Here is a 56,819-nt window from a genome sequence, read left to right on the forward strand (position 1 = left end):
GATCGCCAGGCAGGAGTTCGTCAACCGGGTGCGCACCAGGTCGTTCCTGATCAGCACCGTGATCACGCTGCTGCTGTTGGCGGGCGTGACCCTGTTGCCGTCGGTGCTCGATCCGGACACGCAGAAGGTGGGCCTGGTCGGCGAGACGGCCTCGGTGAGCGCGCCGCTGAAGTCCGCGGGCTTCGAGGTGTCCACAGTGGACACCGAGGGCGCGGCTCGGCTGGGCGTCGGCGACGAGACGCTGGACGCGGCGCTGGTCAAGGACGGCAACGGGTACCAGGTGATCGTCCGGGAGAAGCTGGACGGCGAGCTGAAGGCGGTGCTGGAGGGCACCCTGCGGCAGCAGGCGGTCAACGCCGAGCTCGTCAGCCGGGGCGTCGACCCCGCCGCGCTGGCCGCGGCGGCCCAGGCGGGCACCCCGCGGGTTGTCGCGCTCCAACCGCCGGAGCCGGGCGCCGAGCAGGCACAGGGCCTGGCCTTCTTCGTGACGCTGCTGCTGTTCTTCCAGCTGTTCATGTACGGCATCACGGTCGCCATGGGCGTGGTGGAGGAGAAGAGCAGCCGGGTGGTGGAGATCCTGCTGTCCACGGTGCGGCCCTGGCAGCTGCTGCTGGGCAAGGTGGTCGGCATCGGCGGCGCGGGTCTGCTCCAACTGGTGCTGTTCGCCGGGGTCGGGCTGACCGCGGCCCGGCTGAGCGGGGTGCTGAGCTTCGACGGCGCCGCCGTGGGCACGGTCGTGTCGATGCTGGTGTGGTTCCTGCTCGGCTTCCTGCTCTACGCCACCCTGTACGCGGCCGCCGCCTCGCTGGTGTCCCGGCAGGAGGAGGTCAACTCGGTCACCGGCCCGATCAACGTGATCATCATGGCTGGCTACTTCCTGGCCACCTTCTCGATGCAGACCAGCGGCGGCGGCTGGGCGGCCAAGCTGGCCTGGGTGCCGGGGCTGTCGCCGATGCTGATGCCGATGGAGGTGGCGGCGGGCCGGGCGAGCACCGGCTCGGTCGTGCTCGCGGTGGCGCTCATGCTGGCCGCGATCGCCGCCATGGCCTGGCTGGGCGGCCGGATCTACGCCAACTCGGTGCTCCGCATCGGCGCCCGCATCTCGCTCAAGGACGCCCTGCGCACCACCTGACGCAACGGCCGCGGGTTCGGCTTGAGGCCGAGCCCGCGGCCTGTCACTTGACGGCGTCGAAGCGGCTGAGCGCAACGCGACGTTCCGCCGCGTGGTCCACGATCGGTTCCGGGTAGCCGTTCGGTGCGCCGTCCGGCAGGGACCACGGGGTGTGCGCCTTCTTGCCGTCGACATCCGCCAATTCGTGGACGTAGCGGCGGACGTAGGCGCCGTCCGGGTCGAACTTCTCGCCCTGGCTGGTCGGGTTGAAGACCCGGAAGTAGGGCGCGGCGTCGGTGCCGCTGCCAGCGACCCACTGCCAGTTGTGCTGGTTGGAGGCGAGGTCGCCGTCCACCAGGTGCCGCATGAAGTGGCGGGCGCCCAGCCACCACGGCAGGTGCAGGTCCTTGACCAGGAAGCTCGCCACGATCATCCGCACGCGGTTGTGCATCCAGCCCTCGGCCAGTAGCTGACGCATGCCCGCGTCCACGATGGGGTAGCCGGTGCGGCCCTGCTGCCAGGCCGCCAGGTGCGCTCGCGCGCCTGAGCCGGTCTCGTACCGCATGGCGTCGAAGCGCCGGTCGTAGTTGGCGCGGGCGGTTTCCGGTCGGTGCCACAGCACGTCGGCGTAGAACTCGCGCCAGCACAGCTCACTGCGGAAGGTCTTGGCGCCTTCCCCGCCCGCGGCGGTCAGGTCGGCGAGCAGGGTGCGCGGGTGCACGCAGCCCCAGTGCAGGTAGGCGGACATCCTGCTGGTGCCCGCCAGATCCGGCCGGTCGCGGGCGTCGGCGTAGTCCCCGAGTGCCTCGTCCCGGAACCGCCGCCAGGCACGCAGCGCCGCCCGCTCCCCCGCCTCGGGCAGGTCGGCTTCCAACGGCTCGTCGTCCGGGATCGGTGCTTTGTCCTTTGTGGACGGCTCCAGCCACTCGGCGGAGTCGACCCCGGACTCCGCGGGCTGACGCCAGCCGTGTTCCACCCAGGCCCGGTAGAAGGGCGTGAACACGCGATAGGACTCGCCGTCATGTTTGCGGATGCGGCCCGGCGCCACCGCGTAGGGCGATCCGGTGCGGACCAGTTGCACGTCGCCGAGTTGCTTGGCGACCCGCTCATCGCGCTGCCTGCCGTAGGGCGCGTAGTCGGCGGAGATGTGCACGCTCTCCGCGCCGATCTCCCCCGCGATCCGCGGCACGACCTCCTCCGGATCGCCACGCACCACCAGCAGCCTGCCGCCCAACTGTTCGTCCAGCGCCCGCAGATTGCGGTAGAGGAAGTTGCGCCGCGCGATCCCCGAGGGCCGCAACAGCTTGTCGTCCAACACGAACAACGCCAGCACTCGCGAGCCCCGCTCCGCCGCGGCGAGAAGCGCCGGATGATCGCCGAGTCGAAGATCACGACGGAACCACAGGATCGAACTCTCGGCCACCTCCCGCACGCTACCGGTGGCCGCGCCCCGCCCCGGGAAGCGACCGGCGGGAGGCACCCGAAGGAGGAACGAAGACGGCTACCCCAACCCGCCCTGGACCACCGACACCGAACCGCGAAGGCGCTCCGTCCGCGACCGGACCCAGGAGGCGGCGGTGCCGGTCTCCACCACGCTGGTCTGCACCACTGACCTCGGCGCGCAGGCCTTGCCGCCCAACCCGCCGAACCCCAAATCGCGAAGCCAGTCGCAATGCCCCCAAACCCCCAAACCCCGCCCTACGCTGGAGATCGGGGGCTGCCGCATTCTCGTGCTCCCCACAGCGCCATCACGCTCCCCTGCGACGACATCATGCGCCCCTGGGTCGACATCATGACGACGCCGGTCGACACCATCGCATCCCACAGCGGCCGGTTATGCCTTTATCGCGCTGTGGGAAGAATTTCCGAACTTGCCGGACGACTTCGAAAGGTGGCTCCGCAGAGCCGCATCATGTTCCCCTGCGGGCGCATGATGACGTCCTGGGGGCGCATTATGACGCCGTGGGGAGGCAGCGAGGGTGAGGCGCCCCCAATTCACAGCCTAAGGGATTCGAGGTTGGGAGAGCCGGCTTCGCGGTGAGTGCGCGCGTCGGTCGGGGTGGCAAGACGCAGCGCCCAGTCCGGTCTGGTTGGAGCTCCGGTCCAGTCGGTCCGTCCAATCGGTCCGGTCCCGTCCGGTCGGTCGAGTCCGTCGGGTCCGTCCGGTCCGGTTGGGCCGGTCCGGTTGGGCCGGTTGGGCCGGTTGGGCCGGTCCGGTCCCGTCCGGTCCGTCGAGCCCGGCCCGTCGGTTTGGCCCGTCGGGTTTGGCCGTCAGGTTTGGCCCGTCAGGTTCGGCCCGTCAGGTTCGGTGCGTCAGGTTCGGTGCGTCGAGTCCGGTCCGGTTCGGTCGGGTCCGATTGGGTTGGTCCCGGTTGGGTTTGGTCCGTCGGGTCGCCGAGGGTGGTGAGTGCTCGCCGCGGCGGGCACTCACCCTTGGAAGGCAAGCCGACGATCATTGGCGCCAACGGTGATGGGTCAGCGGTTCTGAGCCGTCGGTTGTTGGAGGCGGGACCGGTGGGGGCGTGGGGTGGGTCAGCGCTCGGCGAGCGGGGTGTAGTTGCGTTCGGGTTCGCCGATGTAGAGCTGGCGGGGGCGGCCGATTTTGTTGGCCGGGTCCTTGATCATTTCGCGCCAGTGGGCGATCCAGCCGGGGAGGCGGCCGAGGGCGAAGAGGACGGTGAACATCTTGGTGGGGAAGCCCATGGCGCGGTAGATCAGGCCGGTGTAGAAGTCCACGTTGGGGTAGAGCTTCCGCTCGACGAAGTAGTCGTCGGCGAGGGCGCGCTCTTCGAGTTTCTTGGCGATTTCCAGTAGCTGGTCGTCACCGCCCAGTTTGGACAGGACCTCGTCGGCGGTCTTGCGGATGATCGCGGCGCGCGGGTCGTAGTTCTTGTAGACGCGGTGCCCGAAGCCCATCAGGCGGACACCGTCCTCTTTGTTCTTGACCTTGTTGACGAAGGAGTCCACGTCGCCGCCCTCGCGGCGGATGCGCTCCAGCATCTCCAGGACAGCCTGGTTGGCGCCGCCGTGGAGGGGGCCGAACAGGGCGTTGATGCCCGCGGAGATGCTGGCAAAGAGGTTGGCCTCCGAGGAGCCGACCAGGCGCACGGTCGAGGTCGAGCAGTTCTGCTCGTGGTCGGCGTGCAGGATGAACAGCAGGTCAAGCGCGCGGGCCTGTACCGGGTCGACCTCGTAGGGCTCGGCGGGGAAACCGAAGGTCAGGCGGAGGAAGTTCTCCACAAGACCGAGGGAGTTGTCCGGGTAGAGGAACGGCTGGCCGACCGACTTCTTGTAGGCGTAGGCCGCGATCGTGGGTAGCTTGGCCAGCAGCCGGATGGTGGAGATCTCGACGTGGTTCTCGTCGAAGGGGTTCAGGCTGTCCTGGTAGAAGGTCGACAGCGCGGACACCGCGGAGGACAGCACCGGCATCGGGTGCGCGTCGCGCGGGAAGCCGTCGAAGAAGCGCTTGAGGTCCTCGTGCAGCAGCGTGTGCCGGGAGATCTTGGCCCCGAATTCGTCCAGTTCGGACTGGGTCGGCAGGTGGCCGTAGATGAGCAGGAAGCTCGTCTCGATGAAGTTGGAGCGTTCGGCCAGTTGTTCGATGGGGTACCCGCGATACCGCAGGATGCCCGCGTCTCCGTCGATGTAGGTGATCTTCGACGAGCAGGAGGCCGTGTTCACGAAACCGGGGTCCAGCGTCACCATTCCGGTTTTGGCCAGCAGCTTGCCGAGGTCGATTCCTGGCGCGCCCTCGGTGGCGGGAAGCACGGTCATGTCGTGCTCGCCGCCGTCGTAGCGCAGCGCGACGGTACGTTTGTCAGTCGCCGCGTCCGGCATGTCGCCAATCCCTCTCACGCTCGGTTGGAGCAGTGGTCGCAGGCATATGCCCGGTTCTCGGGCTCAATGCGACCGCGGATCGGATTCCAAGCCGCAGCACCGCCCCATTGGGGTCCTGTTGGGCCCTCACGCTAGCTCGCAGCGCGCACCCTGCGCAGCACTGCTTGTACCCGCTGTGGCCAGGTGGGATAGGAGTCACACCGGCCCGGTGAGAGCGTGCGGGCACGCCGTGCGCGGACCGGTGACGACCCGACTGGGCCGACCGGTCCACTGCCGTCCACCTTATGCACGGAAGCCACCGGTCCTCAACGATTTGTGGTACCCGTTCACGTGCGCTGCGACACCCATCAGGACAGATCGGACGCCCAGGGCGGCTCGGCCCCCGCCCTCGAACAGGTGACACCCGCCGCGGTGACCGCGAATGCCAGCGCCGACGGCCAGTCCACCGCGTCCAGGTCGCCTCCCGCCCGGTGCAGCGCGGCCAACAGGGCCGCCGTGACGGTGTCCCCCGCCCCGATGGTGTCCACCACGTCGACAGGCGCCGACGGCATCGCGAACCGGCCCGCGGGCGTGACCGCCTCGATGCCGCGGCCACCCCTGGTGACCACCACCGCGGCAGGCCCTCGGTCCCGCCAGCCCTCGGCCAGCCGCAGCGGGTCGGCGTCCGGTTCGTCTGCCAACCAGCGGGCGTCCTCTTCGGACAGCTTCAGCAGCGTGACGTGCGGCAGCCACCCGGCGAACCGCTCGCGGTAGGCGTCGGCATCCGGAATGAGCACCGGCCGCACGTTCGGGTCGAGCACGGTGACCGCGCCTCGCGCGTGTTCCCGCCACAACACGGCCTCGTAGGCGCTCGCCCCCGGCTCCAACACCAGCGACAAGGTGCCGAAGCAGGCGATCCGAGCCGACTCGGGCAGCGGCCCGGGGTCGGCGAACAGCCGGTCCGCCGTGCCCTCGACCCGGAACTCGTACGAGGCGGAACCGTCCGCCCCGATCCCCACGGCGGCTGTCGTCGTCGGCTCGGACCCTCGCTGGATGAACGTCGTATCCACAGCGGACTCCGCGAGCCGCGCCATCAGCCGCGCGCCGAAATCGTCTGTGGACACCCGAGACAAGAACGCGGCGGGCACCCCGAGCCTGCCAAGGGCAACGGCCACATTGAACGGTCCGCCGCCCAGCAGCGCCCGCGGCTGTCCATCCATAGTGGACGGCACCAGGTCCACCAGTGCCTCACCCGCGACGACGATCACCGCGCTAGACCGGCTTCAAGCCCCAGGCAGCGGACCACGACTCGCCGGGGGCGAGGGCGATGAGGTCGGTGCCAGAGTTGAACGCGTCGGGCGGGCAGGTCATGGGTTCGATCGCCACCGCTCGGCCGCGGCCGGGGAAATCGTCCGCCGTGTAGACCTGCACCCAGCGGAACACCGGCTCCGCCCACAGTTCGATGCCGGTGCCGTCGGGGGCGAGCACGCTGTGCCGGACGAGTTGCTGGGGATCGGCCTCGTCCGGCACGCAGTCGCCGAAGGCCGTGTCCAGCCGCAGCCCGGACAGCTCGCGACCACCGCGGAAGTCGTACTCGGTGCCCTCCACCGGGCGCGGCGGGCCGGTGGGGAGCATCCGCTCGTCGACGTCCAGCACGCTGCCCGCCGCGAGCCGCAGCACACAGTCGTCGGTGGCGGCCCCGCCCACCCGCGGGTACGGGTGAGTGCCGACACCGAAGGGCACGGGCTCGGCGCCCAGGTTGTGCATGGTGTGCGTGACACGCAAACCGTGGTCGCTGAGCTCGTAGTTCACCGCGGACCGCACTGCAACCGGCCAGCCGGGCTGGGCGTTGACCGTGACAGCCAGCGTGACGGTCGACGGTCCGCGCTCCACGGGCTGCCAGGACAGGTGCCTGGCCAGGCCGTGGATGGCGTTGCCGCGGGCAGGCTCGGTCAACGCGAGCTGACCGGCCCGCCAGCGGCCGTCGGCGACCCGGTTCGGCCAGGGCACCAGCACAGCGCCCGCGCCGGACGGCGGGCGCTGTGCGGTGTCGTATGACTCCAGGAACGGCAGGCCGTCCCGCTCGAAGACCCGCAGTCCGGCGCCCACCTCGGTGGCCACCGCCCGGAACGGGCCGTAGCGGATCTCGAACTGCTCGCCGGTCGCGGGCCTCACTTGGACAGCTTCTCCGGGTCGAACTCCATGGTGTGCACCTCGTCGCGGCGCAGCCGGTGGTAGAGCCAGTTGAGGAACCACAGCGCGAGGCCGACCAGCAGCAGGATCGCCACGATGCGGTACCGCGCCTGCTGGTCGCTGGTCAGCGGAATGGCGAGGTAGGCGCTGGCGATGGCGCCCAGAATCGGCACCAGGGTCGGCGCCCGGAAGTGCTGGTGCTCGGCCTTGTCCTTGCGCAGCACCAGGACCGCGATGTTGACGATGGTGAACACGATCAGCAGCAGCAGGGCGGTGGTGCCGCCGAGCGCTTTGAGGTCGAAGAACGACACCAGCAGGATCGCGATGGCGGTGGTGAACAGGACCGCGATCCACGGAGTGCGGCGGGCGGGGTGCACCTGGCCGAGAACCTTGGGGATGATCCGCTCATTGGCCATGCCGTAGACGAGGCGGCTGGCCATCAGCATGTTGATCAACGCCGAGTTGACCACGGCGAACAAGCCGATGAAGGCGAAGACCTCCAGCGGGAACGAAGCCGAGCCTGCCTTCACCACCTCAAGCAACGCACCGCTCTTGACCTGCTTGAGGACCTCGGTGGGCACCAGCATCGAGGACAGCACGGCGACGATCACGTAGATCAGCCCGGCCAGCGCCATGCCGGTCAGCATGGCCTTGGGGAAGATCTTGGTCGGGTTCTTGGTCTCCTCGGCCATGTTGACCGAGTCCTCGAAGCCGACCATGGCGAAGAAGGCGAGGCTGGTCGCCGCGGTGATGGCCAGCAGGAACGTGTTGTCGGCGGTGTTGACCTCGGTGAGCCTGCTCGCATCACCCCTGCCCTGGAGCACCCCGAAGAGGCCGACCCCGATCACGATCAGCAGGCCGGACAGCTCGATGCAGGTGAGCACCAGGTTGGCCTTCATCGACTCGGCGACGCCGCGGAAGTTGATCACCGCGAGCAGCACGATGAACGCGATGGCCGCGAGCTTCGGGTCGACGTCGACGAATTGCTGGAGGTAGGTCGAGCCGAAAGCGGTGGCGGCGGAGGAGGCCGAGGTCAGGCCGGAGCACATCACCACGAAGGCGACCAGGAAGGTGAAGAAGGGAACGCCGAACGCCTTGTTGGTGTACAGCGCGGCGCCTGCGGCTCTCGGGTACTTGCCGACTAGTTCCAGGTAGCTGCACGCGGTGAGGATCGCGACCGCGAACGCCAGCAGGAACGGCAGCCACAGCGCACCGCCGATCTGGCCGGACACGTCGCCCATCAGGGCATAGATCCCGGTGCCGAGGATGTCCCCGATCACGAAGAACAGCAGCAGCTTGGGCCCGATGGCCCGCTTCAGCTCCGGCTGTTTGTCGTTTGCCGCGGCGGGCCCCGCGGCTGTCGTCTCGCTCGCCATGGTCGTGCAGTCTGCCCTGTCACCCAGCGTGTGGTCAGGGGGTTGGGTGTTTTCGCCGCAAAGATCGCCCGTTCACGCGGACAGGGCGACCTTCACCGAACCGCACTCGGGCGGCGCCGGCTTGTGCTGAGATGACCGGCATGGGCAAGCGCGTCATCTCGATCACCCTGCTGGTCTGCATGCTCGCGGTCGCGGGCTGCGCGACGCCGCCGGAACCGCCGTTGACCGCGGGCAGCGCGCCAAGGCTCGACCCGGACGCCGTCGCCTACGACGACCTGGACTTCCAGACGGACCAGAAGCCGGTGTTCGACAACACCTGCGAGGGGCTGCCGCCGAACCTGCGTGAGCTGCTCGGGCTGGCCGGCAAGCCGATCACCACCTCGGTCGGTGGCTGCTACGCCAAGGAGCCGTGGGGCGATCTCAACATCGACCAGTACGGACCGGCCCGGCGCAAGTCCGACCAGAAGACCTTCGCCGACTACTGGAACTCGGGCGTCGGCACCTACTTCCACCGCTCGATCCTCTTCGACCGGTACTACGCCCTGACCGTGATCGGTGGCTACGTCAACCACGAGTGCTCGATCTACGTCGACGTCGGCTACATCGGGCCGTTCGTGGTGACCGCGCAGGCCAACCTGGACGAGACCAGCCAACTGTCGTCCCAGGACCGCGACATGCCGATGGAGGATGTCCAGCAGCGGTTCTGCCCGCACGCGAAGGACACGGTGGACAAGTTGCTGCCCGTCATCGACCCCGACGGCGGCAGCCGCCGGACCGACTAGCCCGCGTCTCGCTTGGCCAGTCTGCTGACGCCCACGGCGAGCAGTACCAGCCACAGCACCAGGGCGACGATCGCCTGGAGGCCGCCGCCCTGGCCCGCGTACCAGAAGGTCGGCTCCAGCGGGTAGATGAAGCCGAAGTACTCGGGCATCCCCACCCGCAGGAACATCAGCATCGGGGCGACCAGGAAGTAGACCGTCAGCGCGCCCGCGGTGTTGGGCACCAGCAGCGCGACGGTGAGCGCGGACAGCAGCACCAGGCCGGTGCCGAGGCAGACGACGCCGAGCAGCCAGAACGGCCGGGTGCCCAGCAGGTAGTTGTGGTGCAGCGCGTTGGCCCTGGACTCCACCAGCAGCGGGTAGATCAGATACGTCAGCAGCACCGTGCCGAGCCAGAGCAGCAGGAGCACGCTCGTCTGACCGGCGAAGTACCGCATTCGGGACGGCTGCACCAACAGCGTGGGCTGCACGCTCTTGTACTGCCACTCCCCCGCCACCAGCTTGATGACCGCGGCGAAGAAGAGCAGTTGGCCAAGCTGCATGGAGATCAGCAGCCCGCTGGTCTCCTTCTCGATGGTGCCCATCGAACTCGCGGGCAGCGTCGTGAGCAGGAACAGCGCCAGCAGCAACAGCGGGGCCATCGCCATCACCAGGCGGTCGGAGAGGGTGCCGAAGAGCTTCTTCAGCTCCACCAGCACCACGCTGACGAACCCGGTGCGCTTGGCCGCGCGCACGGACCACGGGGTGTTGACCGGCGCGGCCTGGCCGACCGGCGGCGCGACCTGCGGCGGGAGACCGGCGCGGGGCTGCGGTCCGGTCGGCGGGCCTGGCTGCTGCGCCGGGTACCCGTGCGGACCGGACGAAGGCGGATACGGCATCGGCGGGCGCATGCCCGGCTGGGGACCCGTCTGCGGACCAGGGCCCTGCGGGTACGGGCTCGGGTGGGCGCCCGGCTGCGGCCAACCCTGGGTCATGTCCTGGCACCTCCGGTCAGCCGGAAGAACAGGTCTTCCAGGCTCATCTGCTCCGGCCGCAGTCCCAGCAGCGGGATTCCCGCGCGGAAGGTCACCTCGGAGACGAACTCGACGGGCGCGTGCGCGGCCAAGTGCCCGTCGATGCCCGGCTGCACCACGATCCCGGCCTCCAGCAGCACCTTGCCCAGCTGCGGCATGTCCGCCGCCCGCACCAGACAGCGCTGTGAGGCGGTCAGATGCGCCAGCGGGCCGTCGGCGAGGATGCGGCCGTTGCCGATCACCAGCACCCTGTCCGCGGTCTGGTCCACTTCGGACAGGACGTGGCTGGACAGGAACACCGTGCCGCCCCGCGCCGCGTGCCCGCGGAGCAGGTTGCGCACGGAGCGGATGCCGTCCGGGTCGAGGCCGTTGATCGGCTCGTCCAGCACCAGCAGCGGCGGGTCGGTCAGCAGGGCGTGCGCCAGGCCGAGGCGCTGCCGCATGCCGAGGCTGTACTTGCCGATCCTGCGGGTGGCCGCGTCGGAGAGGCCCACCATCTCCAGCACCTCGTCGGCACGCCGGGCGGGCACGCCCGCCAGGGTGGCTGCCATCCGCAGGTGCGAGCGCCCGGACCGGCCGGGGTGCACGGCGGCGGCGTCGAGCAGCACGCCCGCGACGTGGGCCGGGTTGGGCCACTTCGGGTACGGCCTGCCCGCGACGGTGGAGTGTCCCGCGGTGGGCACGGTGAGCCCGCTGATCATGCGCAGGGTGGTGGATTTGCCCGCGCCGTTGGGACCGAGGAAGGCCGTGACGGTGCCCGGTTGGAGTTCGAAGCCGACCTGGTCCACCACCTTGCGGCCGTCATAGACCTTGGTGAGACCCCACGCACTGAGCACGGCCGTCACATTAGCCAAGCCGTGGTGATCCGCAGGGCGGTTTGGCAAAGGTTCGCCCGGCGGGGCGTTCTCGTAACTTGTGTTTCGCTTATGATGGTTATATGCGCGAACTCGTCATCGTGGACGCCCCGTCGAATCTGGGGCTGCGACCGCCGCCGCGTGGCGGGGAACCGGGCTGTTCGAAGGCGCCGGGCGCACTGCGCCGGGCGGGACTGGTCGAGCGTGTGGGCGCGCGGGACGGCGGGACGGTGGTGCCGCCCGCCTACGACTGGGAAGCCTGGCCCGAGGGCGCCACCCGGCACGTGCCGCCGATCGCGGAGTACTCGCGGGCGTTGGCGGACCGGCTGGACGCGTTGTGGGCCGACGGTGCCTTCCCGGTGTTGCTCGGCGGCGATTGCAGCATCCTGTTCGGGCCCGCACTGGCCCTGCACCGCGCGTCCGGCACCTACGGCATCGCCTACCTGGACGGGCACAGCGACTACCGCCACCCCGGCAACTCCACGCGAATGGGAGCCGCTGCCGGTGAGGGCGTGGCGATCCTGACCGGCCGCGGCCACCCCGGGCTGACCGGGCTCGGCGATCCCCTGATCCGGCCGGAACACCTTGTGGTGCTGGGCATCCGCGACTACGACGAAGGCCTGCCCGAACTTCACGCGGCGGGCATCCCGGTGGAGACCGCGGGGCAGATCGACACGGGCACCGCCGATCGAGCACTGTCCGGATTGGATGGCTTGGACGGCTTCTGGCTGCACGTCGATGTGGACGTGCTCGACCCGTCGATCATGCCCGCGGTGGACTCGCCCGACCCCGGCGGCATCCCGGCCGACCGGCTCACCGAGCTGATCACCCGCCTCGCCGCCGCACCCGGCTGCCTCGGGCTCAACGTGGCGATCTACGACCCGGACCTGGACGCGGACGGAAATTGTGCCCGGACGATAGTCGACGTCCTGGGCAATGCCTTTCCGCGCGCCTGAACGGATTCGACCAGGATCTTTGGGCGGTTTGCCGGTAACGGTTCCTTATGCTCGGGGCACGTCACCGACCCGATTCGCACCTGGGGGAATCCATGTCGTTAGGCCGTCGTCTCGCCTGGCTGTCCGGCGCCGCAACGCTGATCGCCACCACGCTCGTCGCCCTCGCCGTGCTGCCCGCGCAAGCGTGCAGCTGCTTCCCGGGGGACAACGAGACGATCCGGTACAACAGAGCGCAGCACGTCTTCACCGGGCTGGTGCTGAACAAGAAGGTCGACGAGGGCGACCCTGCGTCGCCGCATGACGACAAGTACCGGTACACGGTGCTGGTCGAGAAGGTCTACAAGGGCGATGTGCACGCCGCCACGCAGGTGCTCACCCCGGTGCACGGCTCGCTCTGCGGTATCGAGCTGAACACCAGGACGTCCTACCTGATCTTCGCCTCCGGCGACGCGAGCGACCGGGCCGTGGAGACCGGGCTGTGCAGCGGAACCCGGCTCGCCTCGGGCGGACCGCCGGTGACGACCCTGCCCACCACGCCACCCACCACGGCCTCGCCGACGCCGACCTGCACCACGATGCCGACGCCGACCACGACCTGAGCTACCAGCGCGGCGGCTGGCCGTGCTGCGGCGGGTGCTGCCATCCCTGCTGGGCGTACTGCGGGGGTGGCTGCACCTGCGCGGCGTGCGCCCAGCCGCCCGCGGGCTGGTAGGCGGGCGGCAGCGCGGCGGAGACGTTGATCGCCGCGGCCCTCGCCCCGGCCAGCGCGTGCACCAGTTCGTTGTGCCAGTGCTGGGCCTCCGGGCCGACCGCGCCGCGGTGGATCCTGGCGCGCAGGAAGGCCAGTTCGGTGGCCGCCGCCTGATACGCCGTCACCGCCTTCGCCGCCGCCTTGCCCATCCTGGCGCCCGCCGCCCGGCGCCACTGCTTGCGGCCCTTGAGGTCCGCCAGCAGCGCGACCTCCTGCGGCGCGATCCAACCCGCGTTGGCGAAGCCCGGCAGTTCGTTGGCGAGCACTCGCTGTTCCCGCCGCCGCTGCCAGAGCACCACGGCGACCATGGCGCCGAACAGCGGCACCATGATCAGGATGTAGACGCCGACGAACGCCTCGAAGCCGATGGTGGCGGAGAAGTTCCACATCATGTGCAGCAGCACCGCGAGCACGTAGCCCGCGACCGGCGCGGCGAACCGGGTGAGTCCGTGCCGGGCGTTGGCCGCGATGCCGACGCCGATGCCGGTCATGGCGGTGAACAGCGGATGCGCGAACGGCGACAGCACGCCGCGCATCAGCAGGATCAGCACCACTCCGCCGCTGGTGCCGCTGTCGGCCGCCTCCTGGAGGGCGCGGCCGAAGTAGAGGATGTTCTCGGTGAACGCGAAACCCGCCGCGGTGAGCCCCGCGTAGACCAGCCCGTCCACGATCCCGTCCAGCTCACGGCGGCGGAAGATCAGCAGCCCGAGCAGGAACAGGCCCTTGGCGCCCTCCTCCACGATCGGCGCGGAGATCACCGAGCCGATCACGTCGCCCGCCCCCTCGCCCGCGCTGATCTCCGCGACGATGGAGGCGCTGGTGTTGATCAGCAGCGCGACGAGCGCGGAGAACCCGGCGCCCCACAGGAAGGCCAGCCGCAGCAGCGAGGGCGGCTCCGGCTCCCAGCGGTCGATCCACAGGAACGCGGCCACCACGGGGACGACCGGGAGCATCGCGGCCAGTGCGGCGATGACCACGGTGACCACGCCGACCTCGAAGGCGACGGTGCCCACGACCAGCAGGGCGCAGAACGCCAGCGCGGCGACCCCCAGCACCGGGGCCAGCACGCCGCGGCGCTGCGCTTGCGCGTGGGAGACGAAATGCGGCGGTGGGCCTGCGGGGATCGGCCCGTGCGGGTACTGGCTCACGGCTAGAGCCTAGAGCTCTCCCGTCGCCCAGCGCGTCGAAATGCTCAACCTTGTGCGTAGTCCCGCAGCGGCGGTTCGGCGGGCACGTTGCGCACCGGATGAGTCGCGGCAGTGAGCACCACCGCCGCCCCGCCGAGCACGGTTTTCGGCTCCGGCACCCGCAGCACCCCGGGCGTCAGCAACTCGGCGCAGGAGGGCGCCGCCCGAGCCGGGTCGGCGGGCCCCGGATGGTTCAAGGCGTCCACCACCAGCCGCCACACCACCGCGTCGACCAGCAACTGGAGGTGCTCGACCGGCCTGGCCGCGCACACGTCCTGCACGGCGATGTTGCTCGCACCGTCCACAGCGGACCGTCCGTAGGGCTGCACGATCTCGTCGGTGGCGGAGTAGATCGAGGTGACATCCACCGGGCCGGGGGTCTCGTCGTCACGGTTGACCGCAGCGATGAACGCGGCGTCGCTGCGGAGCTGCCAGATCGCGGCCGGGCAGCCGATCGGCAACGCGCACAGCGTGTCGGCCTGCACAATGCCGTGGTTCGGTCCGCCGAGCATGATCTGGTCCTCGGTCAGCCGCCGCACGTCCGGCCACCACTTCACCGACCAGCGCTGCTGGAGGGCGCCCTGGCTGTGGCCGATGGTGTCGACCTTGCGGCCGGTGCGCGCGGCGATATCGCGCACGGCGTGCACCACGTACTCCGAGGACCGCTGGATGTCGACCAGCGAGCGCTCGGGCAGCGTCACCGTGCACACATCGCGGCCGATGCCTGTCAGCGCGTGCCGGTAGCTCAAGTCCCAGTAACCCTCCGGTGCGCTGAAGGTGCCGTGCACCAGCAGCACCGTGTTGGCCTGCGGATGTCGCACCGGCCCGCATTCCAGCGCGGCCGCCATCGCGGCGGCGGGCTCGGTCAGCGGTGGACCGTTAGCTGCTTGGGCGGTCGGTGCGGCCAGGATGCACACGATCGCTGCGGTGAGCAGCCTCATCAGCACGAACGCCACCCTGGCACGGCCGGGTCGATCAGCCCAGCAAGATCATCCGGGCGGGTGTCACCGAGGTCGGTACCGCCAGAACGCCGGGATCAGGAGCACCGCCACCAGCGTGAAGACGATCACCAGCAGACCACCGCCGCTCGCCGCGATGGCGGTGCCGACCACCGCCGCGGTGGAGCCGTGCAGCACGTCGGCCAGCCGTGGGCCGCCGTTGACCACCACGATGAACGCGCCTTGAATGCGGCCCCGCATCTCGTCGGTGGCCGCCTCCTGCAGCATCGCGCTGCGGAACACCATGCTCACCATGTCCGCCGCGCCCGCCAGCGCGAGGAAGAACACCGCCCACGGCAGCGAGCCCGCCAACCCGAAGCCGAAGATCGCCAGGCCCCAGGCGCCGACCGCCACCGTGACCGCGACGCCGTGCCGTCGGATGCGGCTGGACCAGCCCGAGAGCAGCCCGCACAGGAAGGCGCCCAAGGGGATGGCCGCGAACAGCAGGCCGAGCGCAACACCGCCGCCCGCCGGATCGCCGAAGGTGCGCTCGGCCATCTCCGGATACAGCGCCCTGGGCATGCCGAACACCATCGCGATCATGTCCACCAGGAACGAGGCCAGCAGCACCTTCTGCGTGACCAGGTACCGGAACCCGGCGAACACATCGCGCAGGCCCGCCCGCGTCGGCGCGCCCGCGAGCGGTGGGATGGGCGGCAGCTTCCACACCGCCCACAGCATCGCCAGCAGCGCCAGCGCGTCGATCAGGTACAGCGTGGACAGACCGATCAGCGGCAGCGCGGCACCGGCCACCATCGGTCCGAGCACCGACCCGACCATGAACATCGTGCTGTTCAGCGCGGCCGCGGCGGGCAGTTGTTCCGCGGGCACCAGCCGGGCCACCGAGGCGTTGCGGGCCGGGGCGTTCATCGCGAACAGGCTCTGCTGCACCGCGAACAGCGACAGCACCAGCCACACGCTGCCGATGCCCAACGCGGCCTGCGCCCAGAACAGCAGGAGCAGCAGCGCGGTGCCCGCGTTGGTGAACAGCAGCAGCTTGCGGCGGTCCATCACATCGGCGACCGCGCCGCCCCACAGGCCGAAGACCAGCAGCGGGACCAGCGCGAACACCCCCGCCAGGCCGACGTAGGCGGAGGAGTGGGTGAGGTCGTAGATCTGCTTGGGCACCGCGACCACGGTGAACTGAGCGCCGACGGTGCTGACCACGCCGGAGATCCACAGCCTGCGGTAGGCGGGCACCCGCAGCGGGCGGGTGTCCATCAGCAGACCGGCGAGTCCCCGGCGCGGCTGGTCTTCGGGAGTCGGCGGGGCGGCCTGCTGAGTCACAGGCCGCAGATTAACCAGTTAGCGTGACTAAATAGGAGTCAAATCGATACATGTCTCATTTGGCGGCGTTAAGGCGCCAGCCGTTCGATACGCCAGCCGCCGTGCGCGGCGCGGAACCGCAGCCGGTCGTGCATGCGGTCCTGGCGGCCCTGCCAGAACTCCACGACCTCCGGTCGAATGCGCCAGCCGCCCCAGTGCGGGGGCACCGGGATCTGCTCGGCGTCGGCGAACCGCCGCTCGACTGCGGCCAACGCCGCCTCCAGCGCCCGCCGGTCGTGCACCACGGTGGACTGCGGCGACGCCCAGGCGCCGAGTTGCGAGCCGCGGGGCCTGCTCGCCCAGTACGCGGCGGTCTCGGCCGGGTCGACCCGCTCCACGGAGCCGCGCAGATTGGCCTGCCGCTGCATGGCGAACCAGGGGAAGGTGACCGAGGCGGCCCTGGTGGCGCGCAGGTCGTGGCTCTTGGCGGAGGTGTAGTTGGTGAAGAACACCACACCGCGCTCGTCGAGGCCCTTGGCCAGCACGGTGCGCGAGGACGGCCTGCCCTGCACGTCGGTGGTGGCCAGCACCATCGCGTTGGGCTCCGGCAGCCCGGCGCCGGTGGCCTGTTCCAGCCACAACGCCAGCTGCTCGTGCCAGGTCGGGGCGAGATCGGACTCGTCGAGGTCACCCGCCTCGTAGGAGACTCTCATGGCGGGCAGTGCGATTTCCGCGTCGATGTTGTCGCCCACGCTCATCGCCCTCCGGATGCCCTGCGAGCTCATAGTGCCTCCCTGCCGCCGGTTTGACCGGACCGTACGTGCTGTTCGGAACCGGCGAAACCGCCTGGTTGGTGAGAAATTCCCGACACAGGTGACTCTCCGCAAGCATCGCGCAGGTAAGCGAGATTAAACCGATACTCACACCCAGACATACACCGTTGTGAATTGAACAGTCTTGTGTCAGTGAGGCACGACACTTCCCGCTGCGATTGCCGAGGGGTACCCGAGAGGTAGAGGGTAAAGGCTCCTCGCGAGGTCGGGCCTGCCCGCATGGCAGGTGCTACGGGGATCGACTCGCCGGGAAATCGCGCACGATGACGTCGGGGAATGCTTAGAGAAGGGCGCGTAGACGATGCACAATGCGGTGCAGGACCGGAAACCGGCGGGTGAGCCCGAATTCCGTGCCGGTCTGGAAGGTGTTGTCGCCTTCCAGACCGAGATCGCCGAACCGGACCGCGATGGCGGAGCGCTGCGTTACCGCGGCGTCGACATCGAGGATCTTGCGGGCAAGGTCACCTTCGGGAACGTGTGGGCGCTGTTGGTCGACGGCCGCTTCGGGCCCGGTCTGCCGCCCGCTGAACCGTTCCCGATACCGGTTCACACCGGGGACGTGCGGGTGGACGTGCAGGCCGCGCTGGCCATGCTGGCGCCCATCTGGGGCTACCAGCCGCTGCTGGACATCACCGATGAACAGGCCCGCGAGCAGCTGGCCCGCGGCTCGGTGATGGCCCTGTCCTACGTGGCCCAGTCGGCTCGCGGCATCGGCTCACCCGCGGTGCCGCAGAGCCGCATCGACGAGTGCACCACGATCACCGAGCGCTTCATGACCCGCTGGCGCGGCGAGCCCGACCCGGCGCACGTCAAGGCAGTGGACGCCTACTGGGTGTCCGCCGCCGAGCACGGCCTCAACGCCTCCACCTTCACCGCCAGGGTGATCGCCTCCACCGGCGCCGACGTTGCCGCCGCGATGTCGGGTGCGATCGGCGCCATGTCCGGCCCGCTGCACGGCGGTGCGCCCGCGCGGGTGCTGCCGATGATCGAAGAGGTCGAGAAGACCGGCGACGCGCGCAAGGTGGTCGCGGGCATCCTGGACCGCCGCGAGCGCCTGATGGGCTTCGGCCACCGCGTCTACCGCGCGGAGGACCCCAGGGCCCGAGTGCTGCGCCGCACCTGTCAGGAACTGGGCGCCGAGCGCTTCGAGGTGGCTTCCGCGCTGGAACAGGCCGCGCTGGCCGAGCTCCGCGAGCGCCGCCCCGACCGGGCGATCGAGACCAACGTCGAGTTCTGGGCCGCGGTGATCCTGGACTTCGCCAAGGTGCCCCCGCACATGATGCCCGCGATGTTCACCTGCGCCCGCACCGCGGGCTGGTGCGCGCACATCCTGGAGCAAAAGCGCACCGGCCGCCTGGTCCGCCCCTCCGCCCAGTACGTCGGCCCCGCGCCGCGCGACCCCGCCGAGGTCGAAGGCTGGGACACCATCACCCACTGACCCAACACCGCGTGCAGTCCCGGACTGAGTGTCCTGAGTTCGTTTATCCCGGCGTTTGCCCCGGACTCAGGACACCAAGTCCGGGGTGGTGGGCGCCACCTCGGTGGGATCTGTCGGGTTGGGGCTGGGAGACTGGGCGTCCCTGCTCGGTGTCAACGGCGCCGTCGAGCGGTGGGCCGGTGACCCCGGCACGATGGATTCGACGAGTTCGCGAAAGGCGCCGTTATGACCCAGACCGTCCAGGCCTCGCTGCAACTGCCCGCCGACCTCAAGCCCGCTGACGGGCGGTTCGGCTGCGGTCCGTCCAAGGTCCGGCCCGAGCAGTTGCACAGCCTGTACACGGACGGTGCGGCGCTGATGGGCACCTCGCACCGGCAGAAGCCGGTGAAGGCGCTGGTGGGGCGGGTCCGCAGTGGGTTGCGCGAGCTGTTCGGGCTGCCCGATGGCTATGAGGTCATGCTCGGCAACGGCGGCACCACGGCGTTCTGGGACGCGGCCGCTTTCGGCCTGGTCCGCGAGCGTGCCCTGCACCTGACCTTCGGCGAGTTCTCGTCCAAGTTCGCCAAGGTGACCAAGGGGGCGCCGTTCCTGGCGGACCCGGTGGTGATCTCGGCAGAGCCCGGGGACGCCCCCGAGCCGGTCGCCCAGGACGGCGTCGATGTGATCGCGTGGGCGCACAACGAGACCTCCACCGGCGTGATGGTGCCGGTGAGCAGGCCCGAGGGCAGCGAGAACGCGCTGATCGCGATCGACGCGACCTCGGGCGCGGGCGGTCTGCCGGTGCGCGCCGAAGACTTCGACGTCTACTACTTCGCGCCGCAGAAGTGTTTCGCCGCCGACGGCGGGCTGTGGATCTCGCTGCTCAGCCCGGCCGCGGTCGAGCGGATCGGCGAGATCGGCGGCGGCGACCGCTGGATCCCGGAGTTCCTGTCGCTGACCACCGCGCTGGACAACTCGCGCAAGGACCAGACCTACAACACGCCTGCCATCGCCACGCTGGTGCTCTTCGCCGAGCAGATCGAGTGGATGCTGGGCCAGGGCGGGCTGGACTGGTGCGTCAAGCGCACCGGCGAGTCCTCGCAGACCCTGTACGGCTGGGCCGAGGCCTCGCAGTTCGCGACCCCGTTCGTGGCGGACGCGGCCAAGCGTTCGCAGGTCGTGGGCACCGTGGACTTCGCCGACTCGGTGGACGCGGCCGCGGTCGCCGCCACCCTCCGCGCCAACGGCATCGTGGACGTCGAGCCCTACCGCAAGCTGGGCCGCAACCAGCTTCGTGTCGGCATGTTCCCGGCTATCGACCCCGCCGACGTCGCGGCGCTGACCCGCTGCATCGACTACATCGTCGAGCGCCAGTCCTGAGCCGACCCCGGCGGGCGCCTCGCTGAAATGGGGTGCCCGCCGGTGCAGGAATCCGGCTCGCGCGACGCCACATGCGTCCCACCATGCCTGCGAATTCCCGAATGCGGCCCGGCTCCGCTCGAGGAGCGTCGATATCGATTCACGCGACATCACCGCGGGAAAAGGAATACACGGGGCGTGTTTCTGAACGCGGCAGGCCCGGTGGTCGAATTGGGCGTGTCTCGGCGTGGCGCACTGGCGTCAGGAGGTTCCGCGCGGCAAGATCGACGCTGGGAAAAGTGTAAGAGATCATGGTGAACCCCGGCGTGCCTCCCGCGTCAAGTCGGCACGCCGCACTACCGTCGGCTTGGCGAGGTGAATGTCAGGAGGGCTGAATGCGAGCGCTGCGAGTCGTCGGCCTCGGCGAGGACGGCAAGACCGTCATCCTTGAGGACCCGGAACGCGGCGAGCGTTTCACTCTGCCCTGCGACGAGCGGCTGCTTGCCGCCGCCCGGGGCGACATCTCGCGACTTGGCCAGGTGCAGATCGAGCTGGAGAGCCACATGCGTCCTCGCGAGATCCAAGCCCGCATCCGTGCAGGCGCGTCCATCGAGCAGATCGCGGCCTCCTCCGGCCTGCCCCCCGCCAAGGTGGAGCGGTTCGCCTACCCGGTGCTGCTGGAGCGCTCCCGCACCGCCGACATGGCCCAGCGGGCGCACCCCATCCGCGAGGACGGCCCTGACGTGCAGACGCTGGCCGAGGTGGTGGCCTACGCCTTCACCCAGCGCGGACAGGACTACGCCACGGTCAACTGGGACTCCTGGCGCGGCGAGGACGGCAAGTGGGTCATCCAGCTGCGCTGGCGGGCAGGCCGGTCCGACAACAAGGCGCACTGGGTGTTCCACCCCGGCGCCCACGGCGGCACGGTCGCCGCCATCGACGAACTCGCCATCGACCTGATCGACCCGATGGCGGGCCGCACACTGCGTACCGTCCGGCCGGTGACCGCACTGGCGCAGCAGGCCATGGAGGTCGCCGCGACGATGCCGTCGATGCCGCAGGTCACCGAGCCGGTGGACGAGGAGGAGCCCGCGGTCGAGACCAGGGTCGCGGTAAACCAGTCCCCCGCACCCGCCCCGGCGGCGCCGCCTCGCCAGCAGCCCAAGCAGCGCCGCCAGGAACCGCAGGAGCCCGCCGCCGAACCGCGCCCCGCGGCGCAGCAGCAGGGCAACCTGAGCACGCACACCCCCGCCCGCAGCACCGAGGCCCCCGCGGCCCGCACCGGCAAGGGCCGCAAGAACCACCCCATCGTGCCCTCCTGGGAAGACGTCCTGCTCGGCGTCCGCTCCCAACGCAACTGACCGTCGACCCGTCCCGGACGGGCTGCCCTGTTCCCGTGTCCGTGCGCGCCAAGATCCGGTGCCGCCGGAAAATCGGGTGCTTGAGACCGGCGCGGGCTCGTACCGTCTCCGCTCATGGGGCCACAATCCGATGACAAATCCCGCGCGGCGACGCCGTCCTCGGCGGTGCGTTCGCTGCTGCGGCTGGCTCCCTATGCCCGCCCCTACCGCTGGCGACTGATCATCGGCACGGTCGCCATCCTCGGCGCGACCGGCTGTGGCCTGGCCATCCCGTTCGTTGTCCAGCAGATCATCGACGGCCCCATCACCGAGCGGAACCTGGACGGGCTGTGGCTGCCCGCGCTGGGTCTGTTGGTCCTGGGCGTCGCGGAGAGCAGCCTGCACTGGATCCGGCCCTGGTTCGTCGTCGGCCCGGCCACCAAGATCGAGGCGCGACTGCGCAACGAGCTTTACGACCACCTCCAGCGCCTGCCGGTGAGCTTCCACGACCGATGGCACTCCGGGCAGCTGCTGTCCAGGGCAAGCACCGACCTGGCCACCATCGGCCGGTTCTTCCGGTTCACGCTGATCTTCCTCGTGGTGACCACGGTGAACATCGGCGTCGGGCTGATCCTGCTGATCTCGATGTCGCCGCTGCTCGGCGGCGTCTTCGCGTTGATCATCCTGCCGGTGGTGGCCCTGTCGATGATCTTCGAACGCCGCTACAGCAGGTTGTCCCGCCGCTCCCAGGACCAGGTCGGCGACCTGGCCACGGCGGTGGAGGAGACCGTGCTGGGCATCCGGGTGATCAAGGCCTTCGGCCGAGGGCCGCAGCGGCTGCGCCGGTTCATGGCCGAGGCGAAGGAGCTTCGCGAGACCGAGTTGAGCAAGGTGCGGGTGTTCGCGGCGCTGATCTTCGCGATCATCGCGCTGCCCGAGTCCGCGGTCGCCGCCCTGCTGGCCGTCGGCGCCCCGACGGTGGCCGCGGGCGCGATGTCCCCCGGCGAGCTGGTCGCGGCGTTGGCCATCGCGGGCTACCTGATGTGGCCGTTCATGGCCAGCGGCTGGCTGCTTGCCGACTCCGGCGACGCCTCCACCGCCGCCGACCGCTACTTCGAGGTGCGCGAGGCCGCGGTCACCGTCCGCTCCCCCGCCAACCCGGTCCCGTTGCCCGCGCCGGTGCGCGGTGAACTGCGGCTGGAGGGCGTCCGCTTCGGCTACGGCGACGAGGACCTGCTGCGCGGCGTCGACCTGGCGGTCCGCCCCGGCGAGACCATGGCGCTGGTCGGCGCGACCGGCTGCGGGAAGTCCACGCTGACCGCGTTGGTGCCCAGGCTCTATGACGTGACCGACGGCCGGATCACCGTGGACGGCGTCGACATCCGCGACCTGGCGCTGGCCGACCTGCGCCGGGTGGTGGCCACCGCCTTCGAGGAGCCGGTGCTGTTCTCCGCCAGCGTGCGGGAGAACGTGCGCCTCGGGCATCCGGAGGCGACCGACGATGAGGTGCGGTCCGCGCTGCGGGTGGCCGCCGCGGAGTCCTTCGTGGACGAACTCCCGTGGGGCCTGGACACCCGGATCGGCGAGGAGGGCCTGACCCTGTCCGGCGGCCAGCGCCAGCGGCTGGCGCTGGCCAGGGCGGTGATCGGCAGGCCGTCCGTGCTGGTGCTGGACGACCCGCTGTCGGCGCTGGACGTGCACACCGAGGCCGAGGTCGAGGCCGCGCTGCGCAGCGTGCTGCGCGGCGTGACCGCGTTGGTCGTCGCGCACCGCCCGAGCACGGTGGCGCTGGCCGACCGCGTCGCGCTGCTCGCCGACGGCCGGATCCTGGCCGTCGGCACCCACCATGACCTGCTGGCGGACTGCCCGGAGTACCGGGCGCTGCTGGCCAGCCGCGAACACGAACTGGAAGTGGCATGAACGCCGAGGCGACGGCCCCGCAGGCCGAGGAGGAGACCTGGCGCGGCATCGTCGCGGGCGAGGCCGATGAGACCGACGAGACGCTGGAGTCCACCCCCGGCGGCAAGCAGCGCACCCGCAGGCTGCTGGGCTCGCTGCTGCGCCCGCACCGCTGGAAAGTGGCGCTGGCGATCACGATGGCGCTGCTGGACAACGTGGCCTCGATGGCGCAGCCGCTGCTGGTCGCCGCGGTCATCGACACCGCGGTGCCCGCGGCCGCGGGCGGCCGCTACGAGCCGCTGGTGTGGTGCGTCGCGGGCTACGTCCTGTCCGCGCTGGCCGGCGGGGGCATGCGGGCGGGGTTCATGATGCTCGCGGGCCGGGTCGGCCAGGACGTGCTGCTCGACCTGCGCGAGCGGGTGTACGACAAGGTCACGCGGCTGTCGCTGTCCTTTCACGAGTCCTACACCTCCGGTCGGATGATCACGCGCCTGACCAGCGACCTTGACCGGCTGTACACGCTGATCGAGGACGGCCTGGACGGGCTGATCGCCGCGCTGCTGTCGGTGGTGACGATCACCGTGATGCTGATGTGGCTGGACCTGCCGCTCAGCATGGTGATGCTGGCGGGCCTGGTGCCGCTGATGCTGATCTCCCGCTGGTACCGGCGGCGGTCCAAGACCGACCACCGGCAGACCAGCACCCGCTCGGCGAGGGTGATCACGCACTTCGTGGAGAGCATGAACGGCATCCGCGCCGTGCAGGCGTACCGCCGCGAGCCGATCAACTCCAGCCTGATGCGGCGCCTGAGCGAGTCCAGCAGGCAGGCCGAACTGCGCAGCAACGTCACCCTCACGCACTTCTCCGGTGTGATCGGCCTGACCGGCAACATCACCATCACGCTGGTGCTGGTCTTCGGCGCCTACCGGGTGATCGAGGACGATCTGACGCTCGGTGTCCTGGCGGCGTTCATGCTGTACCTGAACCGGTTCTTCGAGCCGCTGGACGAGTTGGGCCGGTTGGTCAACGCCTACGCCGCAGCCTCGGCGGCGCTGGAGAAGATCTCCGGCGTGCTGGCCGAGGAGCCCGCGGTGGCCGAACCCGCGAAGCCCGCCCCGCTGCCCCAGCCGCGCGGCGACCTGCGCTTCTCCGGCGTGGAGTTCCGCTACGGCCCGGACACCCCCGTCGTGCTGTCCACACTGGACCTGCACCTCCCGGCGGGCACCACGGTGGCGATCGTGGGCGAGACCGGCGCGGGCAAGTCCACCATCGCCAAGCTGATCGCCCGCTTCTACGACCCCACCGAGGGCCACGTCACTGTGGACTCGGTGGACCTGCGCGAGGTGTCCGACACCGACCTGCGCCGAGCGGTCACCATGGTGACCCAGGAGTCGTTCATGTTCGCGGGCACCGTCGCGGACAACATCGCACTGGGCAAACCCACCGCCGACCGCGCCGAGATCGAGGCGGTGGCCACCGCGGTCGGGGCGGACGGGTTCATCCGCGCCCTGCCCGACGGCTACGACACCGATGTGCGCAAACGCGGCGGCAGGCTGTCGGCGGGCCAGCGCCAGCTGATCGCCTTCGCCAGGGCGCTGCTGGCCGACCCCGCGGTGCTGATCCTGGACGAGGCCACCGCCAGCCTGGACCTGCCAACCGAGAGGGCCGTCCAGGCGGCGATGGAGACCATCCTGGCGCAGCGCACCGCGGTGATCATCGCGCACCGCCTGTCCACGGTGCTGCTGGCCGACCGCGTACTGGTCGTGGACCGCGGCCGCATCGTGGAGGACGACACCCCGGCCAACCTGATCGGCCAGAACGGCCGCTTCGCCGCCCTCCACCAAGCCTGGCGGGATTCCCTGGTCTAACCGAGGTAAGGCCGATCCCGACCTTCGGCGTGATGCCGCAACCGCAGCCGAACGGTGTCGCGGCCGGTGGTTATTCGCCCGCTGCGGTGATCAACAGGGTCAGCCAGGCGAGGGTGATGCCGACGGCGACGCCGAGGGAGATCCAGCGCCAGGTGGGGGTGGTGCGGGACAGCCAGATCGAGGGGGCCAGGCCGCCTGCGATGAGGAGGTTGGCGACCAGGGCCAGCCAGGGGCTTGCGTGGGAGAGGCCGTGGGAGAGTTGGATGACGATCAGCATGAGGATGATCGCGACGAGGCCTGCGACGGTGAGGCCGGTGGCCCAGGGGGTGGGCTCGGTGGGGACTCGGCGGGAGCGGCGGGGGCCGGTGCTCGGGTCGATCAGCTCTACGCCGCCCGCGATGGGGTCCGCGTAGCCGAGTGGGGACTGGAGGGACTCGGCGAGTCGGCGGGCCAGTTGCCTGCCGCGCTGGGACACCAGGTCGTGGGCGGCCTCGCTGTCCTCGACGTCGGCGCTGCCGCGCAGGAGGGCATCGGCGACCTTGGCCCACTCGCCCAATGCCCTGCTCAGTTCCGCGGGCACGGCGGGAGTCGACTCGGAGCCCAGGTCCTGCTCGCCGCCAACGTCGCGGCCGACGAGGACCGCGCGCCCGTCACGCGCGTGCAGTTCCACTCCAGCTCCTCTGCCAGACGGTCATTCAATAGTCAACAAACGCGGAGCTGAACTTACTCACCCTCGACGGTGGCGTGGAAGGCGATGGCCGCTGCGGTCGCGACGTTCAGGGAATCCACCCCGCCCGCCATGGGGATGCGGACCTTGGCGTCCGCAGCGGAGAGGGCTTGGTCGGTCAGGCCGTGGCCCTCGGAGCCCAGCAGCAGGGCGACCTTGCGACCGCCGAGGTCTGCCTTGCGCAGTGGGATGGCCTCGGGGGCGGGGGTGAGTGCGGCGATGTGGAATCCGTGGCGGCGCAACTCGTCCAGGCCCGCGGGCAGGTCGCTGATCGTCGTGTGCGGCACGCGGAGCACGTGGCCCATCGAGACCCGCACGCTGCGCCGGTACAGCGGGTCCGAGCAGCCGGGTCCGATCACGATGCCGTCGACGCCCAGGGCGGCCGCGTTGCGGAACAGCGAGCCCAGGTTCTCGTGATCACCCACGCCCTCCAGGACCGCCAGGCTGCGGGCCGTGGCGGCAAGTTCGACGAGGGGGAGGCGGGGTGCGCGGTCGGCGGTGGCGAGCACGCCGCGGTTGAGGTGGAAGCCGACGACCTCGGCCATCACCTCGGCGGAGGCGATGTAGGCGGGCACGTCGAGTGCGGCGAGACGGTCGGCGAGATCCTCGATCCGCCTGCGCACGCCGAGCAGTGCGCGAACGGGGTAAGGCGACGCGAGCAGCCGCTCCACGACGATGACTCCCTCTGCGATGACCAATCCTCGGCCACCCGGACGATCGGGCCTTCGATCGGCTGTCGCAAGGTCGCGGAAGTCATTCAGGCGCCCGTCGGCGGAATCATTTACCTCGATCATCACCGCCACCGGAGAAGTCTCCCATTCCCATCATCTGAGACGCACTGGATCGGTGCGGAGAATCTCACTCGACCGCTGTCACCAGCATCTTCTCGCCCAGGGTCACCGGATGGTGACGCACAGCACCGTTTTGGCCGCTAGCACGGCGGCTATTGCTGTGTAACGGTTGGCCTCCGTTACGCCGCTCGCGAGCCCGGCCGACCATTTTCCTGGAGGCGGCATGGGAAAGGACCTGACCAACCGGAAGTTCTTGAGCGAGGACTACCAGCGTCACCGAAACAAGGTGAAACGCTGCCTCGACGCATTGGCGAGAATGCTCGCAGAGAACAGCTTCTCCTTTCCCAGACAACAGATGGGGCTGGAGATCGAGCTGAACCTTGTCGATGAGCGCTATGAACCGGCAATGGCGAACACCGTCGTGCTGGAGAAGATCAACGACCCTGCGTACACGACCGAGCTTGGCCAGCACAACATCGAGATCAACGTCGCGCCGCGGCCACTGGCGGGCGACGAGGCACTGGACCTGGAACGCGAGCTTTGCTCCTCACTCACCGCGGCCAACGTCAAGGCGCAGGACGCGGGCACCACGCTCGTCATGATCGGCTCGTTGCCGACGCTGCGGTCGGAGCACTTCGAGCGACACTGGCTTTCGGTGAACCCGCGGTACGCGCTGCTCAACGAGGAGATCCTCGCCGCCCGCGGCGAGCACATGGAGATCAACATGGAGGGGGTGCCGCTGCGGGGCCGCAGCCCGGAAAGGCTCAAGCGCACCATCGACTCGATACTGCCCGAGTCCTCCTGCACCTCGGTACAGCTGCACCTGCAGGTCAACCCGGATGACTTCGCCGCGCACTGGAACGCGGCGCAGAGCTTGGCGGGCATCCAGGTGGCGCTCGCGGGCAACAGCCCGTTCGCGCTGGGCAAGGCGCTCTGGCACGAGACCCGCATCCCGATGTTCGAGCAGGCCACCGACACCCGCTCGGAGGAACTGCGCAACCAGGGTGTGCGGCCACGGGTGTGGTTCGGCGAGCGCTGGATCACCTCGATCTTCGATCTCTTCGAGGAAAACGTTCGCTACTTCCCGGCCCTGCTGCCGGAGGTCTCCGAGGAAGACCCCCTGGAGGCCCTGGAGGAGGGTGCGGCCCCGAACCTCTCGGAACTGAGGCTGCACAACGGGACGGTGTGGCGGTGGAACCGGCCGGTGTACGACGTCAACGACGGGGTGCCGCACCTGCGGGTCGAGAACCGGGTCCTGCCCTCGGGGCCCACGGTGATCGACATGCTGGCCAATGCGGCGTTCTTCTACGGTGCGCAGCGGGCGCTGACCGAACATGACCGTCCGCTGTGGACACAGATGTCGTTCCAGGCCGCCGAGGAGAACTTTTTCGCCGGGGCGCGCAAGGGACTCGATGCCCAGCTGTACTGGCCGGGTGTGGGTTGGGTGCCGCCGGATGAGCTGGTGCTGCGGCGGCTGCTGCCGATGGCCCACGAGGGGCTGCGGATGCTCGGGGTCTCCGACACCGCGCGGGAGCGGTATCTGGACGTGATCGAGCAGCGCTGTGTGACCCGCCGAACGGGCTCGGTGTGGCAGCGGGAGACCGTGGCCATGCTGGAGAGTCGGGGCGCGTCGCGGATGACGGCGCTGCACGGCATGCTGCGCAGCTATATCGAGCTCAGCCAGACCAACGAACCGGCCCACACCTGGCCGGTCGGCTGACCACGGGTGTGGCGCCTTGACCCGATCATGTCTCGGGTTCAGGGCGCCACAACCCGTGGGCCGGTCGGGGAATGTCGGCAGCGGGTGTCAGGGTGGGGCATGACAGAGGTGCCGGAGCAGAACTACTCGCAGGCCATGGCCGACGAGGTGCGGGTGGTGCCGCCGCAGATCGGGGACGAGCGGGAGATCCTGACCTCGTTCCTGGACTACCACCGCGCCACCTTCGAGTTGAAGTGTGCGGGGCTGTCGGCCGCGCAGCTTGCGGAGAAGGCCATCCCTCCGTCGGGGCTGAGCCTGCACGGGCTGCTGCGGCACCTGACCGGGGTGGAGCGGTGGTGGTTCCGGGTCCAGTTCGCCCAGGAGGACCTGCAGCTGCTGTACTACTCCGACGACGATCCCGACCAGGACTTCGAGCGGTTGGACGGTGACCCGGCGGAAGCCTTCGCGCTGTGGCGGGCGGAGTGCGAGCGGTCACGGGAGATCGTGCGGGTGGCGGGGCTGGCGGAGACCGGGGTGCGCAAGCTGACCGGGGAGCCGGTGTCGCTGCGCAGGATCCTGGTGCACATGATCGCCGAGTACGCCCGGCACAACGGGCACGCCGATCTCCTGCGGGAGCGGATCGACGGCGCTACCGGCTACTAGTCGGCGCGGCGACCTCCGGGCACACCAGCACCGGCAGTTCGGGTTTGGCGCCCGCGGAGTTCAGCTGGTGCAGCGGGATCTTGCGGGCGCCGAGCACGGCCTCGGCCACGACCGCGGGCAGCGGGGTGTCCGCGGGCGTGCGGTAGCCCAGCGCGCCCCGCAGTTCCTCGCCTGCGCGGCAGTCGTACTGCCTGGTCAGCAGGCGTCTGCTGGTGTGGGTCGCGGACTGGGGCCTGCCGCCCTGGGCGAAGCTGAGCACGAATCCCCCGAGGTCGCCGGAGTTCACCCGGAAGGTGCCCGCGGCGTAGATCTCGATCCACCGCACGGCGCGGCGCATCGGCTCGGTGTTGCCGGTGACCGCGAGCGCCTCGACCACCACCGGCGGCACCGTGGTCCATGCGCCGCAGGCGGTGGGCTCGTCGGCGAGGAACCGGGCCGGGAAGCCACCGGAGAAGCACTGGTTGGAGAGCAGGTAGTCCACCGCGGCCTTGTTCAGCGTGCCGTTGCCGTAGCGGTGCAGTGCGACGATCGCGGTGGCCTGGGTGCGGGTGCCCGCGATGCTGCCGGAGCCCGCGGTGTCCTTGGCGCCGAACCGGCCGTTGGGCTGCTGGACGGCGAGCAGGTCGGCCACGAGGTCGTGTCCGCCGAAGGCCTTTGGGTCACGGCCCTGGGCCAGGGCGACGAGCAGGTAGCGGGCGGTGTATTCGGGGTTGCGGGTGCTCCCTGGCGGGCCGGTGGACCCGGTGACCCTGGACGCCAGCCAGTCGGTGGCGCGGCGCGCCTCGCCCGATCCCACCCCGGCAGCGGTCAGTGCGAGTACCGCCTCGGCGGTGCCTGCCTCGTCGGGGTACTCCTGCCCTTCGAAGGCGTAGGTCAGGTGGCCCTTCGCGCCCAACTGCCGTCCGAGCCAGCCCGCCGCGCCTAGCACCTGGTCGGTGGTGCGCGGCTCGGGCTGCTGCGCGACGGCCGGTGGGAACACCAGCGAGGCGAGGCCGATCGCCGCGACGGCCAGCATCGCGCGCAGTCGGAGCCGGGCGGGCATGTGCGGTTCCCCTCCGCAGTGGGTGAAGGTCCGCCTCCGAGGGGAACATGCCCGGGCGGGACCGCGCGTCCTGAAACGCCCGTGATCAGCGCTTTTCCAACCGGTTGAGGGACAAGCCGTGCAGTTGGAGGGTGGGGCGGGCGGTGCCGGTGGTGACCTCGGCCGCGATGCCGAAAACCTCGGCGAGCAGGGCGGGCGTGAGCACCCGGCCCGGGGCGCCGACCACGGCGATCCTGCCGTCGTCCAGCACCGCGAGCCGGTCGCAGTACTCCACGGCCAGCCGCAGGTCGTGCAGGGTGAGCAGCACCGCGAGGCCGTCGGCGGCGAGGGTGCGCAGCAGGTTCAGCAGCGCCAGTTGGTGCCGCAGGTCCAGGTGGTTGGTCGGCTCGTCCAGCACCAGCACCTTCGGCCGCTGGGACAGCGCCCTGGCGATGGACACCCGCTGGCGTTCGCCGCCGGACAAGGAACGGACGTCCCGATCGGCCAGCGCGGTCAACTCGGTGGCCGTGAGCGCCGCCGCCACCGCGTCGGCGTCCTCGGCGTCCAGCGGCGAGAGCCAGCCGCGATGGCAGGTGCGGCCCTGTTCGACCACCTCGCGCACGGTCAGCGCGGCGACGTGCTCCGGCTCCTGGGTGCTCGCGGCCAGCAGGCGGGCGTGCTCGGCGCGGCGCAGGGTGGTGGTGCCGCGGCCGCACACCTCGATCACCCCGCCGTCCGGGGTCAGCGCCCGGTACAGGGTGCGCAGCAGGGTGCTCTTGCCGCTGCCGTTCGGGCCGACCAGCGCGAACACCTCGCCGGGACGCACGGCCAGGTCGGTGCCGTGCAGGATGGGCCTGCCGCCCAACGCGATCCGGACGTCCTTGGCGGCCACGCCCATCGGCACATCCGGCGGCAGGGGACTGGAACGGTCGATCGGGATCACCCGGCCGGTCATCGGAACCTCCTGCGGTAGCGGGCGAGTGCGATCAGGAACACCGGTCCGCCCAACACCGCGGTGATCACGCCGACCGGGATGTCCTCGCTGCCGCCCAACACCCGGCCCGCGAGGTCCGCTGTCACCAGGAAACCGGCACCGAGCAGCGCGGACACCGCGAGCAGCCTGCGGGTGTCCGCCCCGACGAGGAATCCGGCGGCATGCGGCACCAGCAGCCCGACGAAGCCGATGCCGCCCGCCACCGCGACCGAGGCGCCCGCGGCGAGCGAGACCCCGGCCAGCAGCAGGATGCGCAGCACACCCGCGTTGACGCCCAGTGCCGCCGCCCCGTCGTCGCCCGCGTACAGGACGTTGATCCAGCGGGCCGCGGCCATGCCCGCCGCGACCACCAGCAGCAGCATCAGCGAAGGCAGGCCGAGGCTGCCCCAGCGGGCGTCGCCGAGGCCGCCCGCCAGCCAGAACAGCACCTGCTCGACCTGCTGCGTCTTCGCCCTGGTGAAGATCACCAGCGAGGTGAGGGCGCTGAAGGTCTCGGCGACGGCGAGGCCGCCGAGCACCAGTACCGTCACCGAACCGGCCCGGCCGCTGATCAGCAACGCGATCAGCAGCGCGGCGAAACCGCCGAGGAACGCGCCCAGCGGCTGGGTGAGCGGACCGAAGAAGCCGACACCGCTGACCACCATCAGCACCACGACCAGGCCCGCGCCGGAGGAGACGCCCAGCAGGTACGGGTCGGCCATCGGGTTGCGGGTGGCGATCTGCGCGATGGCGCCCGCGGTGGCCAGCGCCGCGCCGACCACGGCGCCGAGCAGCACCCTGGGCAGTCGGGAGTCCCAGATGATCGAGGCCCGCACCGGCGACCACCAGGATTCGACGGCACCGGGGAACAGCTTGTGCAGCACGATCCCCCACACATCGCCCAGCGGCAGGGTCACCGAGCCGACCGACAGGGCGATGGCGCACAGCAGGACCAGCGCCACCGCGAGCACGATCAGCAGCAGCCCGAAGGGCAGGCGGCGGGCGCCTGCCCTTCCGGACACGGCCGCAGTCACCGGAAGGCCTGCGGGTGCAGGCCGCGGGCCAGCTTCTCCACGGTGTCGCCGATCCGGACGCCCTCGATGATGTCGACCAGGTTGACGGTCAGATAGCGCTTGTTCCGCACACCGGGGGTGCCGCCGGCGAGCGGGTGCGACTCCAGGAAGGCACGCTTGGCGTCGACGTTCTCGGTGGCCAGGTAGTCCACGATCACCACGGCCTCGGGGCCGCGCTGGGCGACCTGCTCCCAGCTTGCGTCGCCGAACTCCTTGTCCACGTCGTCGAAGAGGTTGCGGCCGCCCGCCTTGGTCAGCAGCACGGTGGCGAGCCCGCGGCGGCCGATGGTGAACGCGGCCTGGGTTCCGCTGTCGTAGACGAACACCGGCACCGGCTGCACGCCCGCGAGCTTGGCCGCCACCTCGGCGATCTTGCCGGTGATCTCCTCGGAAAGCCGCTTGGCCCGGTCCCCGACACCGAAGACCTTGCCGAACATCTCGAGGTCGGTGGTCAGGTGATCGAGGGTGCCCGCACCGGGCGAGCAGCTTTCCGACAGCAGCAGGGTGCGGACGCCCTTCTCCTCCAGCGTCTGGCGGCTGGTGCCCTCCTTGTCGGCGAAGGCGCTCGCGTAGCCGCCGACCACCAGGTCCGGTTCGGCGGCCAGGATCTGCTCGGTGGAGGGCTGCTTCTCGGCGATCAACTTGAGCTTGGCGTAGTCCGCCGCGATCCGGTCGGGTGCCTTGTTGTCATCGGGGAACGCGGTGCCCACGATGCGGTCGGTCAGTCCCAGCGCGACCAGGATCTCGGTGGCGTGCTGGTGGATGACCAGCACGCGCTTGGGCACCGAGTCGAAGACCTGGGTGCGGCCGCAGTTGGTGACCTCCACCCGACTGCCTGCCTGCGGCGACTGGTTCTGCTGAGGTGCCGAACATCCCGCTGTCACCGCGAGTGCGGCCGCGGCCAGGGCGATCAGCCTGGAAATACGCATGAAATGCCTTCCCGGAGAGCGGTCCGAGTTCCTCGCCCGGACGCCGGAAGGCGGACCGGGCTCCGATCCGCAGACCTCGACGGTGGCATCCGAGACCCGGATGCCGTGGAGCCGCTCGCGTTCACGGCAGGCGATCGGGCTTGCCGCCGAGAGAGCGGCCCACCGTTGCGGGTCAGCGCCGGACTTCGACCGGACTTTCCCTGCCGGAACGCGGGTAGTGCCTGCATCGTGCGGCATCCGGTGCCCGCGGGCCAAGCCGCGAACCGGGTTGTTGCCAGTGCGTTGCAGTAGGTAGTCACGATCATGATCTGGGTCACGCCGCCGTGTTGCAAGACATATGCAATAGCAAGATAGTGTCAACAAGGACTGACGGCTCCACACCACCACCATCGCTTCTGCACGGGAGGCGGAATGTCGAACTACCAGCTCCCCGATCTGCCCTACGACTACGCGGCGCTTGAGCCCGCGATCACCGGCGAGATCCTTGAGTTGCACCACAGCAAGCACCACGCCGCCTACGTCAAGGGCGCCAACGACACCCTGGAGCGGCTCGCGGAGTCCCGCGACAGGCAGGAGTTCGGCGGGCTGGTCGGCCTGGAGAAGACCTTCGCCTTCAACCTCTCCGGCCACGTCCTGCACTCGATCTTCTGGAACAACCTCAGCCCGGAGGGCGGCGACCGCCCGGACGGTGAGCTGGCGGCGGCCATCGACGAGCACTTCGGCGCCTTCGACAACTTCGCCAAGCAGCTGTCCACCGCGACCGCGACCGTCCAGGGCTCCGGCTGGGGCGTGCTGGCCTGGGAGCCCTACGGCCGCAGGCTGATCGTCGAGCAGGTCTACGACCACCACGGCAACGTGGGCATGAGCACCACTCCGCTGCTGGTCTTCGACGCCTGGGAGCACGCGTACTACCTCCAGTACCGCAACGTGCGCCCGGATTACGTCCAGAAACTCTGGTCGCTGGTCAACTGGGCCGACGTGACCCGCCGCTTCACCGCGGCCGTTGCGAGCGAGAGCCCGATCAAGCCGACGGCCTGATCCCCAAGCCCCGGCGGTGGATGCTCCGACAGGCGAAGCTGCCGGCTGAAGACCCGTGAGTGGCGACCTCGGTTGCCACTCACGGGTTTTTCACAGGTATTCTGGACGCGATGAGGCCCCGCACCCATGGAGTGCGGGGCCTCATCTGTTCCCGAACTGACTGCCGCTCCCACCACGAAGCGGACGAGATTTAGGTTAGCCTAACTTCATCAGGCTGCGCAAGTGGTTGTTCCACAATGGCCTGTCGGCGGGCTCTGAGCAGCATCAACGCCCCGCAGACCAGCGCGGCGACCAAGGTGATCGCGCCGCCGACCACCACCGGGGCTCGGCCGTCGACATGTTCGCCGAGCCAGCCGAGCGCGGGAGCGCCCAGCGGGGTGCCGCCGAGGAACAACAGCATGTAGATACCCATCACGCGGCCGCGCAACCGCGGTTCGACGCTGAGCTGAGTGAAGCTGTTGGCGGCCGTGGTGAACAACGCGGTGGCCATGCCGGTCGGGATCAGCGCCAGCGCCAGCAGGTACGGGGTGGGGGCGAACCCTGCCAGGATCTCCAGCACCGCGAAGCCGAGCGCCGAGGCGAACAGCAGCATCGCCGTCGGCTGGGTGCCCGGCCTGCGTCGGGCAGCGATCGCCGCGCCCGCCAGCGTGCCGACCGCGAGCACCGCGGCGAGCCAGCCGTAGACGTCCGCGCCGAGGCCGTAGACGGTCCTGGTCATCACCGCGAGGGTGACGTAGAAGTTCAGCCCGAAGGTGCTGACGCAGAACATCAGGGCGAGCACCAGCACCAGGTCGGGCCTGCCCCACACATACCGCAGCCCTTCGGCGAGTTGGCCGCGCCGGGCGGAGGTGACCGGCGAACGGTGCAGTTCGCCCACGTTCATCCGGAACAGGCCGTAGGTTATGGCCGCGTAGCTGAGCACGTTGATCAGGAAGATCCAGCCGGTGCCGGTCCAGGTGATCATCACGCCCGCCAGCGAGGGACCCACGATGCGCGCGGTGTTGAAGGTCATCGCGTTGAGCGCCACCGCGTTCGCGAGGTGGTCGGGGCCGACCATTTCGGCGGCGAAGGACTGGCGCACCGGGACGTCCAGCGCGGCGAAGCAGCCCATGATCAGGCAGAGCGCGTAGACGTGCCACAGCTGCACGGTGCCGGTGATGTCGAGCATGCCGAGCACCAGGGCACAGCCCGCCATGCCGGTTTGCAGGATGATCAGCATGCGACGCTTGTCCACCCGGTCGGCGAGCACGCCGCCCCAGAGGGTGAGCAGGAGGATCGGGGTGAACTGCAGCGCCGCCGCGATGCCGAGCGCGACGGGCGAGTCGCCGGAGAGTTTGAAGACGAGCCAGTCCTGGGCGATGCGCTGCATCCAGGTGCCGAGCAGGGAGACGATCTGCCCACTGGCGTAGAGCCGGTAGTTGCGGACCCGCAGTGAGGCAAACATGCGCCCACGTTCGCGGGTGGTCTCGGACGGTCCGGTCGAGTTCTGCTGGAGGCGGTCCTGGTGGGCACCGCCCGCGCCCTGCTTCCGACCGCTGTCGGCGTCCGACGCGGTCCGCGGGCCTGCTGGCGTTTTCTGTGGATCTCCCTCTGATTGGTTTCCGACCAGTGCCGGCACCTAGTGCGTCCCCCTTTGCTTCGTGATCAGGCTCCTGCCATCCGGCTGAGGATCCGGGCGGCCTTGGCGAGCACCTCCCGCTCCTCGTCGTCGAGTTCGGCCAGTTGAGCGTCGAGCCACCGCTCGCGGGCGGTGACCTCGTCGGCGATGTAGGCGCGGCCCGTCTCGCTGATCTCGACGATGGCCTGCCTGCCGTCGGTGGGGTGCGGACGGCGCAGGACGAGACCGCTCTCCTCCAGCGCGGCGATCACCCGGGTCATCGAGGGCGGCTGGACGCCTTCCTTGGCGGCCAGTTCGCCCGGGGTGAGCGAGCCGTGCAGGCTCAGGCAGCTCAGCGCGGACAGCTGGGTGAGTGTGACGCTGCGGTCTACACGCTGGGCCCGCAGCCTGCGGGTGAGCCGGACCAAGGCGAGCCGAAGCTCGCCCGCAAGAGACTGCCGACCGTCATTGTCCGCCACATCGTTAGCATACCAAACTATCGGCGGTGAGTCGACCGTCAAGTGCGGGATTGGTTCAGCCGAGCAGCGCCCGCAGCGGGGCCATGGCGAAGTACACCAGGAAGGCCGCGGCCACGATCCACATCAGCGGATGCACCCGCCGGGCCCGCCCGGTGGCGGCCTGCAACAGCACGTAGCTGACGAAGCCCGCGCCGATGCCGTTGGCGATGGAGTAGGTGAACGGCATCACCACGATGGTCAGGAACGCGGGCAGCCCGATGGTGAAGTCGGCGAAGTCGATCTCGCGGACCTGGACCACCATCAACGCGCCGACCACGACCAGCGCGGGAGCCGCCGCCTCGACCGGAACGACCTGGTAGAGCGGGGTGAGGAAGACCGCGGCCAGGAACAGCAGGCCGGTGACCACGTTCGCCAGCCCGGTGCGGGCCCCTTCGGCGATCCCGGACGCCGACTCCACGTAGACGGTGTTGGAGCTACTGGAGGCCGCGCCGCCCGCGACGGCGCCGAGGCCGTCGACGAACAGAGCCTTGCCCGCGTTGGGCAGGGTGCCGTCCGGCCTGGTCAGCCCGGCCTCCTTGCCAAGGCCGGTGATGGTGCCCATGGTGTCGAAGAAGTCGGTGAGCACCAGCGTGAACAGCAGCAACGCGACGGTGAGGGCGGGCAGCCGCAGCCACGCGCCGAAGGAGACGTCACCCAGCAGGGACAGGTCGGGCAGGCTCAAGATCTGCTCCGGCAGTGCCGGGTAGCCGAGGTTCCAGCCCCGTGGATTGGTCCCCTTGGACGGCCCCGCCTTGACCAGCGCCTCGACCACGATGGCCAGCACCGTCGCGCTGATCACGCCGATGAGGATCGCGCCGCGCACCCGCCGCGCGACCAGCACCGCGGTGATGATCAGCCCGATGGCGAACACGGCCGTCGGCCAGGAGGCGATGGCGCCGTCGATGCCGAGGCCCACCGGCACCGTGGTCTTGGCCGCGTCCGGCAGCCTGCGCACGAAGCCCGCGTCGACCAGGCCGATCAGCGTGATGAACAGGCCGATGCCCACCGCGATGGCGGACTTGAGCTGCTGCGGCACGGAGTTGAACACCGCGGTGCGGAACCCGGTGATTACCAGCAGCAACACGATCAGGCCGTTGACCAGCACCAGGCCCATGGCCTCCGGCCAGGTCATCTGCGGTGCGATGGCCACCGCCAGCAGGCTGTTGATGCCCAGCCCGGTGGCGATGGCGAAGGGGTAGTTGACGACGAGTCCGAACAGGATGGTCATCGCGCCCGCGACCAGCGCGGTGACCGCGGCGACCTGGGAGACCGGGAGGATGTTGCCGAACAGGTCGCGTTTGGCGCCCGCGTCGTCAGCGGCGAAGCTGCCGATGATCAGCGGGTTGAGCACCACGATGTAGGCCATCGTCACGAACGTGACCACGCCGCCGCGGACCTCGCGGCTCACCGACGAGCCGCGCTCGCTGATCTTGAAGTAGCGGTCGACGACGTTGGTCATCCGGTGCTCCCCGATTCTCGGAGGGTCTGGCGGGAGTAGCCTGCCTGACATGGGCGAGCAGACCCAACCCGACACCGAACTCCGCCAACCTCCGCCGCTGCCGCGCCGCCTCGCCGACCCCGTACCGGCGGTCGTGGCCGGGCAGGCGCTCTGGCTGGCGGGGCTGATCGTGCTCGCCGTGAACCGCTTCGCCTTCCACGCCCCGCCGACGGTGTGGCTGTGGGTCTGCCTCGCGGGCTTCCTGCTCGGCTTCCTCGGCCTGGCCGTGATCTGGGCCCAGCGCCGCGCCAACCGCCGCGGCAACCGCAGCGCCCAACGCGGTCTCTGACACCCCCACCCAGGTCACGGACCGGACTTGGTGTCCTAAGTCCGGTAAAACGGCGTCATCGAACAGACTTGGACACCAAGTCGAAGTCTGGTCAGCCGAGGAGGGTGGGGGCGGAGGGGTCGGCGATGAGGTCGGCCAGGAAGTGGCGGTCCTCCCAGCGGTCCAGGGCCCAGGCCAGGGCGCGGGCCAGGCTGGGCAGGCTGTTCTGGACGTGCAGGTGCTCGTCCTGCCACCAGGACACGCGTTGCGACTCGCCGTCCACCTCGATGCTCAGTTCGCGGTGGAGCTGAAACTGCTCCTCTGGCGGGGTGAGGTCGAGCAGGGCGCAGGCCTCGGGGACGCCCTCGACCTCGGCCCAGGATGTCCATTCGCCGCCCGCGGCGATGGTGGCGACCAGGTCCTCGGAGGCAAGCGGGAGTTCGAGCAGATCGGCGAGGCCGCGCAGGTCCTCGGGGTCGAAGGCGCCGGTGCCGACCAGGCGGTCGGGGTCGCAGACGCCGAGCAGCCACGGGCCGTCCAGAACCATCGCGTCCTCGGCCTCGGCGAGCGTTCCGTCCAGGGTGCGCACGAGCGCGGGCAGGTCCAGATCGGACAGCGTGAGGCGGCCTGCCTGCTCCGCGGCGGCCAGCGCCCGGTAGGCGTGCAGCGTCGTCCACAGTGGAATGTCGCGGGCCGGGTCGGCCAGCCGGGACAGTACCTCGGCGGCATCGTCGGTGCCCGCGATCTCCAGCGCGGAACGCACCCCGATGGCCGCGGGCGCGTAGTCGGGCAGCCCGACGTCGGGCAGCGGGTCGTACAGGCCCGCGAGTTCGGTGGCGGCGGGCAGCCGCCAATGCCGCGGCGGTTGTCCGGCCAGCAGGGCGTGGCGGGCCAGCCACCAGCCGGTGTAGCCGCCGGGCTCGCGGATGGCGCTCAGCGTCTCCGGGGTGCCGGTGAGCACACGCAGTGCGGCGGGCCAGGCCTTCTCCGCGATCAGCTCCAGGTCCCGCACGGCGACCACCCGCGTCGGTGGGGTGCCGGTGGCCGGGTCGGTGGCCTCCTGCCACCAGTCCTCTTCGGCGTCCAGTTCGTGCTCGGGTGCGGTGGGTTCCTCGTCGGTGATCACCACGAACCCGTCCAGCACGCCGACGTCGACCAGCGTGCGGCGCGGCCGGTTCACGGTGTAGCGCTCGTGCAGCACGCCGATCGGCGCGTCGTCGTCGAGCAGGTCGCGCAGCGGCGAGTCGGGCAGCATCAGCTCGTCGGCGCGGGCAGGATCGCCGTGCTCATCGGCCAGGCACAGCGCGCCGAGCCAGGGCCGCTCCCCCGGTGCCGGTGCGATCTCTCCGACCAACCGCAGCACCAGATCGGCGAGCGGCTCGGTGTCCACTCCGGATTCCGCGTCCTCCGCGCTGCGTTCCACGGCGGCGCGCAGGGCGTCGGAGTCAAGGATGTCGGCGGCCTCGGCGTCGACCGCGCCCGCCCGCCGAAGCAGCGGGTGCACGGCGTCCGGATGCGCGATCCGCAGGCCCACGACGTCCACATCGGACAGCCCGTCGACCAGCGGTGAGCCGCGGTCGGGCAGCAGCACCCCGCGTGGACCCACCACCGACCGGCCGTCGATCAGCGGTACCGGCAGCGCGCCCAAGTCGTCGGCGGCCTCCGGATCGGCCTCCACCAGCGGAAGCAACGCCTCGTACAGGCCGTGCCACCACGCGGGCGGGCGGTTCACCCCGGCCAGCAGCTCCAGCACCCGCGCCAGCCGCAGCCGCGGCACCTCAAGCGCGGCGAGCGCCTTGGCGTGCTCCGGTCCGGACAGCTCGGCGGGCAGCAAGCCGGTCACGACGTCGTTGAGCAGCTGGACCAGCTCGGGCGCGTAGGTGTCCAGCACACTGGCCTGCGCGGGCCGCAGCGGTTCGCCGTCCACACCGGTCAGCCACGAGACGGTGCGCAGCGCGCCGAGCACCGCCTCTCGCAGTGTTCCGTCTACTTCGGACCGCGGGAAGTCCGGCAGCGGCACCAGCGCGGTGCGGTGCGCGGCGGGCAGCCGGGACAGCAGTTCCGGATAGCCCGCCGCCGCGGCCAGCAGCACGGCGTCGGCGGCCGGGCCGGGCAGCACCCGGCGGCGGGAGGGCTCCATCGGGATGCCCGCCAGCAGCCTGGCGGGCAGCGACAACCGCTCATCGGTGGGTGTCGGCGCGTGCAGCACCTCGTCCCCGGCGGGCCGCGGCCTGCCGTCGGTGTCCACGGCGACCGCCCAGCAGACGGTCCACTCGGCGCGCTTGCGGGCCTCGGCACCGAGACCCGTGAGCACCTCGTCCGCCAGGTGCCCGGAGCGGCGTAGCACCAGCCAGCGGGTGGCGCCCTCCGGTCCGTGCAGCATCACCTCGTCGCCGCCGAGATCCTCACGCCACCACACGGCGTCCGGCAGTTCGATGCGGCCCAGCCAGGGCAGGGCCAGCAGCAGGTCGGCGGCCTCGGCGGAGCATTCGGCCAGCAGGTCGGCGGCGGTGGCCTCGGCGCCGAGCGGCAGCCGCACCTCGGTGTCGAATCCCTCGGGCGGGCCGTCCTCCTCGGCGGGCCAGACCAGTCGCAGCACCGGGACACCGCCCTCGCGGTGCGCGAGTTCCTCGGCGAGTTCGGGCACCCGCGCGGCCTCGTGCCGGGTCTTCTCGGCGGAGAAGGCCACCCCGCCGTTGCGGGAGACGATGCGGGGCGCGTCGCTGATGGCCAGCACCGCGGCGAAGCCGACGCCGAACTGCCCGACGGTTCCGGTGTGGCGCTTGGCGGAGGCGCGCAGCGAGGCCAAGGCGGCCACGCCTGCCGCGTCCAGCGCGGCACCGGTGTTCGCCGCCCGCAACTCACCGTCCGATGTGGACAGGCGGAGCACGCCGGGGCTGCCGGTCAGGCCGGCGGCGTCGGCGGCGTTCTGCGCAAGCTCGACGAACCAGCGGTCCCGGTAGCCACCGAAGCGGAGGTCCTCCTCGGTGTTGGCGTCCTCGCGGAAACGGGTCGGGGAGGCACGCCAGGCGTCCAGCACCGCCTGTCGAAGTCCTGCGGTGCCGAACGGGTCGTGGCTCACTCGGCCGGTGGTTCCTCGTCCCGGAGCGCCACGTCGAGCACCCCGTCGTCATAGACAAGTTCCGCCACCGGCACCGGCGGCGCCGATTCGACCTCGACCTCGGAATGCGCGCCGCAGCCGTACTCGGTGTGCACCACATGACCGTCGGCCGGGGCCAACTCGTTGGCGCACACCCCGAAGGCGGCGCGCAGCGAACCGCCGAGTTGCAGGTAGAAGCCGCAGGTTCCGCAGGCGGCCGGGGCCTGCCGTGCCATATCGCTGGCGGGGCCGAAGTCGCTGTTCAGCCAGCGGTGCGCGGCATCCAGCCTGCCCTCGCGGGACAACATCCTGACCCGACCGAGGCCGATCTCCTTGACGACCGCCTGCACCTCGGGGTCGTCGCTGTCCAGGTAGGCGGGCGCCAGCCGAGGGTCGTCCGCGTGGGTGGGCAATAGATCGCCCGCACCGAGGTCACCGGCGCGGACCCGCTGCTGCCATGGCAGCCAGTCGGGCGCGACCAGGGCGTCCGGGCCGGGCAGCAGCACGACCTCGCTGACCGTCACGGGCTCGCCATCGCCCGCGGTGGCGACGGTGACCGCCCAGCGCCAGCCCGCGTAGCCGAGCTTGTTCGCCTCGAACAGGTGGGTCGCCGCGGAGTCGGGTTCGGCGATCACGCCGACGTGCGCGCCAACCTCCTGCTCGCCCACATCGGACTGGGCGGCTTCACGGGCTAGCTCGACGGCGGCGGCAAGCACCGGCTCGGGCTGATGCTCGCGGCCTGCGGTATCCGGATGGCTGCGGGTTGGTGTCACACCTGTAGATTGTGCCGCAAGCAGCCGGGTTGGCCACACACGGCTGGTTCTCCCGGGTGATCTGGCACGCTGGACCGCGTGTTGCGAGGCCTGTTGCCCGTGTTGTTGCTGCTCGCCGCCTGTTCCGACGCGCCGGGACAGGACGCCGGGGTGACCAGGTTGAAGGTCGCCGTGCTGGGCACCTCACCGCACGATCCGACGGCCTACACCCAAGGATTGGAACTGGCCGACGGGGTGCTCTACGAAGGCACCGGTCTGTTGGAGAAGTCCGGTCTCCGAGCGGTGGACCCCGGCACCGGACGGGTGCTGCGGCAGAAGGCGCTGCCGAAGGAATTCTTCGGCGAGGGCATCACCGTCGTCGGCGACCACATCTGGCAGCTCACCTGGCGGAACAATGTCGCGATCCGCCACGATCGCGCGAGCTTCGCCGAGGTGGCGCGGGTGCCCTACGAAGGTGAGGGCTGGGGCCTGTGCCTGCGCGGCGACACGCTGGTGATGAGCGACGGCACCGACCGGCTGACCTTCCGCGACCCGGTGACCTTCGCCGCCCGCGGCGGGGTCACCGTCCGGCTCGGCGGGCAGCCGGTCACGCAGCTCAACGAGCTGGAATGCGTTGGCGGACAGGTGTTCGCCAACGTCTGGAACAGCGACGAGATCATGCGGATCGACCCCGGCACCGGCGAGGTCACCGCGGTCGTCGACGCCGCGGGCCTGCTGCCCGGCGGGCAGAGCGGACCGGACGGCCCCGAGGTGCTCAACGGGATCGCCGCCGTTCCCGGCACCGACGAGTTCCTGCTGACCGGCAAACGCTGGCCAACGGTGTTCCGGGTCCGTTTCGTGCCACTGTGATCCTCCTCGGGCGCGTGGCGGGTGCCCGGTACCGGCCGCGTGAGGCAGGATTGAAACCGTGACCCGGCCCGAAACAGGCGAAGAGCCCGGCCCGCGGCGGCGGGCTCGGCCGGGCTGGGGCGCGGGTGGCCGTCGAAGGCCGGACCGCCGGTCCGAGCCCATCGGCGAGGATGTGCCGCCCACCCGCCGCGAGTACCCGTGGGAGCACGACCCCGACTACGTGCGGCCCACCCGACCACACCGGGCGCCGTACACCGAGCCGGCCGCGCCGACGCCACGCGAGGAGCCGCGGGACGAGGTGCCAACGGCCGGTTCGCCGCAGCTTCCGCGCAAGCTGACCGTCACCAGGGTCGCGATGTACCGCGGCAAGGAGCTCGCCGGCAAGGGCATCGCGGCGTTCCGACGGGCCGCGCACGCCGATGGCGCGGGCCGGTCCGGCCTGGCCCGGCTGACGTATGCGGTGATGCTGAACTACGCCGTGGACGCCGCGGTCGCGGTGGCACTGGCCAACACCCTGTTCTTCTCAGCGGCAACCGCGGAGAGCAAGACGAAGGTCGCGCTGTACCTGCTGATCACCGTGGCGCCGTTCGCGGTGATCGCCCCGGTGATCGGCCCGCTGCTTGACCGGCTGCAACGCGGCAGGCGGATCGCGTTGGCGGTGTCCTTCGCGGGCCGGGCGGTGCTGGCGATCGTGATGGCCCTGCACTTCGACGACTGGCTGCTCTATCCCGCCGCGCTGGGCGCGATGGTGCTGTCCAAGTCCTTCGGGGTGCTCAGGGCGGCGGTCACACCGCGAGTGCTGCCCGAGGAGATCACGTTGGTGAAGACCAACTCCCGGCTGGCGGTGTTCGGATTGGCCGCGGGCGGCGTGTTCGGCGCGCTGGCCGCGGGGCTCTCGCAACTCTTCGGCGCCCCCGGCGCCCTCTGGTACACGGCGGCGCTTGGCGCGGTCGGCGTGTGGATGTGCCTGCGCATCCCGGCCTGGGTGGAGGTCACCGAGGGCGAGGTGCCCGCCTCGCTGTCGGCCCACCCGCACAAGCCGCGGCGGCAGCCGATGGGCAGGCACCTGGTGGTCGCCCTGTGGGGCAACGGTTCCATCCGGGTGCTCACCGGCTTCCTCACGCTGTTCCCCGCGTTCGTGATCAAGTCCGAGACCGAGCACTCCCCGTACCGGCAGCTTCTGCTGCTCGGCGCGGTCGGCGCGGCGGCGGGGCTCGGCAACCTGGTGGGCAACGGGATCGGTGCGCGGCTGCACTTCGGCAAGCCGGACGAGGTGGTGCTCGGTTGCATCGGGCTGGCGCTGGCGGGCTCGGTGCTCGCCGCGGTGCTGGCGGGCATCCCCGCGGTGGTCGCCACCACGCTGTGCGCGCTGACCGGCAGCGCGCTGGCGAAGGTGTGCCTGGACGCGGTGATCCAGCGGGACATGCCCGAGGAGTCCAGGGCGTCGGCCTTCGGAAGGTCCGAGACGTTCTTGCAGCTCACCTGGGTGCTCGGCGGTGCGCTCGGGGTGCTGCTGCCGCCGACCTGGTGGATCGGCTTCACCGTGCTGTCCGCCCTGGTCGCGATCGGCCTCGCGCAGACCATGCTGTGTCACCGGGGCGGCTCGCTGATCCCCGGCATCGGCGGGGACCGGCCGATCCACCCCGTCCGGGTCGCCACCTGATGCCGGGCACGTAGGCTCGCCACCGTGCGTCGTGTGCTGTTGCTGCTGACCGGCCTTGTCCTGCTGACCGGCTGTGCGAGTTCGTTTCCCGACCCCGAGGTCACGTTCTTCTCCGACGGCCACACGGTGGCGCTGCGGCCGACCCAGCTGTGCGATGCGCTGCGGGCCGAGGAGTCCTGCCCCGCCGACGAGAGCGCGATCGGCAGGCTGCGGGTGCCGCCCGGCCTGCCGTTGCAGATCTCGGTGCCCGGCGAGGTGGCCGATGGCATTTGGAACGTGGCGCTGCGGTACCGCAACACCGCGGGCGAGGAGTACGAGGTCGCCTCCCGCAACTTCGTGGCTGGCACCGACAGTGCCCGCCACGCCTACACCCTCCGGCTGCCGGAGAAGACCGATCAGCTACTCGTCGTCCAGGTCCGCCACGTCGGCAAAAACCAGCCGCTGCGCGGCGAAGCGGGCGTCAAGCAGGCCACCTGGACGCTGGCGATCAACTAAACCCACACAACCAAAGCCGCAACAACCCCGAAGCACCCGCACGTCACAACGCCGCGACAAGACGAGGCGCGACCTAGCGACGGAGTCGCTGGGGCTTTTGCACCAACAAACGCAACCACCCGCGGGCTCTCAGAGGGCCGCTGGCGAGGACAGCCCCGACGCCGTGACCGGATTTGGTCATAAGGAGGGGATCCCGGAGCCAGCGGCCCTCTGAGAGCCCGCTACCCGCACCGCACCCGAAGCAGCTTAAGGATCAAGCTCCTTGGCAACAGCGCGGACGACTTCGCCAATCCGCTTGGAGACGCGCTTGTCCGGGTAGCGCCCGCGGCGCAGGTCAGGCTGGACGGTGCTCTCCAGCAGCTTGATCATGTCCTCGATCAGGCCGTGCAACTCATCAGCGGGACGGCGGCGCGCCTCGGTGACCGAGGGCAGCGGGTCGATCAGCTTGACGGACAGGGCCTGCGGGCCACGACGGCCCTCGGCCATGCCGAACTCGACGCGTTGACCGGGCTTGAGTGTCTGCACCCCCGCGGGCAGAGCAGATGCGCGGACGTAGACATCCTCTCCACCCTCCTGGGTGACGAAGCCGAAGCCCTTGTCCGCGTCGTACCACTTAACCCTGCCGCTAGGCACTGTCCTCACCGTTCCTCGTCTGCGAATCCACGTCGTACGGCAGAGCCGACGGCCCCCGCACAACGAACGCGCCCCTGCCGCAACCGGCGGGACGCGTAACCACAAGCGTAGCGAGCGCCGCTGAAGAACGCGTGCGCATATCCAGGCTAGGCTCATCTCCATGGCCGCGTCTGCCGTTATGACAAAGCTTCTGCCGATTGCCGTAGTGGTCTTCACCCTCGGCGTGCTATCGGTGATCGCGGCTTTCGTCCTGTTTGTCACCGGAGACCAGGATCTTCCCGTCTGGCTGAACCTGTCCTGCCTGCTGGCCCCCGCGGGCTTGGCCATCGGCGTCCTCGGCGTGATCTTCCGCCGCCACCACTGACCGGCGACCCAACCGGGGAATCGGCAACCCGAAAGCGGGGTGTGGGGGTGACCTGGGTCTCATCGCCGTGTTGTTATCGCAGCTTGGGTGATCCCACAGGAGTCAGTTGGCGGGCCGACGGCTGGAGGCGGAGATGATCACGAACCGGGACATCAAGAAGGTGGCGAGTGCGATCGACAGGGCGATGGCGGAGATCACCTCGACCGGCGCAGAGCCGAGTTGGCCGGAGGTGGAGTTGCTGCGGCTGAAGGCCGACCTCTTCGACCGCCTCGCGGCCGCGCAGCGCTCCTGGAACGGATCACTCGCCCGCCGCGCCGAGCTCATGCGCGACCGGGCCGAACGGCTGGCCGACCAGCTCAACCAGGCTCCCGCCGCCGAGAACGCCAAGGTCGCCGACCTGGTCGCGCTGTGGGCGGACACCACCCGCGGCGCGGTCCGCGGCTAGCGGATCAGGCGTTCTCCTCCTCTTCGGGAAATGCCGCCCGCAGCGCCTCGAACAACGCGCCGTCCCCCTCCACCTCGACCTCATCAAGCCCGATGCGGCCCCAGACGAGCAGGTCAAGCTCCTCGGCGGTGCCGGTGATGGTCAGCGCGATCGGCCGCGCCATCTTGTCCCTGATCAGCTTGGGCCGCTCGCCGTCGACGATCTCCACCTGCCAGGCCCAGCCGACATCGGTCGACTTGAGCGAGATCACGCCCGCGTGCCCGGTGATCGGCAGCAGCCAGGGCAGGAAGCGGCTCATCAACTCCTCGATGCCGTCCGCGGCCACCTCGGGGCGCAGGTGTCGGATGTCTCCCACCGCCTCCTGGGCGTCGCGGGTGTGGATCACCATCTCGTGCGCCATCCGCTGGGAGATCTCGGCGACCTCGCCGCGTTGGTCCTTGGCCCACCACACCCAGGCGCAGGCATCCGGCGACGTGGCGCGCAGCGCGGCGACCAGCGCGTCGGTGGACTGCCGCCACCAGCCGACCAGCTCGCCAGGCGGGGTCGCCACGGCGAGCACGGCATCCCGCGGCGGCTCCCCGCCACCCGCGACCGCGTCGGCCCACCACAGTTGCGCCTTGGCGGTGTGCTCGACCAGGTCCGCCACCGTCCACTCCGGACACGACGGCACCGGAAGGTCCAGCGTCTCCGGATCGGACACCGCGGCCAGGAATGCCCGGTTCCGGTCGGCGAGCAACTCGATGTGATCAATAGCCATGCCTAGACGTTATGCCCCGGCACCGACAATTTCCCGCGATCAGCGCCGCGACTTGGACCGTTTCGCGATGGGCAGATCACGCAGCCGAGCCGTCTCGGACTTGATCAGCTCGATCGTCTTCTCCACGTACCCGGCGATGATCCGCAGTTCGTCCTCGCTGTAGCCCGTCGCGATGTCGGCGACGCCCGCCCGCACGCCCTCGGCGTAGCCGCCCAGCTCCGACTCGTCGACGCAGACCTCGACCAGCACCTTCCGCCGGTCGTGCGGATCGCGGACCCGCCGCACGAGACCGTCCTTCTCCAGCCGGTCGATCACGCCGGTGACGGCTCCGGTGGAGAGGCCGGACAGCTCGGCAAGCTGGCCCGCGGTCAGGTTCCCGCCCGCGCGGAGGGCGAGGTCGAGGCATTTGTGATCGGTGATCGACAGCCCCATGTGCTCGGCGACCCGCGAGTGGAACATCACGGTCGCGGCCCCGAGTTCCCGTCCGGCCAGCGCCAACCGCTCGACCAGCGCCGGTGCGCCGGCTTCGGCCTGGACCGCATTCGGCACGATCACCACTCCTCACCGGATGATTTGGCGACTAAGAAACTTGACGACTAGCTAGCTCCCATTAAAAACGAAGTACCTCAAGAGTGCATCCAACCGGGCGATCCGAGATCGCGGTGTGACGGGGTTGGCCTTTATGGAGCTGTCGTACACCCCTAGTTCACCTACGATCGACTTTGTGACCGCCTCCCCCCGTACCAGCCACAACGAGCCGCCGACCGCTGAGTCGCTCGGTCTGGTCCAGGCTCCGGTGACCGCCGAGACGGACGATCCGATCCCCCGCCATGTGCGCGCGGGTCTCGATCTCCGGTTGCGGGCCCTGATCGAACACGATGCGGGTACCAGGGACGGCAGCGAAGCCGAGCACCTGCACCAGATGCGGGTGTCGGTACGCCGGATGCGCGCCATGCTCAAGGCGGCCCGCCCGATGCTGGACCGCGACTGGGCCGACGGACTCCGCGCCGAACTCGGCTGGCTTGGCCGCTCCCTCGGACCGGTGCGCGATCTGGACGTGCTGCTGGAACGGCTGCACGCCGAGGCGGCGAACTTCCCGGAAGACGAGCAGGCCGCGGCCGATGAGCTCGTCGCGGGCCTGGTGGCCGAACGGGACACCGCACGCGAGCACATGTTGGAGACGTTGGACAGCGAGCGGTACCGCGAACTGCTGCGCTCGATGGTGGCGGCGGTCTCGGCCGAGCTGCCCACCGGTGAGCTGTCGGACGCCGCGGAGTGGGCCGAGCCGCGCACCAAGCTGACGGCGGCGGGCAAGCCGCTGCGCCGCGGCAGCCTCGACCTGGTGTCGCTGGTGCGCAAGGAGTTCCGCAAGCTGTCCAAGCAGGTCAAGGCCGCGGGTCAGGAACCGCCGGACGACGAACTGCACAACCTGCGCATCCAGGGCAAGCGCGTCCGCTACACCGCGGAACTGGCCGAGCCCAGTGTCGGCAAGCCGGTGCGCCGCCTGCTGAAGGCGACCATGGCCTTCCAGGACGTGCTGGGCGACCACCAGGACGCCTGCGTCGCCCAGGACCGCATCCGCGGCCTGCTGGACGCCATGGGCGAGGAGATCGACTGGGACATCGTCTTCGTCGCGGGCCGCCTCGTCGAACGCGAGGAGGCCCGCAGGCTGTCCTGCCGCGAGCAGTGGTGGCCCGCCTGGGAAGAGCTCGAGCACCGCGCCGAGCACCTGTTCGGCTCCTGAGTCAGCTGCTCGCGGCCAGGCGGTGGGCGGCGGTGGCGATGCGTTCGTCGGTGGCGGTGAGGCCGATGCGTACGTGCCTGCTGCCCGCGGGGCCGTAGAAGGTGCCGGGGGCGGCGAGGATGCCGCGTTCGGCGAGCCAGTCGATCGTGGTCCAGGCGTCCTCGGATCTGGTGCACCAGAGGTAGAGGCCCGCCTCGGAGTGCTCGACGCGGAAGCCCGCGGCGACCAGCGCGGCGCGGAGGACACCGCGTCGGGTGCGGTAGCGGTCGAGTTGCTCGGCGACGTGCTCGTCGTCGTCCAGGGCCGCCTTCATGGCGCTCTGCACGGGCCGGGGCATGATCATCCCGGCGTGCTTGCGCTTCTCCAGCAGGCCCCGCACCAAAGCAAGGTCACCGGTCACGAAGCCCGCTCGGTAGCCTGCGAGGTTCGAGGACTTGGACAGCGAGTGCACGGCCAGCAGGCCGTCCAGTGAACCGCCGTTGACCGCGGGGTCCAGCACCGACACAGGCTGGACGTCCCAGCCGAGGGCGAGGTAGCACTCGTCCGAGGCCACCACCGCGCCCAGCGAGCGGGCCCGTGTCACGGCCTCGGCCATTGTCGCGGCGGACAGCACGCGGCCGGTGGGGTTGGACGGCGAATTCAGCCACTGCAACGCGGTGCCCGCGGGCGGTGCCTCACCGTCGGCGAGCCGCACGATCTCGGCGCCCGCGAGCCGGGCGCCGACCTCGTAGGTGGGGTAGGCCAGTTCCGGGATCGCCACCACCGAACCGGGCCCGAGGCCGAGCAGGGTGGGCAGCCAGGCCACCAGCTCCTTGGAGCCGATGGTGGGCAGCACCGCGTCCGGTGACAGACCCTCGAGTCCGAACCGGCGGTTCAGGGCGACCACCGCGGACTCCCGCAGCGCGGAGGTGCCGTAGGTGGCCGGGTAGCCGGGGTCGGCGGCGGTGGTGGAAAGCGCCTGCCGGATCACCGAGGCCACCGGGTCGACCGGTGTGCCCACGGAGAGATCGACGATGCCGCCAGGATGCGAACCTGCCCTGGCGGCATGGCCGGTGAGCGAGTCCCAGGGAAAGTCGGGCAGTTGCCGAGCGTTCCCGGTGTGCGTGGTGGTCAGGACTCTCCCTGCGGGGGCATGTCCTTGATGAACTGCGGGTCGTTGGCGGTCTGGCCGACCTTGGCGGCACCGCCGGGCGAGCCCAGTTCGGCGAAGAAGTCCACGTTCGCCTTGGTGTAGTCGCGCCACTCGTCGGGCACGTCGTCCTCGTAGAAGATCGCCTCGACGGGACACACCGGCTCGCACGCACCACAGTCGACACACTCGTCCGGGTGGATATAGAGCATGCGCTCGCCCTCGTAGATGCAATCGACCGGGCATTCCTCAATGCATGCCTTGTCCATCACGTCGACGCACGGCTGCGCGATCACGTATGTCACGGCGACTCTCCTGATTCTCCTGTCCATGCACCATCGGCGTTCGGGATACCGACGGCATCGCCAAGTATCCCTGCCTGTCGTTGCGGGGGCACACCCGGTGCCACACCTCACATAACCGATCTAGGCCTTTGTTACCGATTGGTGTCCTTCGATCCAGCCCCGCCCGGCCCTGGCCACCCGGTGCAGCGCGGAGCGCTCGCCAAGGTAGTCCCCCAGCACGCCGAGCAGCGGGAGTTTGCCGAGAATACGGTGGTAGAAGCGGCCGCGCGGGCGCTTCTCCAGCTCGTCGCCCAGCGACCAGAGCAGCCTGCCGAGGCGCCAGAGGGTCTTCGCGACGGCCTTGAGGTTGAACCTGCCGTGCTTGCGCTCGGAGTCGGCGAGATCGGCCGTCAGCTCCTCGGTGCGGCGGTCCTCTTCGGCCGCCGTCATGCCGGTGACCTCGGGAAGCGGGCGCTGGAACAGCACCGCGGCAAGCAGCCGAACGCGTTCGTCCCGATCGGTTATGCCGTGTTCGCCCGCGATGGCGCACAGCAGCAGACCCTGGCTCGCCGAACCGAGGGCGTCCTGCACGGGGAACTGGTCCGCGATCACCCCGCCGACGCCGGGCACGGTGGCCAGCAGCGAGGTCAGCCTGCCGACCCGGTTGACCCACCAGTCGCAGCGCTGCGGCACCGTCATGGCGTCCCAGGCGGGCGAGCCGGGCACCTGCATGGTGCTGAGCTGGTCCAGCACCTTGGTCAGCACGCCGCGGTCGACGCCGTCCACGGTCGGCTCGCTGCTGCGCGCGACCCTGGCCCGCAGTCCGAACACGTCCGAGGAGCGCAGCGCGTTCAGCAGCGGCCCGGTGGCCCGCACGAACGGCCGCAGCACCCCGACGAGTTCCCGATCGCTGATCGCCATGCCACTGGTCTACCTCGGCGAACGCGCTGCTCAAACCTCCGCGGCGCGGGCGCCGATCACATTTCCCAGCGCCATCGCGCCGGGCAGGGTGCCCGCGGCGAGCAACACGACCGAACGCCAGTCGCCGGTCAGCAGCATGTCGCCGCCGGGGCCGAACACGCCGACGGTGAACAGGGTGGCGAACCACACCAGCAGCGGGATGCCCGCGGGCATCGGGCGCCGGGTGAACCGGGCGGTGGCGAACACCAGCATCGGGCCGGTGACCACGGCCACCAGCAGGCTGATCGGCAGCGGCCAGGCCAGCAGCGCGTCGGGGAACCAGCTTTGGTGGAAGCCCACCACATCGGAGAAGCGCAGTGGCAGGAACAGCAGTTCGGCCAGGGCGAGGAGGAAGGCGTCGATCGCCAGCAGGGCGACCAGCAGTCGATCACGCACCGGCCTCACCTGCCCGCCTGTCCGTCCATTCCCCCGAACAGGTCGGTCTCCGCGCCCGCGGCCGAACCGGCGGCCAGCACGAAGTACTCGGCGTTGCAGACGGGCTGCGCGATGCCGTTGGACAGCGCGAACGCGGCGGGTGCGTCCCCTGCCACCCCGTCGCCCTGCCAGACGCTGACCTGGGTGCCGTGCGCCCGCAGCGCGTTGAGCTTGGCGGTGCGGTGCTCGGCGACGTCCACCACAGTGGTGATCATCTCGTCCGGGGTGGTCGGTAAGTCACCGTTGCCGGGCAGTGCGAAGGGCAGCCCTTCGGCCTCGGCCAGCGTGGCGACACCGGCCGTCATGGCCGATTTCGAGCTCACCACGTGGAAGACGCGGTTGACCTCGCCGAACTCGGCGGTGGCCGCCATCGTGATGTCGTGGGCCCGGATGTGGTCAGGGTGGCCGTAGCCGCCGTCGGCGTCGTAGGTCACCACCACCTGCGGGCGCAGGTCACGCAGCAGGCCCAGCAGCGTCTCGGTCTGCTCGCCCGCGTCGGCGGCGCAGAACGCACGCGGGTGCTCGTTGGCCGCGGTGCCCGCCATGCCGGAGTCCCGCCAGCGGCCGATGCCGCCGAGGAAGCGGTGGTCGGTCACGCCGAGCGCGGCGCAGGCCGACCGCAGTTCGCCGACGCGGTAGCCGCCCAACTGGTCGGCGGCGTCAGCGGCCAGTCCGCGCAGCCCGGCGGGGATGATCTCGCCCTCTTCTCCCAGCGTGCAGGTCACGACCGTGACATAGGCCCCATAGGCGGCATAGCGGGCGATCGTTCCCCCGGTCCACAGGCTCTCGTCGTCCGGATGCGCGTGCACCAGAAGAAGCCGTGGTGGAGCAGTCAGTGTCACCGGATCAGAGTAGAGGCCCGCTGCGCCACGCGGTGAGGGTGGCCGGGGAATTCCGCCTCCCTCAGCCGCGGATCCGCCACCGCGCGCAGGCCTTCCCCCAGCAGATTGACCGAGATTGTCAGCAGCAGGATGAATCCGAACGCGAAAAAGAACAGCCAGGGATGCACCGCGAGCTCGTTTTTGTTCTGATTGATCAACAATCCCAGTGAAGTGTCCGGCGGCTGCACCCCGAGGCCCACGAAGGACAGCGCCGTCTCGGCCAGCACCGCCTGTGCCGTCACGACGGTGGCGTTGACGATGATCACACCCGTGATGTTGGGCAGGATGTGCCGCAACAGGATCCGGGCCGTGGACGCGCCGAGCGCGCGGGCCGCGGTGACGAACTCCTGCTCCCGCAACGACATCACCGCCGCGCGCACCACCCTGGCCACGGTCATCCAGGCCACCAGCCCGAGGTAGACCGCCACCGGAAGCCAGTTGCTCGCCTCGTCGCCGGGGCGGGCGCTGAAGCTGCCGCGGGCCAGCACCGCGACCACCACCAGCGACGGCACGATCAGCGTGAGGTCGCTCAACCTGCCGATCACCAGGTCCACCCAGCCGCCCAGGTACCCGGCAAGGCCGCCGAGGAACACCCCGATCACGGTGCTGAGCAGCACCACGACGAACGCGATCCGCAGCGAGTACCCGGTGCCGCGGATGACCTGCGCCAGCACGTCCTCCCCCAGCCGCCCGGTGCCGAACGGATGGTCCAGGCTCGGCGGCAGGTACCGCTCCGCCCCCAGGTACAGGTGATCCAGCGGCCACAGCCACTCCCCCACCGTGGTGAAGGCGATGAGCGCCAGCAGCAGCACCGAGCCGATCCGCACCTCACGCAAGGCGCACCCTCGGGTCCAGGGTGCGGTGCAGGAGGTCGGCGAGGAGGGAGAAGGCGATCACGCAGGCGGCGGTGACCATCATCCAGCCCAGGATCAGGTAGGGCTCCTTGTCGCGGACGGCTTCGACGATGAGGCGGCCCATACCGGACCAGCCGAACACCGTCTCGGTGATCACGGCGGCGCCGATGATCGCGCCGAAGTTCAGGGAGGCCACCGCCAGCACGGGGCCCAGGGCGGTGCGCAGTCCGTGCACCAGCACCACCCGGGTCTGGGACAGCCCTTTGGCGGTGGCGGCACGCACGTGCGGGGCGTGCAGGGCTTCCTGCATGGCGGCCCGCTGGTAGCGGCTGTACACCGCGAACTGCACGGCGACCAGGGTGAGGGTCGGCAGCAGGTACGCGCGGAGGTAGTCGTTCACCGACAGCGCGCCGCCGGGGTCGCCGAGCGGACCGGCGGTGAGAATCCAGCGGTCCAGGCCCCAGCTTTCCAGCAGGTCGTTGACGGCGATGCCCGCCGATTTGAGCAGCATCGCCAGGCAGAACAGCGGCATGCCCAGCATCACGAACGCCAGCGCGGTGACGGAGTGGTCCAGCGTCGAGTACTGCCGGACCGCGCCGAGCACCCCGAGCGCCATGCCCAGCAGCAGCGCGATCACCTCGGCGCCGAGCACCAGCCGCGCGGTCACCCAGAACGCGGTCAGCACCTCGTGGCGCACCTGCGCGGAGCCCGCGCCCGGCGCCACCCTGGTGCCCCAGTCGCCGCGCACGAAACCGGCGATCCAGTCGAGGTAGCGCGGGAAGAACGGCTCGTGGTAGCCGGTGCGCTGGTAGGCGGCGGCGATCTCGGCGGGCGAGCGCGGCGCCGCGAGCAGCCAGTCCGACAGCGGATCACCCATCGCGGCGACCAGTCCGAAGCACAGCAGCGAACCGAGCACCAGCAGCACCGCCGAGGCCAGCAGCCGCCGCGACAGGTACTTCGTCACCTCTTCTGCCAGGCGAAGGCGTTCCAGAGCAGCCCGCCTCCGGCCGCGACATAGCCGACGGGCGAGAGCCCGCGGTCGTGCACGAGGAAGTACGGGGCCTGGAACAGCGGCAGGATATGCATGTCCTCGGCCATGATCCGGTCCACCTCGTTGAGCAGTTCGATCCGCTTGGCGGTGTCCAGTTCGATGTTGGCCTTGGCGAAGACCTCTTCCATCTTCGGGTTGTCGTAGCCGTTGTAGTTGGAGGTGCCGCCGCGGCCCTTCGCCGCGAACGCGCCAAGCGAGTTGGACTTCGTCGCGGTGCCTGCCCAGCCGAACAGGGCGACGTCCCAGTCACCGGCTTGCAGTGGGCCGCCGCCGAAGTTGTCGGACTGGTTGCCCGTGATGTCGATACCGGCCTGGCGGCAGTCGGACTGGATCAGCTGCACGGTGTCCGCCCGGCGGGCCACGGTCTTGTGGCTGATCCGGAACGAGGCGCGGAACTGGCCCTTGCCGTAGATGCCGTCGGGGCCCAGCGCCCAGCCCGCGTCCTCCAGCAGCTTCTTGGCCTTGCCCGCGTCGCCCCCGTAGGCGGCGTAGTGGTCGGCGTAGCCCGGCTCGGAGGGCAGGAACATCACGTTGCCCAGCGGCTTGGCCTCGGCGTCGATGTCCTTGACCAGCTTGTGCACCAGGGACTGCCGGTTCACGCACATGGCGACGGCCTTGCGCAGTTCCGGGTTGTCCCGGAACAGCGGGCGGTTGAGGTTGAAGTCCAGGTGCTCGTAGGTGTGGCCGCCCCTGGCGTACACGCGGACCCGCTCGTTGCCGCGGGCCTGTAGCGCCACCGGCACGTCGGGCTGGGTCTCGATCGCGGCGACCTCCCGGTTCTCCAGCTGCTGGAGCGCGGAGCGGGCGTCGCGGTTGGTGCGGATCACGATCTTCGCCGGTCCCGCCGGATTGCCCCACCACTTCGGGTTGCGCACCAGCACGGTGCGGTCCTTGAGGTCGGAGGACTCGATCAGATACGGCCCGCCGGAGAGCGCGACCGCGGGGTCGAATCCGTTCCAGCCGGTCTTGTAGAACGCCGCGGCCTTGAGCACCTGCTCGGGCTCGGCGTCGGTGACGCGCGTGATGTCCTGGATGCCGGTGCGCTGCTCCAGGATGTGCGCGGGCAGCAGCAGGTTCAGCCCCGGCGAGGAGAACAGGCTGCGGTGGTCGGCGAACGGCGTGCTGAAGGTGGCGGTGGCCTTGCGGCCGCCGTCGCCGCATTCCAGCTTCCCGATCTGCTGGTAGCCCTTGGGGGGCGTTTCGAAGGCCTGGCCCGCGACGCCGCCGGCGGCCTTGCTGGTGAACGCCAGCCACTGAAGGTACAGGTCCTTGCAGCCGATCGGCGCCCCGTCGGACCAGACCGCCTCCTTGCGGAAGACGTACTCGACGACCTGCGGGTCGGTGGAGGTGACCTTGACCGACTGCATCAGATCGCCGTCGATCTTGAGCACATCGCGGCCGTTGACGAGGTCGGTGAAGTACGGCGAGGGCAGCACGGCGGCCAGCACCCGGTGATTGGCCAGGCTGCTCGCGGAGCCGATGTTGTTGTTGTAGCCGCGGAAGGCATCCTCCACCGCCACGCTCACCTCGCCGATATCGGCCACCCTCGGCCGGGTGAACACCTGGTCCTGGGTGGTGGTGTCCCCGCCGATCAGCGGCCCCGGACCGCCGCCCGCGGTACCGCCCCCGGTGCACGCGCAGAGTGCGAGCACCGCCGACACACAGGCAGCAGCGAGCGCCCGTGAAGATCTCGCCATGAGAAGCCCCTCCAACGATCGTCCGGCCTGCGCCCCCTGCGTGTCGAGCGTCACGTGACCAGCCGATAGGCGCTCAGACTAGACGCAGTCCCGGCAGGCGTCAGCCCGCCGCCCGGAGGCGCTGCCATTCGCCCGCGGTGGTCAGCGGCCCGGCGAAAAGGCTGCCCGGCGCCACGCCCTTGACCTCAGGGCGGGCCACCAGGGTGTCGGCGAGCTGGAACAGCGGGATGGCCACCGACTGCCGCCACAGGGCGGGTTCGAGCACGCTCAACGCCTGCGCGATCGGCAGGTTCCCGGTCAGCGCCGCGTCGATGGTGGGTTGCAGCAGGGGGTCGCAGAACCCGGCCGGGTTGGCGGGCACCGGCTCGGTGCTGCCGGGCAGCGGCTGCGAGCAGCCGAAGGCCGACGCCAGCCCGGTGGCCGGGTCAGGGGAAAGCCTGCGGCCCATCACCAGGATGTCGGTGGGGGCGCCCGCCACCGGAGCGGGCTTGGCGCTCGGGGAGGTGGTGGGCGGCGGGGCGAACAGCTCCCGCTCGCTCGCGCTGACCACCTTCGTGCCGATGCCCGCGGCGTCGAGTTGGCGGGCCACGTTCACCGCCAGCGTCTGGTACGGCTCACGGTCGGCGGGCGCGGCCACCACCAGGTTCAGCGGGGTGCCGTTGCGCTGCCAGCGGCCCGCGAGCTGGGTGTAGCCCGCCTCGGCGAGCAGCCGCGCGGCCAGCCCGGGGTTGGGCACCGCGGGCGCCTCGCCGGGCGGGAGGGTGGCGGCGTAGCCGGGCTGGCTGGGTGCCTGCACCTGCGCGTCGGCGCGCAGCCCGGTGGACGGGCCGCTGGCGGCGCCGATCGCGATCAGCTCGTCGCGGTTGAGCAACGCGCCGATCGCGGCGCGCACCC

General features: G+C 70.4%; 54 protein-coding genes (2 of these 54 running past the window's edge). 19 read left to right on the plus strand and 35 right to left on the minus strand.

All coding sequences use genetic code 11. The annotated features are described in order from the left end of the window. Positions 1-1,132: the 3' portion of an ABC transporter permease gene (locus tag ACU6XJ_RS07600; RefSeq protein ID WP_476308015.1), read on the plus strand. The gene continues 17 nt to the left of window position 1, outside the view; the window shows 1,132 of its 1,149 coding nt (coding positions 18-1,149); its start codon lies beyond the left edge, outside the window; it ends in the stop codon at positions 1,130-1,132. A gap of 43 nt (positions 1,133-1,175) precedes the next feature. On the opposite strand, the gene ACU6XJ_RS07605 is transcribed toward ACU6XJ_RS07600, so the two are convergent. The 6 genes from ACU6XJ_RS07605 to ACU6XJ_RS07630 form a co-directional block, all read right to left on the minus strand. Continuing rightward, positions 1,176-2,534, minus strand: coding sequence for a cryptochrome/photolyase family protein (locus ACU6XJ_RS07605; protein WP_476308017.1), 1,359 nt, complete (start codon positions 2,532-2,534; stop codon positions 1,176-1,178). 78 nt (positions 2,535-2,612) lie between these two features. Beyond that, positions 2,613-2,765, minus strand: a complete 153-nt coding sequence (locus ACU6XJ_RS07610; protein WP_476308018.1) for a hypothetical protein — start codon at positions 2,763-2,765, stop codon at positions 2,613-2,615. 878 nt (positions 2,766-3,643) lie between these two features. Next, positions 3,644-4,948, minus strand: a complete 1,305-nt coding sequence (locus ACU6XJ_RS07615; RefSeq protein ID WP_476308020.1) for a citrate synthase — start codon at positions 4,946-4,948, stop codon at positions 3,644-3,646. Between the two features lie 347 nt (positions 4,949-5,295). Continuing rightward, positions 5,296-6,195 carry a carbohydrate kinase family protein gene (locus ACU6XJ_RS07620; protein WP_476308021.1) on the minus strand — a complete coding sequence of 300 codons (900 nt, stop codon included), beginning with the start codon at positions 6,193-6,195 and terminating at the stop codon, positions 5,296-5,298. Positions 6,196-6,199: 4 nt separating this feature from the next. Next, complete coding sequence (locus ACU6XJ_RS07625) at positions 6,200-7,102, minus strand: aldose 1-epimerase family protein (RefSeq protein ID WP_476308023.1); 903 nt, start codon at positions 7,100-7,102, stop codon at positions 6,200-6,202. Continuing rightward, positions 7,099-8,496: an APC family permease gene (locus ACU6XJ_RS07630; protein WP_476308025.1), complete on the minus strand. Its 1,398-nt coding sequence runs from the start codon at positions 8,494-8,496 to the stop codon at positions 7,099-7,101. The genes ACU6XJ_RS07625 and ACU6XJ_RS07630 overlap by 4 nt, the downstream gene beginning before the upstream one ends. 140 nt (positions 8,497-8,636) lie before the next feature. Between ACU6XJ_RS07630 and ACU6XJ_RS07635 the strand changes: the two genes are divergently transcribed. Then, on the plus strand, positions 8,637-9,278 hold the full coding sequence (locus tag ACU6XJ_RS07635; protein ID WP_476308026.1) for a hypothetical protein: 642 nt from the start codon (positions 8,637-8,639) through the stop codon (positions 9,276-9,278). Here ACU6XJ_RS07635 and ACU6XJ_RS07640 read toward each other — a convergent pair. Next, positions 9,275-10,249, minus strand: a complete 975-nt coding sequence (locus tag ACU6XJ_RS07640; protein WP_476308028.1) for a hypothetical protein — start codon at positions 10,247-10,249, stop codon at positions 9,275-9,277. The genes ACU6XJ_RS07635 and ACU6XJ_RS07640 overlap by 4 nt on opposite strands. Next, entirely contained in the window at positions 10,246-11,124 is an 879-nt protein-coding gene (locus ACU6XJ_RS07645) for an ABC transporter ATP-binding protein (RefSeq protein ID WP_476308030.1), read from the minus strand. The genes ACU6XJ_RS07640 and ACU6XJ_RS07645 overlap by 4 nt, the downstream gene beginning before the upstream one ends. A 101-nt stretch (positions 11,125-11,225) precedes the next feature. Between ACU6XJ_RS07645 and ACU6XJ_RS07650 the strand changes: the two genes are divergently transcribed. Both ACU6XJ_RS07650 and ACU6XJ_RS07655 read left to right on the plus strand, forming a co-directional pair. Next, complete coding sequence (locus ACU6XJ_RS07650) at positions 11,226-12,098, plus strand: arginase family protein (protein WP_476308031.1); 873 nt, start codon at positions 11,226-11,228, stop codon at positions 12,096-12,098. A 92-nt stretch (positions 12,099-12,190) separates the two neighbouring features. Then, the gene (locus ACU6XJ_RS07655) at positions 12,191-12,697 is read left to right on the plus strand and encodes a hypothetical protein (protein WP_476308033.1); all 507 of its coding nucleotides are present in this window, start codon (positions 12,191-12,193) and stop codon (positions 12,695-12,697) included. Between the two features lies 1 nt (position 12,698). Here the strand turns inward: ACU6XJ_RS07655 and ACU6XJ_RS07660 are convergent, their stop codons facing one another. The 4 genes from ACU6XJ_RS07660 to pdxH all read right to left on the minus strand — a co-directional run bounded on the left by ACU6XJ_RS07660 (position 12,699) and on the right by pdxH (position 17,085). Beyond that, positions 12,699-13,997, minus strand: a complete 1,299-nt coding sequence (locus ACU6XJ_RS07660) for a PrsW family intramembrane metalloprotease (protein ID WP_476308034.1) — start codon at positions 13,995-13,997, stop codon at positions 12,699-12,701. 44 nt (positions 13,998-14,041) lie between these two features. After that, positions 14,042-14,977, minus strand: coding sequence for an esterase/lipase family protein (locus ACU6XJ_RS07665; RefSeq protein ID WP_476313839.1), 936 nt, complete (start codon positions 14,975-14,977; stop codon positions 14,042-14,044). A gap of 63 nt (positions 14,978-15,040) precedes the next feature. Then, positions 15,041-16,255: an MFS transporter gene (locus ACU6XJ_RS07670; protein ID WP_476313841.1), complete on the minus strand. Its 1,215-nt coding sequence runs from the start codon at positions 16,253-16,255 to the stop codon at positions 15,041-15,043. A gap of 134 nt (positions 16,256-16,389) precedes the next feature. After that, complete coding sequence (gene pdxH / locus ACU6XJ_RS07675; RefSeq protein ID WP_476308036.1) at positions 16,390-17,085, minus strand: pyridoxamine 5'-phosphate oxidase; 696 nt, start codon at positions 17,083-17,085, stop codon at positions 16,390-16,392. A 349-nt stretch (positions 17,086-17,434) separates the two neighbouring features. Here pdxH and ACU6XJ_RS07680 point away from each other — a divergent pair, with 349 nt between their 5' ends. The 5 genes from ACU6XJ_RS07680 to ACU6XJ_RS07700 all read left to right on the plus strand — a co-directional run bounded on the left by ACU6XJ_RS07680 (position 17,435) and on the right by ACU6XJ_RS07700 (position 25,016). Continuing rightward, complete coding sequence (locus ACU6XJ_RS07680) at positions 17,435-18,571, plus strand: citrate synthase 2 (protein WP_476308037.1); 1,137 nt, start codon at positions 17,435-17,437, stop codon at positions 18,569-18,571. Between the two features lie 225 nt (positions 18,572-18,796). Then, entirely contained in the window at positions 18,797-19,930 is a 1,134-nt protein-coding gene (serC, locus tag ACU6XJ_RS07685; RefSeq protein WP_476308039.1) for a phosphoserine transaminase, read from the plus strand. Positions 19,931-20,304: 374 nt separating this feature from the next. Next, positions 20,305-21,270, plus strand: coding sequence for a septation protein SepH (sepH, locus tag ACU6XJ_RS07690; protein WP_476308041.1), 966 nt, complete (start codon positions 20,305-20,307; stop codon positions 21,268-21,270). A gap of 114 nt (positions 21,271-21,384) precedes the next feature. After that, the gene (locus ACU6XJ_RS07695; protein ID WP_476308043.1) at positions 21,385-23,169 is read left to right on the plus strand and encodes an ABC transporter ATP-binding protein; all 1,785 of its coding nucleotides are present in this window, start codon (positions 21,385-21,387) and stop codon (positions 23,167-23,169) included. Continuing rightward, complete coding sequence (locus ACU6XJ_RS07700; protein WP_476308045.1) at positions 23,166-25,016, plus strand: ABC transporter ATP-binding protein; 1,851 nt, start codon at positions 23,166-23,168, stop codon at positions 25,014-25,016. The genes ACU6XJ_RS07695 and ACU6XJ_RS07700 overlap by 4 nt, the downstream gene beginning before the upstream one ends. Before the next feature lie 70 nt (positions 25,017-25,086). Here the strand turns inward: ACU6XJ_RS07700 and ACU6XJ_RS07705 are convergent, their stop codons facing one another. After that, positions 25,087-25,686: a DUF2537 domain-containing protein gene (locus tag ACU6XJ_RS07705; protein ID WP_476308047.1), complete on the minus strand. Its 600-nt coding sequence runs from the start codon at positions 25,684-25,686 to the stop codon at positions 25,087-25,089. 53 nt (positions 25,687-25,739) lie between these two features. Further along, positions 25,740-26,546, minus strand: a complete 807-nt coding sequence (locus tag ACU6XJ_RS07710) for a TrmH family RNA methyltransferase (RefSeq protein ID WP_476308049.1) — start codon at positions 26,544-26,546, stop codon at positions 25,740-25,742. A 211-nt stretch (positions 26,547-26,757) separates the two neighbouring features. On the opposite strand from ACU6XJ_RS07710, the gene ACU6XJ_RS07715 reads away from it, so the two are divergent. Beyond that, on the plus strand, positions 26,758-28,254 hold the full coding sequence (locus ACU6XJ_RS07715) for a glutamate-cysteine ligase family protein (protein WP_476308051.1): 1,497 nt from the start codon (positions 26,758-26,760) through the stop codon (positions 28,252-28,254). Positions 28,255-28,353: 99 nt separating this feature from the next. Then, positions 28,354-28,896: a DinB family protein gene (locus ACU6XJ_RS07720; RefSeq protein ID WP_476308053.1), complete on the plus strand. Its 543-nt coding sequence runs from the start codon at positions 28,354-28,356 to the stop codon at positions 28,894-28,896. Here the strand turns inward: ACU6XJ_RS07720 and ACU6XJ_RS07725 are convergent. From ACU6XJ_RS07725 to ACU6XJ_RS07740, 4 genes are all read right to left on the minus strand, one after another. Then, the gene (locus ACU6XJ_RS07725; protein WP_476308055.1) at positions 28,883-29,938 is read right to left on the minus strand and encodes a hypothetical protein; all 1,056 of its coding nucleotides are present in this window, start codon (positions 29,936-29,938) and stop codon (positions 28,883-28,885) included. The two genes, ACU6XJ_RS07720 and ACU6XJ_RS07725, sit on opposite strands and share 14 nt — an antisense overlap. Positions 29,939-30,023: 85 nt before the next feature. Continuing rightward, positions 30,024-30,872: an ABC transporter ATP-binding protein gene (locus ACU6XJ_RS07730; RefSeq protein WP_476308057.1), complete on the minus strand. Its 849-nt coding sequence runs from the start codon at positions 30,870-30,872 to the stop codon at positions 30,024-30,026. Next, a complete protein-coding gene (locus tag ACU6XJ_RS07735) occupies positions 30,869-31,912 on the minus strand; it encodes a FecCD family ABC transporter permease (protein WP_476308059.1) in 1,044 nt (347 codons plus the stop codon). Before ACU6XJ_RS07735 ends, ACU6XJ_RS07730 begins: the two co-directional genes overlap by 4 nt. Before the next feature lie 8 nt (positions 31,913-31,920). Then, the gene (locus ACU6XJ_RS07740) at positions 31,921-32,892 is read right to left on the minus strand and encodes an ABC transporter substrate-binding protein (protein ID WP_476308061.1); all 972 of its coding nucleotides are present in this window, start codon (positions 32,890-32,892) and stop codon (positions 31,921-31,923) included. Between the two features lie 411 nt (positions 32,893-33,303). On the opposite strand from ACU6XJ_RS07740, the gene ACU6XJ_RS07745 reads away from it, so the two are divergent. After that, positions 33,304-33,930 carry a superoxide dismutase gene (locus ACU6XJ_RS07745; RefSeq protein WP_476308063.1) on the plus strand — a complete coding sequence of 209 codons (627 nt, stop codon included), beginning with the start codon at positions 33,304-33,306 and terminating at the stop codon, positions 33,928-33,930. Between the two features lie 190 nt (positions 33,931-34,120). Here ACU6XJ_RS07745 and ACU6XJ_RS07750 read toward each other — a convergent pair whose 3' ends face one another. The 3 genes from ACU6XJ_RS07750 to ACU6XJ_RS07760 form a co-directional block, all read right to left on the minus strand. Next, a complete protein-coding gene (locus ACU6XJ_RS07750; protein WP_476308065.1) occupies positions 34,121-35,374 on the minus strand; it encodes an MFS transporter in 1,254 nt (417 codons plus the stop codon). A gap of 200 nt (positions 35,375-35,574) precedes the next feature. Continuing rightward, a complete protein-coding gene (locus ACU6XJ_RS07755) occupies positions 35,575-36,006 on the minus strand; it encodes a MarR family winged helix-turn-helix transcriptional regulator (RefSeq protein WP_476308067.1) in 432 nt (143 codons plus the stop codon). A gap of 55 nt (positions 36,007-36,061) precedes the next feature. Next, complete coding sequence (locus ACU6XJ_RS07760) at positions 36,062-37,504, minus strand: NCS2 family permease (RefSeq protein WP_476308069.1); 1,443 nt, start codon at positions 37,502-37,504, stop codon at positions 36,062-36,064. 49 nt (positions 37,505-37,553) lie between these two features. On the opposite strand from ACU6XJ_RS07760, the gene ACU6XJ_RS07765 reads away from it, so the two are divergent. After that, positions 37,554-37,832 carry a DUF2530 domain-containing protein gene (locus ACU6XJ_RS07765; RefSeq protein ID WP_476308071.1) on the plus strand — a complete coding sequence of 93 codons (279 nt, stop codon included), beginning with the start codon at positions 37,554-37,556 and terminating at the stop codon, positions 37,830-37,832. A 91-nt stretch (positions 37,833-37,923) separates the two neighbouring features. On the opposite strand, the gene ACU6XJ_RS07770 is transcribed toward ACU6XJ_RS07765, so the two are convergent. Next, complete coding sequence (locus ACU6XJ_RS07770; RefSeq protein WP_476308073.1) at positions 37,924-40,893, minus strand: sacsin N-terminal ATP-binding-like domain-containing protein; 2,970 nt, start codon at positions 40,891-40,893, stop codon at positions 37,924-37,926. Beyond that, on the minus strand, positions 40,890-41,684 hold the full coding sequence (locus ACU6XJ_RS07775; RefSeq protein WP_476308075.1) for a DUF3027 domain-containing protein: 795 nt from the start codon (positions 41,682-41,684) through the stop codon (positions 40,890-40,892). The genes ACU6XJ_RS07770 and ACU6XJ_RS07775 overlap by 4 nt, the downstream gene beginning before the upstream one ends. 81 nt (positions 41,685-41,765) lie before the next feature. Here ACU6XJ_RS07775 and ACU6XJ_RS07780 point away from each other — a divergent pair, with 81 nt between their 5' ends. Genes ACU6XJ_RS07780 through ACU6XJ_RS07790 form a run of 3 tightly spaced genes read left to right on the plus strand, consistent with a single transcriptional unit; the run spans position 41,766 to position 44,691 of the window. Then, positions 41,766-42,533, plus strand: coding sequence for a glutaminyl-peptide cyclotransferase (locus ACU6XJ_RS07780; protein ID WP_476313843.1), 768 nt, complete (start codon positions 41,766-41,768; stop codon positions 42,531-42,533). A gap of 58 nt (positions 42,534-42,591) precedes the next feature. Beyond that, positions 42,592-44,196 (plus strand): MFS transporter, encoded by a 1,605-nt coding sequence (locus tag ACU6XJ_RS07785; protein ID WP_476308076.1) that lies wholly within the window; start codon positions 42,592-42,594, stop codon positions 44,194-44,196. Positions 44,197-44,220: 24 nt separating this feature from the next. Further along, positions 44,221-44,691, plus strand: coding sequence for a DUF2771 family protein (locus ACU6XJ_RS07790; RefSeq protein WP_476308078.1), 471 nt, complete (start codon positions 44,221-44,223; stop codon positions 44,689-44,691). Positions 44,692-44,937: 246 nt separating this feature from the next. On the opposite strand, the gene ACU6XJ_RS07795 is transcribed toward ACU6XJ_RS07790, so the two are convergent. Further along, positions 44,938-45,324, minus strand: a complete 387-nt coding sequence (locus ACU6XJ_RS07795) for a cold-shock protein (protein ID WP_476313844.1) — start codon at positions 45,322-45,324, stop codon at positions 44,938-44,940. A 160-nt stretch (positions 45,325-45,484) separates the two neighbouring features. Here ACU6XJ_RS07795 and ACU6XJ_RS07800 point away from each other — a divergent pair, with 160 nt between their 5' ends. Next, positions 45,485-45,688: a hypothetical protein gene (locus ACU6XJ_RS07800; protein WP_476308080.1), complete on the plus strand. Its 204-nt coding sequence runs from the start codon at positions 45,485-45,487 to the stop codon at positions 45,686-45,688. A gap of 133 nt (positions 45,689-45,821) precedes the next feature. Then, a complete protein-coding gene (locus tag ACU6XJ_RS07805; RefSeq protein WP_476308082.1) occupies positions 45,822-46,133 on the plus strand; it encodes a hypothetical protein in 312 nt (103 codons plus the stop codon). A 4-nt stretch (positions 46,134-46,137) separates the two neighbouring features. Here the strand turns inward: ACU6XJ_RS07805 and ACU6XJ_RS07810 are convergent, their stop codons facing one another. Continuing rightward, the gene (locus ACU6XJ_RS07810; protein WP_476308084.1) at positions 46,138-46,890 is read right to left on the minus strand and encodes a maleylpyruvate isomerase N-terminal domain-containing protein; all 753 of its coding nucleotides are present in this window, start codon (positions 46,888-46,890) and stop codon (positions 46,138-46,140) included. Between the two features lie 39 nt (positions 46,891-46,929). After that, positions 46,930-47,439, minus strand: coding sequence for a MarR family winged helix-turn-helix transcriptional regulator (locus ACU6XJ_RS07815; RefSeq protein WP_476308086.1), 510 nt, complete (start codon positions 47,437-47,439; stop codon positions 46,930-46,932). Positions 47,440-47,614: 175 nt separating this feature from the next. Between ACU6XJ_RS07815 and ACU6XJ_RS07820 the strand changes: the two genes are divergently transcribed. Further along, on the plus strand, positions 47,615-48,634 hold the full coding sequence (locus tag ACU6XJ_RS07820) for a CHAD domain-containing protein (RefSeq protein ID WP_476308088.1): 1,020 nt from the start codon (positions 47,615-47,617) through the stop codon (positions 48,632-48,634). Position 48,635: 1 nt separating this feature from the next. Here the strand turns inward: ACU6XJ_RS07820 and dapC are convergent, their stop codons facing one another. From dapC to ACU6XJ_RS07865, 9 genes are all read right to left on the minus strand, one after another. Next, on the minus strand, positions 48,636-49,748 hold the full coding sequence (dapC, locus tag ACU6XJ_RS07825) for a succinyldiaminopimelate transaminase (RefSeq protein WP_476313846.1): 1,113 nt from the start codon (positions 49,746-49,748) through the stop codon (positions 48,636-48,638). Then, positions 49,745-50,068: a ferredoxin gene (gene fdxA / locus ACU6XJ_RS07830; protein WP_476308090.1), complete on the minus strand. Its 324-nt coding sequence runs from the start codon at positions 50,066-50,068 to the stop codon at positions 49,745-49,747. The genes dapC and fdxA overlap by 4 nt, the downstream gene beginning before the upstream one ends. A gap of 120 nt (positions 50,069-50,188) precedes the next feature. Further along, positions 50,189-50,968, minus strand: a complete 780-nt coding sequence (locus ACU6XJ_RS07835; RefSeq protein WP_476308092.1) for a hypothetical protein — start codon at positions 50,966-50,968, stop codon at positions 50,189-50,191. A gap of 30 nt (positions 50,969-50,998) precedes the next feature. Further along, positions 50,999-51,403, minus strand: coding sequence for a hypothetical protein (locus tag ACU6XJ_RS07840; RefSeq protein WP_476308094.1), 405 nt, complete (start codon positions 51,401-51,403; stop codon positions 50,999-51,001). Positions 51,404-51,408: 5 nt separating this feature from the next. After that, on the minus strand, positions 51,409-52,284 hold the full coding sequence (gene mshB / locus ACU6XJ_RS07845; RefSeq protein WP_476308096.1) for an N-acetyl-1-D-myo-inositol-2-amino-2-deoxy-alpha-D-glucopyranoside deacetylase: 876 nt from the start codon (positions 52,282-52,284) through the stop codon (positions 51,409-51,411). Then, on the minus strand, positions 52,281-53,150 hold the full coding sequence (locus tag ACU6XJ_RS07850) for an ABC transporter permease (RefSeq protein WP_476313848.1): 870 nt from the start codon (positions 53,148-53,150) through the stop codon (positions 52,281-52,283). Before ACU6XJ_RS07850 ends, mshB begins: the two co-directional genes overlap by 4 nt. A gap of 1 nt (position 53,151) precedes the next feature. Further along, complete coding sequence (locus tag ACU6XJ_RS07855) at positions 53,152-54,141, minus strand: ABC transporter permease (protein ID WP_476308098.1); 990 nt, start codon at positions 54,139-54,141, stop codon at positions 53,152-53,154. Then, entirely contained in the window at positions 54,138-55,925 is a 1,788-nt protein-coding gene (locus tag ACU6XJ_RS07860) for an ABC transporter family substrate-binding protein (protein ID WP_476308099.1), read from the minus strand. Before ACU6XJ_RS07860 ends, ACU6XJ_RS07855 begins: the two co-directional genes overlap by 4 nt. A gap of 100 nt (positions 55,926-56,025) precedes the next feature. Further along, positions 56,026-56,819, minus strand: partial view of an ABC transporter family substrate-binding protein gene (locus tag ACU6XJ_RS07865; protein WP_476308100.1) — the 3' portion only. The gene runs 922 nt beyond the window's last position; the window shows 794 of its 1,716 coding nt (coding positions 923-1,716); its start codon lies off the right edge, out of view — the gene reads right to left on this strand; its stop codon occupies positions 56,026-56,028.

This window comes from Actinorectispora metalli (assembly GCF_056323685.1).

Coding starts and splice junctions, on each gene's coding strand:
- ACU6XJ_RS07615 (WP_476308020.1), bottom strand. CDS start 4,948: ATGCCGGACGCGGCGACTGACAAACGTACCGTCGCGCTGCGCTACGAC.
- ACU6XJ_RS07630 (WP_476308025.1), bottom strand. CDS start 8,496: ATGGCGAGCGAGACGACAGCCGCGGGGCCCGCCGCGGCAAACGACAAA.
- ACU6XJ_RS07635 (WP_476308026.1), top strand. CDS start 8,637: ATGGGCAAGCGCGTCATCTCGATCACCCTGCTGGTCTGCATGCTCGCG.
- ACU6XJ_RS07640 (WP_476308028.1), bottom strand. CDS start 10,249: ATGACCCAGGGTTGGCCGCAGCCGGGCGCCCACCCGAGCCCGTACCCG.
- ACU6XJ_RS07650 (WP_476308031.1), top strand. CDS start 11,226: ATGCGCGAACTCGTCATCGTGGACGCCCCGTCGAATCTGGGGCTGCGA.
- ACU6XJ_RS07655 (WP_476308033.1), top strand. CDS start 12,191: ATGTCGTTAGGCCGTCGTCTCGCCTGGCTGTCCGGCGCCGCAACGCTG.
- ACU6XJ_RS07665 (WP_476313839.1), bottom strand. CDS start 14,977: ATGAGGCTGCTCACCGCAGCGATCGTGTGCATCCTGGCCGCACCGACC.
- ACU6XJ_RS07670 (WP_476313841.1), bottom strand. CDS start 16,255: ATGGACACCCGCCCGCTGCGGGTGCCCGCCTACCGCAGGCTGTGGATC.
- pdxH (WP_476308036.1), bottom strand. CDS start 17,085: ATGAGCTCGCAGGGCATCCGGAGGGCGATGAGCGTGGGCGACAACATC.
- ACU6XJ_RS07680 (WP_476308037.1), top strand. CDS start 17,435: ATGCACAATGCGGTGCAGGACCGGAAACCGGCGGGTGAGCCCGAATTC.
- serC (WP_476308039.1), top strand. CDS start 18,797: ATGACCCAGACCGTCCAGGCCTCGCTGCAACTGCCCGCCGACCTCAAG.
- sepH (WP_476308041.1), top strand. CDS start 20,305: ATGCGAGCGCTGCGAGTCGTCGGCCTCGGCGAGGACGGCAAGACCGTC.
- ACU6XJ_RS07695 (WP_476308043.1), top strand. CDS start 21,385: ATGGGGCCACAATCCGATGACAAATCCCGCGCGGCGACGCCGTCCTCG.
- ACU6XJ_RS07700 (WP_476308045.1), top strand. CDS start 23,166: ATGAACGCCGAGGCGACGGCCCCGCAGGCCGAGGAGGAGACCTGGCGC.
- ACU6XJ_RS07715 (WP_476308051.1), top strand. CDS start 26,758: ATGGGAAAGGACCTGACCAACCGGAAGTTCTTGAGCGAGGACTACCAG.
- ACU6XJ_RS07720 (WP_476308053.1), top strand. CDS start 28,354: ATGACAGAGGTGCCGGAGCAGAACTACTCGCAGGCCATGGCCGACGAG.
- ACU6XJ_RS07725 (WP_476308055.1), bottom strand. CDS start 29,938: ATGCCCGCCCGGCTCCGACTGCGCGCGATGCTGGCCGTCGCGGCGATC.
- ACU6XJ_RS07730 (WP_476308057.1), bottom strand. CDS start 30,872: ATGACCGGCCGGGTGATCCCGATCGACCGTTCCAGTCCCCTGCCGCCG.
- ACU6XJ_RS07740 (WP_476308061.1), bottom strand. CDS start 32,892: ATGCGTATTTCCAGGCTGATCGCCCTGGCCGCGGCCGCACTCGCGGTG.
- ACU6XJ_RS07745 (WP_476308063.1), top strand. CDS start 33,304: ATGTCGAACTACCAGCTCCCCGATCTGCCCTACGACTACGCGGCGCTT.
- ACU6XJ_RS07750 (WP_476308065.1), bottom strand. CDS start 35,374: ATGTTTGCCTCACTGCGGGTCCGCAACTACCGGCTCTACGCCAGTGGG.
- ACU6XJ_RS07760 (WP_476308069.1), bottom strand. CDS start 37,504: ATGACCAACGTCGTCGACCGCTACTTCAAGATCAGCGAGCGCGGCTCG.
- ACU6XJ_RS07765 (WP_476308071.1), top strand. CDS start 37,554: ATGGGCGAGCAGACCCAACCCGACACCGAACTCCGCCAACCTCCGCCG.
- ACU6XJ_RS07800 (WP_476308080.1), top strand. CDS start 45,485: ATGGCCGCGTCTGCCGTTATGACAAAGCTTCTGCCGATTGCCGTAGTG.
- ACU6XJ_RS07805 (WP_476308082.1), top strand. CDS start 45,822: ATGATCACGAACCGGGACATCAAGAAGGTGGCGAGTGCGATCGACAGG.
- ACU6XJ_RS07810 (WP_476308084.1), bottom strand. CDS start 46,890: ATGGCTATTGATCACATCGAGTTGCTCGCCGACCGGAACCGGGCATTC.
- ACU6XJ_RS07835 (WP_476308092.1), bottom strand. CDS start 50,968: ATGGCGATCAGCGATCGGGAACTCGTCGGGGTGCTGCGGCCGTTCGTG.
- ACU6XJ_RS07860 (WP_476308099.1), bottom strand. CDS start 55,925: ATGGCGAGATCTTCACGGGCGCTCGCTGCTGCCTGTGTGTCGGCGGTG.